Here is a 55,250-nt window from a genome sequence, read left to right on the forward strand (position 1 = left end):
GGCCAGGGAATGCCCGTCGAGCAGCAGCAGGCACGGGCGGCTGGGGGTCACTTCACTCTTCGGCACACCAGCAGCCTAGTCTGCGACTACGACAGAAAACCCGAGCTCGAAAGTCTGGAGGCATCCCCTTGACACAGACCGACCCCACCGAACTCACCGCGTACGCCGCCGTGCACGCGGGCACTCTCGCCGACCGGATGGGCGTGGAGTTCCTCGAGGTCAGCGCCGAGCGGGTGGTGGGGCGGATGCCGGTCGAGGGCAACACCCAGCCGTACGGCCTGCTGCACGGCGGCGCCTCGGTGGCCCTGGCCGAGACGCTCGGTTCGGTGGGAGCCGCGGTCCACGCGGGGCCCGAGCGCATCGCCGTGGGCATCGAGATCAACGCGACCCACCACCGCTCGGCCACCTCGGGCCATGTGACCGGCGTGGCCACCCGGCTGCACGGCGGCCGCACGCTGGCCAGCTACGAGATCGAGATCCTCGACGAGCAGGGACGGCGCGTCTGCACGTCCCGGCTGACGTGCATGCTGCGTGATCGCTGAACGCCACGCGACTGCCGTGCACCTTTGCGCACACGCCCCACGGCTCGCTACGGTTGTCCGAGCGGAGCCCGCGGGGGGGCCGAGTAGATAACGTGTGAGGCCGGGGAAGCCTTGCATGGTCCCAAAGGCCACCCCCTCGGGCTCTTTCGCGCTCCCATCGCCATTCGTTCTCGTTCGCCCGATCTCACACCAGGTGTATCCGGTCATTTAGCCCCTGACCTGCGCCTTGCTACCTCACATCAGTGACACACAGATGTCACTAATTGGTGACGAACGATACTGAACCGGGCGTTCGCGGAATAGGCTCCCGCCAGCATCCAGATGTGCCTGCGATGCCCGCGTGTCGAGATGGAGGGGCAACCCCCCGTTGACCTATCTGAGGGAGCACCATTGCGCAGAGCCGTGATCGCGTTCACGGCCTTCCTGAGTGGACTCGTTCTCCTGCTTCTCTCCGCGCCCGCCCATGCGGCGGCACCGGAACAGAGCCTGAGAGGGACACTCACATACCAAGGCCAGCCAGTGAACGGCGTGAAAATCGTCGTGACCACAGAGAGCGGACAACCCGTCGCGGAGGTCACCAGTAACGCCCAGGGCACGTGGCAGGTCCCCGTCGACAAGCCGGGGAAATACAAGGTCACACTGGATGTCAGCACTCTTCCCCAGGACGCCGAGGTCCGGGGCGGCAACAACGTCCGCAACCCGACGGTCTTCGAGGGCAACCCCGCCGCGGTGCTGTTTGCGCTGCAGGCCAAAGGCGGTGCCGGGCCTGGAGGCGAGAGCGACACCACCGGGCAGAGCACCTTCTGGGACCAGGCGGCCCAGCTCACCTTCGAGGGCCTCAACCTCGGCCTCATCATCGCGCTCGCCGCGCTCGGCCTCTCGCTCATCTACGGCACCACCGGCCTGACCAACTTCGCCCACGGCGAGCTGGTCACCCTGGGGGCCCTGCTCGCCTACGCCTTCAACTCGGGCATCGGCCTGCACCTCATCCCCGCGGCCATGATCGCGGTGATCGTCGCCGGCGGGCTCGGCTACGCGCAGGACAGGTTCTTCTGGGGCCAGCTGCGCAGGCGCGGCACCGGCATCATCGCCATGATGATCGTCTCGATCGGTGTGGCGATCTTCCTCAGATACCTCTTCCTCATCCTCTTCGGCGGTGAGAGCCAGTCCTTCCTGCAGTACACCGCCCAACCGGGCATCCAGGTCGGACCCATCTCCGCGGCGCCGAAGAACTTCGTCGCGATGGGCATCGAACTGGCGGTCCTCGTCATCGTCGGCCTCGCGCTGATGCGCACCCGCACCGGCAAGGCGGCCCGCGCCGTGGCCGACAACCCGGCCCTCGCCGCCTCCTCCGGCATCAACGTCGACCGGGTCATCCGCATCATCTGGACCATGGGCGGCGCCATCGCCGCGCTGGCCGGCATCATGCTGGGCCTGTCGCAGAACCTGAAGTTCACCATGGGCCAGGACATCCTGCTGCTCATCTTCGCCGGCGTCACGCTCGGCGGGCTCGGCACCGCGTTCGGCGCGCTCGTCGGCTCGCTCATCGTCGGCCTGTTCATCCAGCTGTCCACACTCTGGGTGCCGCCAGAGCTCAAGAGCGTGGGCGCGCTGGCCGTACTCATCATCGTGCTCCTCTTCCGGCCACAGGGCATCCTGGGCCGCCGCGAGCGGATCGGCTGACGGGGGGAACCATGGACTGGATCACGATCATCTCCACCACCGTCAAAGCCGCCATCGGCGTCGAGACGGTCTGGTACGCACTCGCCGCCATCGGCATCAACATCCACTTCGGCTACACCGGACTGCTCAACTTCGGCCAGTCGGCCTTCCTGGCCGTCGCCGGCTACGGCCTGGCCGTCACCGTCACCGTGCTCGGCCTGCCCTTCTGGGTGGGCATCGGGGTCGGCCTGCTCTCGGCCGTGCTGCTGGCCCTCCTCCTGGGCATCCCGACACTGCGCCTGCGGGCCGACTACCTGGCCATCGTCACCATCGCGGCCGCCGAGATCGTCCGGCTCGTCTTCCGCTCGGTGGCGTTCAAGGACGTCTTCGGCGGCTCCGACGGCCGGCGGGGCTTCTCCGATGGCTTCTACGCACTGAACCCCTTCTCTCCCGGAACGTACGGCTTCGGCTGGCTCAGCTTCAACGAGCGGGTGCTCTGGGTGCTGGTCGTCGGCTGGGCGCTGGTGGCCCTGTCCTGCCTCATCGTCTTCCTGCTCATGAAGAGCCCCTGGGGCCGCGTGCTCAAGGCGATCCGCGAGGACGAGGACGCCGTGCGCGCCCTCGGCAAGAACGTCTTCTCGTACAAGATGCAGTCGCTGATCCTCGGCGGCGTCATCGGCTGCCTCGGCGGCTTCATCTACGGGCTGGCCTACGCCTCGGTGCAGCCCGACATCTTCGGCACCGAGACCACCTTCTTCGCCTACACGATCGTCATCCTCGGCGGCGCCGCCCGCGTGTTCGGCCCCGTCGTCGGCTCGATGATCTTCTGGGTGCTGCTCGTGCTGGTCAACGGCGTGCTCAGCGGCGCGGTCGAGTCCGGGCTGATCACCTTCATGGACTCCACGCAGGTCGGCCCGTTCCGCTACCTGCTGGTCGGACTGGGGCTGATCCTCTTGCTCGTCTACCGGCCACAGGGCGTCTTCGGGGACAAGAGGGAGATGGCAATCGATGCACGCTGAGACAACCGCCACCGAGCGCAAGGCCGCGGCACTGGCCGCCTTCAAGGATCTCGCCCGCGACCCCGGCGTGCCCAAGCCCGACCCGATCCTGGTGGTCGACAACGTGGTGCGGCGCTTCGGCGGCCTCACCGCGGTCGAGGTGGCGCACGTCGAGGTCCAGCGCGGCTCCATCACCGCCCTGATCGGCCCCAACGGCGCCGGCAAGACCACCTTCTTCAACCAGCTCACCGGCTTCGACACGGCCGACTCCGGCCAGTGGACGTTCAACGGCCGCAACATGAACGGCGTGCCCGCCCACAAGGTGGCCCGCGCCGGCATGGTCCGCACCTTCCAGCTCACCAAGGCACTGGCCAAGCTCACGGTGCTGGAGAACATGCGCCTGGGCGCGCAGCGCCAGAAGGGCGAGAGCTTCTGGCGCGCGCTCCTGCCGGCCCTCTGGAAGGGCCAGGAGGACGCGATCACCGAGCAGGCCGACGAGCTGCTGACCAGGTTCAAGCTCGACGCCAAGCGCGAGGACTTCGCCGGCTCGCTCTCCGGCGGCCAGCGCAAGCTGCTGGAGATGGCCCGCGCGCTCATGGTCGGGCCCGAGCTGGTCATGCTCGACGAGCCGATGGCCGGCGTCAACCCGGCGCTGACCCAGTCGCTGCTCGGCCACGTCAAGGACCTGCGCGAGCAGGGCATGACCGTGCTGTTCGTCGAGCACGACATGGACATGGTGCGCGACATCAGCGACTGGGTGATCGTCATGGCCCAGGGCAACGTCATCGCCGAGGGACCCCCCGAGACGATCATGTCCGACGAGCGCGTCATCGACGCCTACCTCGGCGCCCACCACGACGCTCCCCTGTCGGAGAGCGAGCTCGAGGAGCAGCTCCACGAGGCCGAGGCCGCGCTCGAAGCCGAGATCGAGGAGGAGACGCAGAAGTGAACGCCGACCCCGAATCCGCGTCCGCGTCGAAGTCGGCCGTCACCGACCGCGGCGCGCACCTGGCCGGCGCCGAGAGCGCCGTCCTGCGCTGTGACGAGCTGATCGCCGGCTACCTGCCGGGGGTCAACATCCTCAACGGCTCCGACCTGTACGTCGGCGAAGGCGAGCTCATCGGCATCATCGGCCCCAACGGCGCCGGCAAGTCGACGCTGCTCAAGGCGATGTTCGGACTGGTCAACATCCGCAGCGGCACGGTCGTGCTCAAGGGTGAGGACATCACGAACATGAAGGCGCACTCCCTGGTCTCCCGGGGCGTCGGCTACGTCCCGCAGACCAACAACGTCTTCCCGAGCCTCACCATCGAGGAGAACCTCGAGATGGGCGCCTTCCAGGTGCCGGGCAGGTTCAAGGAACGCTTCGAGTTCGTCGCCGAGCTGTTCCCCGCGCTCAAGGAACGGCGCAAACAGCGCGCCGGCTCCCTGTCCGGCGGCGAGCGGCAGATGGTGGCGATGGCTCGGGCGCTCATGACCGAGCCGTCCGTGCTGCTGCTCGACGAGCCCTCGGCCGGCCTGTCGCCCAAGCTGCAGGACCTGGTGTTCATCCAGGCCCAGCAGATCAACAAGGCCGGCGTGACCGTCATCATGGTGGAGCAGAACGCCAGGCGCTGCCTGCAGATCTGCCACCGCGGCTACGTTCTCGACCAGGGCCGCAACGCCTACACCGGCACCGGCCGCCAGCTGGCCAACGACCCCAAGGTGATCGAGCTCTACCTCGGCACCCTGGCCAAGGCCTGAGCGTCATCCGAACCGGCGAAGGGGCTCCTCACGGGGCTCCTTCGCCGGTTTAATGGGCGCCGTGAGACGTTTAGCGGCTTTGGCGGTCATCCTGCCCCTGCTGGCCGGCTGCCAGCAGTCCCCGGCCCGCACCGGCCAGTACAGCACCGGCGGCGACCCCTCCGACGATCCCTGCGCGCGGGTGGTCTCCGCCATCGGCTACGCCGACCTCCTGCTGCGGCCCCGCGGTGAGGAGGACGACCAGACGTTCGAGAACGCCGTGCTCGGCCGCCTGGCCGAGGCCCGCGGCATCACGCTTCAGTACGGCCCCGCCCTGCCTGACACCCTCGGCACGGCCGTACAGGCCGTCCAGGACGCGACGGCGGGGCTTGCCAGGGCCGACGTGCCACGCGACCGGCAGGTGGCGCTCCTGAAGGACTACAGGGCCGCGGCCGACCAGATCGAGGCGGGCTGCGCATAGCGAAAGGGCCCGGTCCGAGGACCGAGCCCTTCCTGCCGAGAACGCCTAGCCGGCGATGTTGCCGGTGCGGTACTCGAGCGCCTTGGTCGGGTACTTGTTGTCGTCGCCGTACTCGTAGATGCCGATCGTGGCGACGGCCGGGTCACCGGCCTCGTTGAACTCGACCGGACCGCTCACGCCGTCGTAGTCGATGTCCTTGCCCGCCTTGATCAGCTCGACGCAGGACTTGAAGTCGTTGCACTTCTCGCCGCCCTTGCTGACCTCGGCCAGCTTCGCGGCGATGTCGGTGCCCGCGTCGCTCTTGGCGGCCTCGGCGGCCAGCGCGATCAGGTTGGCCGCGTCGTAGGACTCGGGCGCGTAGCTCAGGTCCTCGAGCTTGGGGTTGATGGCCTTGAGCTTGCCCTCGAACTCTCCCGTGGCGGCGGCGCCGGGGATGGTGCCCTTGACGCCCTTCAGGGTGCCCTTGGGCATCTTGACGTAGTTGGTGTTGGAGGTGTTGCCGTCGACCATGTACCACTTGTGCTTGTCGGCCGGCATACCCTGCTTGACCAGCTCCTGGACGACCTTGGCGGTCTCCTCGAAGCCGATCAGCACGATGCCCTTCGGGTTCTTCGCCTTGAGCTTCGTGATGTCGGCCGAGAAGTCGGCCGCCTTGGGGTCGTAGTCGATACGCTCGACGACCTGGCCGCCTCCGGCGGTGACGGTCTCGGAGACCTGGTCGGCCAGGCCGGTGCCGTAGGAGTCCTGCATCGCCATGATGCCGACCGTGTCGTTGCCGTCGGCCACGACGAGGTCACCGAGCACCCGGCCCTGCAGCTTGTCCGGCGGCGAGGTGCGGAAGTAGAGGCCCTTGTCCTCGATCGTGGTGAACTTGTCGGAGGTGTTGGCGGGCGAGAACTGCACCACACCGGCGCCCGTGATCTTGTCGATCACCGACTCCGACACCGAGGACGACGCGGCGCCGATGATGGCGTCGGCCTTCTGCGCCAGCAGCTTGTCCACCGACTGCGACGCGATGTTCGTCGTCGTGTCACCCGAGTCGGTGTGAATGTTGACGACCGGCTTGCCGAGCACGCCACCGGCCTCGTTGATCTCCTTGACCGCCACGTCCACACCGGCGATCTCGGGCGGGCCGAGGAAGGCAAGCGAGCCGGTCTGCGGCAGCAGCGTGCCAAGTGTCAGCGTGCCGTCACCCTTCGCCGCGGGAGCCGCGGACGATGGCGCGGCCGAGTCGGACGGTTGAGTGGCGGTGTCGCTGCCACCACCGCAAGCTGTCAGAGCGAGGCTGGCGGCAGCCACGACAGCAAGCGCCCGCCCCACGGGAGCAATGCGGGTCATGAAGTGTCTCCTTCATCTCCAGGCCGGGATCCGGCAACACCGCCGAACGTTCCCGAACGAATGACGGAAACGTACAAAACTGCTGGGTACTCCAACCAGATGCTGGTACGAACTGTCGGCACTTGGATGCGGAGTCGTAATCAGTCCTCAACTTACGAGAGCTGCACTAGCGTGCCTAATCTGCCTGGAGTGAAGCGCACCACGGCACTCGCCGCCTCCGTCGTCCTCCTTTCCGGGTGCGCGGCGGCCCAGCAACCTGTCCAGCCCTCCACGGATCCCCCCGCCGGCGTCAGCGTCTCACTCGGGCAGTGGCGCTCCGACGAAGCCGTCCACAGGCTCCAGGTGGCCGTCCGCAACGCCACGGACACCCCCGTCCACTTCTCCGACCTGCAACTCGTCACCCCCGATTTCGCCACGCTTCCCCCCGAACCCACCGACGCCACCATCAAGCGCACCGAACGCACCGACCTGCCCATCCCGTTCGGCGCCGCCGTCTGCTCCCCCGACGGCCTGCCCGGCGCCTCGCGGCCCGCCACCGTCGTGGCGCACCTGCGCACCGGATCCGAACCGTCGCGCAAGGTCGTCTTCGCCCTGCCGGCCTCCGACCCGCTGCTCAGCAGGCTGCTGCGCGACGAATGCTCGGAATTCCTCATCAAGCAGGCCGCGGACATCTCCTTCGGCCCCACCTGGACACGGGACGGCAAGAAGACGCGGGCCACCCTCGTGCTCAGCCGCCGCGGCACCGGCGCGGTGACCGTCAACTCGATCGACGGCACCAGCCACTACATCATCGCCCCCGAACGCGAACGGCGCCCCCTCATCACGCTGGACGCGAACGCCCAGCGGGCGGAGACGCCGGTCGTGATCACCCCCGGCCGCTGCGACCCGCACGCGTTCGCCGAGGCCAAGAAGGCGTTCCTGTTCCCCGTACGGGCGACCGTCGACGGAGGCGAGGAACGCGTGATCATCGTGCAACCGCCCAAGCCGCAGCAGGACCGTCTCATCCACTTCGCGCTGGAGGTGTGCGGCCTGGACGGCTGAGACTCAACCCTCGATGTTGCCGGTGCGGTACTCCAGGGCCTTGGCCGCGTAGGTGTTCTTATCGGAGTACTCGTAGACGCCGATCGTGGCGACGGCCGGGTCACCGGCCTCGTTGAACTCGATCGGACCGCTCACGCCGTCGTAGTCGATGTCCTTGCCCGCCTTGAGCAGCTCGGCGCAGGACTTGAAGTCGTTGCACTTCTCGCCGCCCTTGCTGACCTCGGCCAGCTTGCCCGCGATCGCCTTGCCGCCGTCGTCCTGCGCCGCCTCGGCGGCCAGGGCGATCAGGTTGGCGGCGTCGTACGCCTCCGCGGCGTAGGTGAAGTCGTTGAGGTCCGCGTCGACGCCCTTGAGCTTCTCGATGAACGCCTCGGGCGCGGCCGCCCCCGGGATCGTGCCCTTGACGCCCGTCAGCGTGCCCTCGGGCATCTTGGTGTACGCCGTGTTGGACATGTTTCCGTCGACCATGTACCACTTGACCTTGTCGGTCGTGAGGCTCTGCTTGACCAGCTCCTGCACCACCTTGGCGGTCTCCTCGAAGCCGATCAGCACGACGGCCTTCGGGTTCTTGGCCTTGACCTTGGCCACGTCGGCCGAGAAGTCGGCCGCCTTCGGGTCGTAGTCGACCCGCTCCACGACCTGCGCCCCGGCCTCCTCGGCCGTCTTGGTGACCTGGTCGGCCAGGCCGGTGCCGTAGGAGTCCTGCATCGCCAGGATCGCGACCGTGTCGTTGCCGTCGGCCACGACGAGGTCGCCGAGCACCCGGCCCTGCAGCTTGTCCGGCGGAGCCGTACGGAAGTAGAGGCCGTCGTCCTCGATCGTGGTGAACTTGTCGGAGGTGTTGGCGGGCGAGAACTGCACCACACCGGCAGCCGTGATCTTGTCGATCACCGATTCCGACACCGAGGAGGAGGCCGCGCCGATGATGGCGTCGGCCTTCTGCGTCAGCAGTTTGTCCACCGACTGCGCCGCGATGTTCGTCGTCGTGTCACCCGAGTCGGTGTGGATCTTCGTGACCGGCTTGCCGAGCACGCCACCGGCCTCGTTGATCTCCTTGACGGCCAGGTCGACACCGGCGAACTCGGGCGGGCCCAGGAACGCCAGCGAGCCGGTCTGCGGCAGCAGCGTGCCGAGCGTCAGCGTGCCGTCACCCTTCGCCGCCGGAGCCGCCGGAGCCGCCGAGGACGGCGCGGCGGCGGACTCACTCGCGGGCGAGGCCGTGTCGCCCCCACCACCACAGGCGGTCAGAGCCAGGCACGCCGCGGCCGCGACTGCCAGCACGCGCCCGGACGGAGCAATACGGATCATCAATGAACTCCCCTTATTCCAGCGCGGGAACGATCTCCCCGCACCGCGTTTTCCAAGCTCAGCATGCCTGGCCGGGATAACGATTGGGGCTTTTGTCCGACTTTTATGCCGATTCGTAATGTCCGAAAAAGGCCAGCGGAACGCTCCAAACAGTCGCCGCGCAGCCCGATCCCGGGACCGCCGCACCCTCTCAGGCGCGCTCGCCGGCATCGTCGATGACGATCTGGGCGACCTCGCGCATGCTCAGCCGGCGATCCATCGACGCCTTCTGGATCCACCGGAACGCCTGCGGCTCGCTCCAGCCGTGACCCGCCATCAACAGGCCCTTGGCCCGCTCGACCAGCTTCCTCGTCTCCAGTCGCTCGGACAGGCTGGAGACCTCCCGGGAGAGCGCCTCCATCTCCTCGTGCCTGCTGACCGCCATCTCGATCGCCGGCACCAGGTCGGCCTTGGTGAAGGGCTTGACCAGGTAGGCCATCGCCCCCGCGTCCCTGGCCCGCTCGACCAGGTCACGCTGGGAGAACGCGGTGAGGATGAGGCACGGCGCGATCCTGTCGGCCACGATCCGCTCGGCGGCGGAGATCCCGTCGAGCACGGGCATCTTGACGTCGAGGATGACCAGGTCGGGCTTGAGCTCGGCGGCCAGCTGGATCGCCCGCTCACCGTCACCGGCCTCACCCACGACGACGTAACCGTCCTCCTGAAGCATCTCCTTGAGATCGAGACGGATCAGGGCCTCGTCTTCCGCGATCACCACTCGCCGCTGCGTACTCACGAGCAGAAGAGTACAGATGTCCGCTAGATTAGAGCCACGTCGGCTCCCCTGGCAGCTCCGCTTCCGCCTGGGCCGCACGACGGGTACATCCGGACAAGACCGGATAGATCAGCCGGAATGGTGGAATGGCAGACACTGACGTCTCAAAAGCGTCTGCTCGAAAGAGCGTGCGGGTTCGAATCCCGCTTCCGGCACCTGTGACCGAGCCGAAACTGTCGGTGACGGTCGGCATGCTCACCTCGTGCATCCTCGTGAGACCGTAGACCGCGTCCTTCGCCTGTCGGCTCAAGGCCTGCTTGATCGCCAGGTCGCCGCGCTGTGCGGTGTCTCCACGAGCACGGTCCGGAGATGGCGGACAGGTGCCGGCCGCGCCCACGAGGCACGGAATCCCCGGCGTCACAGTTGCCCACGCTGCCATGGCCGCGCCCTCGACAGTGACGCCTACGCCCACCTTCTCGGCCTCTATCTGGGCGATGGGCACCTCGTGCGATGCCGCAAGCAGGTGTTCCAGCTCTCCCTGTTCTGCGGGGACGCCTGGCCTGGTCTGATCGACGAGGCCGTGTCCGCGATGGCACGGGTGATGCCCACCTCGTCCGTGAGCCGCCGGCAGCGCATCGGCTGCACCGAGGTCAAGAGCTACGCCAAGCACTGGCCGTGCCTGTTCCCGCAGCACGGGCCAGGCATGAAACACCAACGTGAGATCACGCTCGCCGACTGGCAGCGGGAGATCGTCTCCGCGCATCCGGGGTGGTTCGTGAGGGGGCTGATGCACTCCGACGGCTATCGGGGGATCAACCACATCCGGCGCGCACTGCCGAGCGGCGTGCGCTGGTACGCGTACCCGCGCTCCTGTTCAAGAACGAGTCGGCCGACATCCTCGCCCTGTGCGGCGAGGCGCTCGACCTGCTCGACGTCGCCTGGCGCCACAACAAGCGCAACGAGATCTCGGTCGCCCGCGGGGAGGCGGTGGAGCGGCTGGACGAGTTCGTCGGGCCGACATACTGATCTGCGGGCGGGCGGATGGACGCGTTGCCGGGGGCGCGCTCGGGCCTCCCGCCGCCGGTTCCTTTGCCAGCGTCAGCAGCGGCCGGACAAATTCGGGCAAAGAGTTGACAGTGATGTCAGGAGATATGGCTTATGTCGCAGTCTGGTGCGGAGTAGGCGCCGAGAAGATCGGTGATGTACCGGGGAGAGACACTGGGAGGTGGGCCCGATGCCGTTGAGCCTGGCAGCGCGTGAAGCGTTCCTGGCCGAGTCGCACATCGCGGCGGTGGCCGTCGACGCGGGCTCCGGGCGCGGGCCGCTCAACGTCCCCGTCTGGTACGACTACAGCCCCGGCGGGGAGGTGCGGTTCCTGACCGACGGCGAGTCGCTCAAGGCCCGGCTGATCTTCAAGGCGGGCCGGTTCTCCCTGCTGGTGCAGCGGGCCAGCCCCACCTACCGGTATGTCTCGGTCGAAGGTCCCGTCGTGGCGTCGGCGCCCACCACCCTGGACGAGCTCGCTCAGATCGCGGCGCGCTACCTGCCGCCGGACGCCGTGCCGGGCTACGTCGACAGCTCCGACACGAGGGCGCTGGTGACGTTCAGGATGCGGCCCGAGCGGTGGCTGTCGGCCGACCTGGGCGCCCTCTGACCGGTGGCGGCCCCCCGTTGGCGGTATTTTGAGGCCTGTGACTGCTTTCGATCCCACCGTGACCGGCGCGCACGCCGTCGGACTTGCCACCATCGCCGCCGACGGCACCGTGCTCGACACCTGGTTTCCCACGCCCGAGCTGGGCGACCCGCCCTTCGTCGGCACCGAACGGCTCGCCGCAGCCGAGGCCGGTGAGCTGGCCTCGCTGATCGGCTCCGACCCCGCCAGAGGCGTCGAGACGGTGGCGGTGCGCACCGGCATCGCCAAGCTCTCCGAGGCGCCGGTGGACGCGCACGACGCCTATCTCCGGCTGCACCTGCTCTCCGCCCGTCTGGTCCGGCCGCACGGGCTGAACCTGGACGGGGTGTTCGGGCTGCTGGCGAACGTCGTGTGGACCGACCACGGGCCGTGCGCGGTGGAGGGGTTCGAACGGACCCGCCTCAGGTTGCGCGCCGCCAAGGGCGCGGTGACGGTGTACGGAGTGGACAAGTTCCCGAGGATGGTCGACTACGTGATGCCGTCGGGCGTGCGCGTCGCCGACGCCGACCGGGTGCGCCTCGGCGCCCACCTCGCCTCGGGCACGACGGTGATGCACGAGGGGTTCGTGAACTTCAACGCCGGCACCCTCGGCGCCTCCATGGTCGAGGGCCGCATCTCGGCGGGCGTGGTCGTCGGTGACGGCTCCGACGTGGGCGGCGGCGCCTCGATCATGGGCACGCTGTCGGGCGGTGGCAAGCAGGTCATCTCCATCGGCGAGCGCTGCCTGCTGGGGGCCAATGCCGGGGTGGGCATCTCGCTGGGCGACGACTGCGTGGTGGAGGCCGGTCTGTACGTGACCGCCGGCACGAAGGTGACCCTGCCGGACGGCGCCACGGTCAAGGCCGGAGAGCTGTCGGGGGCCGGCGGGTGGTTGTTCCGCCGTAACTCCCAGACGGGCGCCGTCGAGGCGGTGCGCCGCGCGGGGACGGGCATCGAGCTGAACGAGGCCCTCCACGCGAACTGACCCCGTCCTGCCGGCCCGCACCCGCCGGGTGCCGGGCCGGCCGCGCGGGCTCAGTTGGCGTGGGAGACGGCGGAGCCGATGGTGTGGACGCGCAGGGCGTTGGTGGAGCCGGGGGTGCCGGGAGGCGAGCCGGCCACGATGACCACCTTGTCGCCCTTCTCCAGTCGTCCGAGGGACAGCAGCGAGGCCTCGACCTGCCGCACCATGTCGTCGGTGTGGTGGACGAACGGCACCTGGAACGTCTCGACCCCCCACGTCAGGGAGAGCTGGCCGCGTACGTGGGCGGCGGAGGTGAACGCGAGCAGCGGAATGGGCGAGCGGTAGCGGGCGAGACGGCGGGCGGTCTCGCCGGACATCGTGAACGCCACCAGCGCCTTGGCACCGACGATGGCGCCGACCTCGGCGGCGGCACGGGCGATGGCGCCGCCGGTGGTCTCGGGCATGCGTTCGAGGGTGTGGGTGGCGTGCAGCGAGGCCTTCTCGGCGGCACAGGCGATGCGGTCCATGGTGGCGACGGACTCGATCGGGTAGTTGCCCACCGAGGTCTCGCCGGACAGCATGACGGCGTCGGCGCCGTCCATGACGGCGTAGGCGACGTCGGAGGCCTCGGCTCGGGTGGGCCGGGGGGCGCTCATCATCGAGTCGAGCATCTGGGTGGCGACGATGACCGGGCGGGCCTTCTCGCGGCAGAGCTCGATGATGCGCCGCTGCACGATCGGCACCTGCTCCAGGGGCAGCTCGACGCCGAGGTCGCCACGGGCGACCATGATGCCGTCGAAGGCCTCGACGATCTCGGGGAGGCGGTCGACGGCCTGCGGCTTCTCGATCTTGGCGAGCAGCGGGAGACGGACGGCCTCCTGCTCCATGATGTTGCGCACCACGTCGGCGTCGGAGGGGCGGCGGACGAACGACAGGGCGATCATGTCGCAGCCGGTGCGCAGTGCCCAGCGCAGGTCGGCTTCGTCTTTGTCGGTGAGGGCGGGGGCGCTGACGTTGATGCCGGGCAGGTTGAGGCCCTTGTTGTCGGAGATCATGCCGCCGATGACGACGCGGGTGACGACCCGGTCGCCCTCGACGCGGGTGACCTCGAGCACGAGGCGGCCGTCGTCGACCAGAATCGTGTCGCCGGGGCGGACATCGCCGGGCAGGCCCTTGTAGGTGGTGGAGACCTGCTCGCGGTCGCCGGGCACGTCTTCGGTGGTGATGGCGAAGACGTCGCCGAACGCGAGCCGGACCGGGCCCTCCTCGAACCTGCCGACGCGGATCTTGGGCCCCTGCAGGTCGGCCAGGATGCCTACGCCCCGGCCGAGGTCGGCCGCCACCTCCCTGACCCGGTCGTACACCTCTCTGTGCAGGTCATGGTTGCCATGGCTGAGGTTGAACCGTGCCACGTCCATGCCCGCGGAGATCAGCTCGCGGAGGCGTTCGGGAGACGAGGTGGCGGGGCCCAGAGTGCAGACGATCTTCGCGCGACGAGTCACACGTCCTACCTTAATTGGTACAGACCACTTGGCAGTCACTGACGCCGCAGAACGTAGCCTACATAGGAGAACAGCACGACAACGGCGACGGCCAGCCGGGCGACATTCGTGTACGCCTCCGGGTAGACGACGCCCTCGATGTAGTGGTCGATGAAGCCGGTGCGCTGCAGCCCTTCCAGCCCGGCCCCGCGGCGGGCCCAGTCCTCGACGTACGTGAGGGGGCAGTCGACGCCGGTGACGACCGAGATCAGTCCCCACCCGACGACCGCCAGGTGGGCCCAGATCGTACGCCGCCAGCGCCAGGCGACGAACCCGCCGAGTGCCAGGTAGGCGAGGAACACGAAGTGCACCAGCATCGCGGCGTCCGCGATGAGGCGATACATCATGGTTTGACGGTAGCCGCCTGCCAGGCGTCGACGATGCCCCTGCCGTAAAATCCGTTCTTGGACGCGCCGCCTTCGCAGGTGTGGGTGTCGACCTCTCCGTAGACCTCGTAGGCGTAGGCCCGAGGCGACGGGCACGCCTTCCGCTTGGCCGTCTGGTAGAGGAGCTTCTCGACGGTGGCGGGGGCGAGGGTGACGCCGCCCGTGCCGGGTTCGCCGAAGCGGCTGATCAGGATGGCGGCGACGCCGGTGGCGTGCGGGGCGGCCATGGAGGTGCCGTCGAGATACTGGTAGTAGGAACAGCTGCCACCGGTGCAGTCGCGGACGACGTCGGCGGTCTTCGGCTTGCCGGAACGGTCGATCTTGCCGCTGGCGCGGAGCACGGCCTCGGGCGCGGCGGCCAGGATCGACCGGGTGGGCGAGCCGCCCTTGCCGTCGAGCACGTCGCCGCCGGGCGCGGCCAGGTCGGCCTGCTCGACGCCGTAGTCGCTGTAGATGGCCTTGCGCCCGGAGGGGCCGACGGCGGTGATGGAGATGACGCCCTTGGTCTCGGCGGGCACGTTGAGGCAGGAGTTGTCGATTTTGCGGATCCGCTCCGAGCCGCGCGGGTAGCCGGGGCTGTCCTTGTCGACGGCGGGCTTGCCGAGGTCGGTGGAGCCGTTGCCGAGCGCGGAGACGAGCGTCACGCCCTTGCCGCGGGCGTAGTCGACGGCCCGCTGCATGCCGGTGATGATGGCCCGCTGTTCGAGGCGTTCCTTCTCGCTGTCGGACTTGTTGTCGGCGCAGTTGAACAGCCAGGGGTCGACGTAGTAGCTCATGTTCACCACGTCGACGCCGATGTCGGCGGCGTAGGCGAGCGCGTCGAGGCTGGGCTTGAGGAAGAAGAAGCCGGAGTCCTGCCCGGCCCGGATGTTGACCAGTTGCACGCCGGGGGCGACGCCGGCGATGCCGATGTGGTTGAGCGGCGAGGCGATCGTGCTGGCCACATGCGTGCCGTGGCCGTCGTCGTCCTGGTCGACCGGGTCCTTGCAGGTGCTGACCTCGCAGGCGCCGTCGAGGGAGTCGCCGTTCTCGTCCTTCGGTTTGTCGGTGACGAAGTTGCGGCTGAGCTCGCGGTTGAAGTTGGGGGCTATGTCGGGGTGCTTGCCGTCGATGCCGGTGTCGATGACGCCGACGAGCACTTTCCTGCTGCCGGGGATCTTGGTGTTCGCCCGGTCGGCGCCGATCATCTTCATGTCCCACTGGCGGGGGGCGAGCGGTTCGCCGGACGGGTTCGCCCGCGTGAACGACGACTCGTCGGGGAAGGTCCCGGCGACGGGGCGACTGGCGGCGAAGCCGATGCGCCGGTCGGGCGAGACGCCGACGATGGCCTGGTCGGAGCCGAGGGCGTGCACGAAGGCGTCTCCGTCGCCCCGGGCCATGACGTAGCCGAGCCTGGTGTCGCCGCCGGTGGTCTCACCACCGGCGCGCTTGATGGTCACGACCGCGTCGTTCTGCCGGCCGGCGGCGTAGAAGACGAGGTACTCGCCGGCGCGCGAGCCGGTCGGCGCCTTGCTCGGCGAGCTCGTCTCGGGGGTGGCGGGCGGGTCGGCCGAGAGCCTGCCGAGCGATCCGCAGGCGGCCAGGGAGGCCGCGGTGGCCACCGCCGCCAGGCAGGAGGCGACTCGCCGCATTCTTCCCCCATTCTTCGCGTATCAGCAGAAATGCATCTTCCCCGCGCCCATCGGGTGATGCAATCGAGAGGCAGACTTACTTTGCAATTTACGGCATAGCTGACAGTTTCCTGACATCGAGGTAGATCATTAGGGCTGCCGTAAAGATCGGGCGAGGCTCCGTCCAGCAGGCGTTTACCCGTGCGGACCCGCGCACGTCGTGACGGCACTTCTTGGCGGCGAAGTAGTCGAGAACGTGCGCGGCGAGATGTCCACGGATTGCGGTAACGACGAACGCCCGCCCGGAAGGAGCCGGGCGGGCGTTCGTGGTGGCTCGTCAGACGAGCGGTCGCGCGGTCGGCGGGATCGGGTACGGCAGGGCCGTCTCGCCGATCAGGTAGCGGTCGACGCCGGAGGCGGCGGCCCGACCCTCGGCGATGGCCCAGACGATCAGCGACTGGCCGCGGCCCATGTCACCGGCCGTGAAGACCCCCTCGACCTTCGACATGTACGTCTTGTCGCGCGAGACGTTGCCCCGGGCGTCGTAGAAGCCGTCACCGGCCACCCCCGCCAGGTCCTCCAGCAGGGGACCCTTCTCGGGGCCGAGGAAGCCCATGGAGAGCGTCACCAGCTCAGCCGGGATCTCCCGTTCGGTGCCGGGGACGGGCTTGAAGCCGTTCTGCGGGCCCTCGACGTCGACCAGCCGCAGCGCGCGGACGTTGCCGGACTCGTCGCCGACGAACTCCACGGTCGAGACCGCGTACACCCTCCGGCCGCCGGCGTCCTCCAGTTCCTCGTGCGCGCTCTCCGTCTTGAACAGGATGGGGAACGTCGGCCACGGCTGGCTACCGGGCCGGGAGGCGGGCGGCTGGGGCATGATCTCCAGCTGGGTCACCGACGCGGCGCCCTGCCGGATGGCCGTGCCGATGCAGTCGGCTCCGGTGTCGCCGCCGCCGATCACGACCACGTGCTTGCCCTTGGCCGAGATCGGCGACTCGCGCAGGTCGCCCTCCTGCACCTTGTTGGACAGCGGGAGGTATTCCATCGCCTGGTGGACGCCGCCCAGCTCGCGTCCGGGCACCGGCAGGTCGCGCCATCGGGTGGCGCCGCCGGCCAGCACCACGGCGTCGAACCGCTCGCGCAGCTCGGCGGCCGTGACGTCGACGCCGGCGTTGACACCGGTGCGGAACTCGGTGCCCTCGGCCCGCATCTGGGCGAGCCGGCGGTCGATGTGCCGCTTCTCCATCTTGAACTCGGGGATGCCGTAGCGCAGCAGGCCGCCGATCCGGTCGGCGCGCTCGAACACCACCACGTCGTGACCGGCCCGGGTGAGCTGCTGCGCGGCGGCGAGCCCGGCGGGCCCGGAGCCGACGACGGCGACCCGCTTGCCGGTCTTGCGGGAGGGCGGTCGCGGCCCGACCCAGCCCTCGGCGAACGCGCGGTCGATGATCTCCACCTCGACCCGCTTGATCGCGACCGGGTCGGAGTTGATGCCCAGCACGCACGCCGCCTCGCACGGAGCCGGGCAGAGCCTGCCGGTGAACTCCGGGAAGTTGTTCGTGGCGTGCAGCCGTTCGATCGCCTCGCGCCAGTCGGTGCGGTGGACGAGGTCGTTCCACTCAGGGATGAGGTTGCCCAGCGGGCAGCCGTTGTGGCAGAAGGGGATGCCGCAGTCCATGCAGCGGGCCGCCTGCTTGGTCAGCTTGTCCGGCGAGAAGTCCTGGTAGACCTCACGCCAGTCGCCGATCCGGACGTCGACGGGGCGGCGTGCGGGCAGCTCCCGGTCGTGCGTGAGAAAACCCTTGGGGTCAGCCATCGGATACGCCTCCCTTGTCGCTGAAGAAGCCTTCGCGAGAAAAGCCTTTGCGAGAAATACCTGTCGTCGCCGCCGGGGCGGGCCGCCCGTCAAGGCGCGGCCACTCGCGGCGGGTCATGACTGGACCGCGGCCGCCATGACGGCCTCGTCGATGTCGCGGCCTTCGAGGCGGGCCGCCTCGGCCGCCCGCAGCACGCGCTGGTAGTCGGTCGGCATGATCTTGCCGAACCGGACGAGCGCGGCGTGCCAGTCGGCGAGGAGCTCCTTGGCCACCGGCGAGCCGGTCTCGGCGAAGTGCTTCTCGACCGTCTCGCGCAGGAACTCGCCGTCCTCCTCGGTGAGCTCCTGAATGGCGACCATCTCGCGGTTGACGCGTTCGGGCCTGAGGTCGAGCAGGTAGGCGATGCCGCCGGACATGCCCGCCGCGAAGTTGCGGCCGGTCGAGCCGAGCACGACGGTCTTGCCGCCGGTCATGTACTCGCAGCCGTGGTCGCCGACGCCCTCGACGACGGCCGTGGCGCCGGAGTTGCGCACGCAGAACCGCTCGCCGACGACGCCGCGGATGAACACCTCTCCGGACGTCGCACCGTAGAGGGTGACGTTCCCGGCGATGATCTGGCCGTCCAGCGGGGCCTCCTCGTGCGGGCGGACCGTGATGCGCCCACCCGACAGGCCCTTGCCCAGGTAGTCGTTCGCGTCGCCGGTGAGCCGCAGCGTGATGCCGCGCGGGATGAACGCCCCGAACGAGTTGCCGGCCGAGCCGGTGAACCCGATGTCGATCGTGTTGTCCGGCAGGCCCGCGCCGCCGTAGCGCTTGGTGACCTGGTGACCGAGCATGGTGCCGACCGTGCGGTTCACGTTGCGGATGGGCAGCTCCAGCGTGACCGGCGTGCCCTGGTTGAGGGCGCCCTCGGCCAGCTGGATCAGCGTGTTGTCGAGCGCGTGCCGCAGGCCGTGGTCCTGCTCGGCGGTGCGGCGCAGCGGCGTGCCCGCCGGCAGCTCCGGCTGGTGCAGGATCGGCGACAGGTCGAGACCGCCGGCCTTCCAGTGGTGCTCGGCGGCCGACACGTCGAGCAGTTCGACGTGCCCGATCGCCTCGTCGAGCGAGCGGAAGCCCAGCTCGGCCAGGTATTCGCGGATCTCCTCGGCGATGAACTCGAAGAAGTTGACCACGAACTCGGGCTTGCCGGTGAACCGCTTGCGCAGCTCGGGGTTCTGCGTGGCGACGCCCACCGGGCAGGTGTCGAGGTGGCAGACGCGCATCATCACGCAGCCCGACACGACCAGCGGGGCGGTGGCGAAGCCGTACTCCTCGGCGCCGAGCAGCGCCGCGATGACCACGTCGCGGCCGGTCTTGAGCTGGCCGTCGACCTGCACCACGATGCGGTCGCGCAGCCCGTTGAGCAGCAGCGTCTGCTGCGTCTCGGCCAGGCCGAGCTCCCACGGCGCGCCCGCGTGCTTGAGCGAGGTGAGCGGCGAGGCGCCGGTGCCGCCGTCGTGCCCGGAGATGAGCACCACGTCGGCGTGCGCCTTGGACACGCCCGCCGCGACCGTGCCGACGCCGACCTCGGCCACGAGCTTGACGTGCACGCGCGAGTCGGGGTTGGCGTTCTTCAGGTCGTGGATGAGCTGTGCCAGGTCCTCGATCGAGTAGATGTCGTGGTGCGGCGGCGGCGAGATGAGGCCGACGCCGGGCGTGGAGTGCCGGGTCTTGGCGATCCATGGGTAGACCTTGTGGCCGGGCAGCTGGCCGCCCTCGCCGGGCTTGGCGCCCTGGGCCATCTTGATCTGCAGGTCGGCGGCGTTGACCAGGTATTCGCTGGTGACGCCGAAGCGGCCGGAGGCCACCTGCTTGATGGCGCTGCGCCGGTTCTCGTCGTGCAGGCGCTCGGGGTCCTCGCCGCCCTCGCCGGTGTTGGACTTGCCGCCGAGCCGGTTCATCGCGATGGCGAGCGTCTCGTGCGCCTCCATCGAGATCGAGCCGTACGACATCGCGCCGGTGGAGAACCGCTTGACGATCTCGGAGACCGGCTCGACCTCCTCGATCGGGACCGGCGTCCTGTCCTGCTTGAACCTGAACAGCCCGCGCAGCGTCATGAGCCGCTCGGCCTGCGAGTCCACCTGCTCGGTGTACTCCTTGAAGATCTCGTATCGGCGGGTCCTGGTGGCGTGCTGCAGCTTGAAGACGGTCTCGGGGTTGAACAGGTGCGGCTCGCCCTCGCGCCGCCACTGGTACTCGCCGCCGACCTGGAGCTTGCGGTGCGCGTTGGCCGCCCGCGGGTAGGCGTGGCGGTGCCGTTCGGCGCTCTCACGGGCCAGGACGTCGAAGCCGACGCCGCCGAGCCGGGAGGTGGTGCCGGTGAAGCAGGAGTCGATGACCTCCTGGCTCAGGCCCAGCGCCTCGAAGATCTGCGCGCCGGTGTAGGAGGCCACGGTCGAGACGCCCATCTTCGACATGACCTTGATGACGCCCTTGCCGTACGCCTTGATCAGGTTGCGTACGGCCTTGCGCTTGTCGACCTGCAGGGCGCCGGTGTCGACCAGGTCCTCGACGGTTTCGATCGCGAGGTAGGGGTTGACCGCGCCCGCGCCGTAGCCGATGAGCAGCGCCATGTGGTGGCACTCGCGCGCCTCGCCGGTCTCGATGACGAGCCCGATCTTGGTGCGTGTCTTCTCCTGGATCAGGTGGTGGTGCACGGCGCCCGTGAGCAGCAGCGACGGGATGGGGGCGAGCGCGGCGGAGGAGCCGCGGTCGGACAGCACGATGATCCGCGCGCCGTCTGCGATCGCCTGGGACACCTCGGCGCGGATCTCCTCCAGGCGGTGCAGCATCGCCTCGCCGCCAGCCGACACCTGGTAGAGGCCGGAGATCACATGCGGGTGGAATCCGGGCAGGTCGTGCTCGTCGTTGATGTGGATGATCTTCGCGAGCTCGTCGTTGTCGATCACCGGGTACGGCAGGACGAGCTGGCGGCAGGACGTGGGCCCCGGGTCGAGCAGGTTGCCCTCGGGCCCGAGCACGCTGGCCAGCGAGGTCACCAGCTCCTCGCGGATGGCGTCCAGGGGCGGGTTCGTGACCTGCGCGAACAGCTGCGTGAAGTAGTCGAACAGCAGTCTCGGCTTCTCGCTCAGCACGGCGACGGGCGTGTCGGTGCCCATCGAGCCGATCGGCTCGATGCCGGTCCTGGCCATCGGCGACAGGATGACGCGCAGCTCCTCCTCGGTGTAGCCGAAGGTCTGCTGGCGCTTGATGAGCGCCTCGTGCGTGGGCGCCTCGTGCTGCCGCGCGGGCAGCTCCTCGAAGCGCACCAGCCCGGCGTGCAGCCAGTCCTCGTACGGCTGCGCGGCGGCGAGCTCGGCCTTGATCTCGTCGTCCTCGATGATCTTGCCGCGGGCGGTGTCGATGAGGAACATCCGGCCGGGCTGCAGGCGGCCCTTGCGGACCACCTCGCCGGGCTGGAAGTCGAGCACGCCGGCCTCGGAGGCCAGCACGACGAGGCCGTCGGCGGTCACCCAGAAGCGGCCGGGACGCAGGCCGTTGCGGTCGAGCACGGCGCCGGCCAGGGTGCCGTCGGTGAACGTGATCGAGGCGGGGCCGTCCCAGGCCTCCATCATCGAGGAGTGGAACTCGTAGAAGGCCCGCCGGGCGGGATCCATCTCGGTGTGGTTCTCCCACGCCTCGGGGATCATCATGAGCACGGCGTGCGGCAGGCTCCGGCCGCCGATGTGGAGCAGTTCCAGGACCTCGTCGAAGGAGGCGGTGTCGCTCGCATCTGGGTCACAGATGGGGAAAAGTCGTGACAAATCGCCCGGGATGTGGGCCGACGACAGCATCGCCTCACGAGCCCGCATCCAGTTGCGGTTGCCCTTGACCGTGTTGATCTCGCCGTTGTGCGCGATGTACCGGTAGGGGTGGGCCAGCGGCCAGCTCGGGAACGTGTTGGTCGAGAAGCGCGAGTGGACCAGCGCGATCGCGGTCTCGTAGCGCTCGTCGGACAGGTCGGCGAAGAACGGCTCGACCTGCTCGGGCGTGAGCATCCCCTTGTAGACGATGGTCCGGGAGCTCAGCGAGGGGAAGTAGACGTCCACCTCGTGCTCGGCCCGCTTGCGCAGGCAGAACGCCAGCCGGTCGAGCTCCAGCCCCGACTCGTCGCCGGGCCCGGCCACGAACAGCTGCGTGAAGTGCGGCATGACGGCCCGGGCGCTCGGTCCGGGCAGGGCCCGGTCGACCGGCACCTCGCGCCAGCCCAGCACCCGCAGCCCCTCTTCGGCGGCGATCTCCTCGATCATCTCGACGCCGATGCGGCGCGCCACGTCGTCGATCGGCAGGAAGGCCATGCCCGCGGCATAGCGTCCGGCCTCCGGCAACGGGAAGTCCACGCTCGTACGCAGCAGCGTGTCGGGGATCTGGGTGAGGATCCCGGCTCCGTCTCCGGTGTCCGGCTCGCTACCCTTGGCCCCCCGGTGATCAAGGTTGAGCAGCGCCGTCAGGGCCTTCGCCACGATCCCGTGCCCTCGGCGGCCCGCGACGTCGGCGACCATGGCCACACCGCAGGCATCATGCTCGTTGGCGGGGTGGTAGAGGCCCTGAGGCTCGGGGAACCCGAGGTGGGCAGCAGGCATTGAATCCCTCCCGTCGTCTTCGTCTGTTTTGAACTGCTCTACAGGCGGGGACGACGTTGGCCCTGCTGCGCGTTGTGGGTAGAGGTTACATCACCCTGCCGGAATGGTGCCCACCACGTCCACATTGCGAACCTTGCCGCCATCCCGACATTCGGCACCATATGTCCCAAACGCCGAGATGTCTGGCCGGAATTCCCCGAACGTCCTCCCGATAGGGTTGGCCCCATGGAGCGTGGGGGCGTCGAACAGCTGCTCGGTGAGGCCGGAGCGGACAGCAGGCGGCTCAGGCACGCGCTGACGCTCCTCTGCGACGGCCAGTGGTGGGCCCTGGCCGACCTGGTGCGCGAGACGGCGACGTCGAGGCGGACGATCGAGGAGCTGCTGCGCGAGGTGGAGCTGGAGCGCTCCGGCGACCGGTTCCGGGTGCCGCTCCCCCACACCCCCGGCTACCAGCACCTGCTGGCCATGGCCCCGCCTCCCGAGGACCCGGTGGCCCACCTCGTCCCCCACTATCGCCACGTGCTGGAACGCCTGGAGGACCTGGTCGCCAAGGCCCCGCGCGGCCGCCACGTCCTCGACCACGTCGCGGCGACGCCCGAGACGGTGCTGCGCCGGGCCCTGCTGCTCGGCGCCCGGTTCTGGCTGCCGGGCTCGCGGCTGCTGTGCGTCGGCGACCACGACCTGACCTCCCTGGCCGTCAAGCTGGTCCATCCCGAGACCGACGTCACCGTGGTCGACATCGACGAGCGCATCCTGGCCTACCTCGACGAGCAGGATCTGGGCGTCCGCACCCGCTGGGCCGACCTGCGGCTGGGCCTGCCGCCGTCGGCGACCGGCCACGACCTGGCGATCACCGATCCGCCGTACACACCGGAGGGGGTGGGGCTGTTCGTGGCCCGCGCGCTCGAAGGCCTCAAGCCGGGCGGGCGCGTCGCACTGGCCTACGGCGCCAGCGAGCGCACGCCCGCGCTGGCACTGAAGGTGCAGAGCTCGCTGGCGGACCTCAACCTCGTCTATGAAGCCATCTATCCCGACTTCAACCGCTATTTCGGGGCCGAGGCGATCGGCTCAGCCGCCGACCTCTACCTCCTGTGCCCCACCGGCAAGACCAGGCCCGCCGTCACAGCCCGCCTCGACCGCCTCTCCACCGCCATCTACACCCAGGGGCCCCAGTCGGTCGAGGCGGCCCCCGCCGCTCTCCCGTCGGCGGCCGGCGACGCCGAGTTGCTGGTCGGCGACTGGCCCAAGGAGCTGCCCCAACCGCGGACGAGGCTCTCGACGTGGCTGGCCAAGCCGCACGCGACCGCGCCGGCCCGCGTGGCCATCGCCGTCCCTCCCGGCCTGGAGGCCGCCCTCCCGCGTCTCCTGCTCGCCACCCGCGCCGCTCACGTGCGTGTGCTGGTGACGGACCCGCCGCCACTGCCCGACGTGCTTTCCGCCGTCTACACGTGCACGCCCGCCGACGGCGGCCTCGACGCCGTACGCCGCCCGCAGCCCACCGGCGACGCCGACCTGGTGCTGCGCCGCATCCTCGACAACGGCCACGGCAAGCTGGCCAACACCTGGCGCGAGGGCCTCATCGCGGTGGCCCGCGCCCAGGGCGGCTCGCTCACCAAGAACGAAGCCCGCGCGCTGATCGGCCAAGTGGCCCCCTGGTGCGAGGCGCTCACCCCGCTGGAGGCGCCGCAGCACCGCCTGGCCGGCCTGCGCGCGCAGGTCGCCACCACGGTCGCCGCCCTGTCGGGCACGACCTCACGCCCCGCGTCAGCCCGCGGCCAGCACCCGTGACTGCACCACGTGGCCCAGGCGGTCGAGGGCGATGAGGTTGGTGACCAGCTCGGTGGCGGCCTTCGGCCCGGCGGCCCCGGCCCAGCTGACCGTGACGTAGTGGCCCAGCGCGCGCACCGCCGCCCGGCTGTGGCGCGGGTCGAAGGACACGGCCTGCCGGACGAAGCCGTCCTTGGTGAGCCCGGCCACCAGGGCGTCGGCCGAGCGCCCGTCGGGCAGGTTGAAGATGACGAACTGCCCGGCTCCCGAAGGGCCCGTGTAGGTGGCCCGCAACGCCTGCGTGCAGCCGGCCGCGTCGGCCCCCCACAGCACCTCGTCGCAGTCGTCGAACTGCTCGGCCGAGACACGGCTGAGCGGCCCCAGCGCCCGGGTGGCGGGTGTGAAGACCTCGTCCAGGGTCAGCGGCGTGGTGTCCGCCTGGCGTGAGTCGATGACCGCGTAGAGAGCCGACGTGGGTTCCGCCCGGAAGACCGCCGGCCGGGGCTGGTCGCGCCCGAGGAGTAGCCAGGCGCCTGCGGCCAGCACAGCGAGCACGGCGGTGCCGGCCAGCGCGATGGCGAGGCGGCGGCGCATCACGCCCCCGGCCCCGTGATCGCGACGACCCGCCGGTAGATCGCCTTCTCCGCGCCCCGCAGGGTCAGCGCGAGCGACACGTAGTCGTCCTTGGCCGTGGGCTCCGCGCCGTCGGCCCGGCCGATCCAGACCAGCCCGACGTAGTGGCCCAGCGCGTAGCCGGCGCCCTCGGTGTGGGCGCCCTGCGGAAAGGACGCCTGGTCGCTGGCGAGCAGGCGGGCCCAGCCGCCCCGGTAGCCGGTCTTCAGTGCCTCGACCAGCGCGTTGGCGGCCTGGCCGTCGCGCAGGTTGAGCAGGGTGTACTGGGCGACGTAGCGGCCGTCGGAGCTGCTGTAGACGCCGCGCGCCGCCTGGCTGCACTCGGCCTCGGCCACCGCGTCGAGCAGTTGCTGACCCCAGAGGGCGGCGGCGCAGTCGGTGTCGAGCTTGCGCGCGACGAGCTTGAGCGTGAGCTTCTTCTCGCCGGCGAGCGTCTTGTGGCCGAACACCTCCTTCTGGGTCAGCGCCTTGGGGTCCTTGGCCCGGTCGGTGACCGGCTGGAACAGCTTGGGCGACGGCCAGCCGTGGTAGACCTCGGGGATCACCAGGTCGGTGCCGAACATGGCCGCGCTGGCCCGCCGCTCGGGCGCGTAGTCACCGAGCGTGGCGACGAACGCGACGAACCCGAACGCCAGGGCGAGGACGCCCACGACGGAGGTGATGACGACCAGGAGTTTCTGCCGCTCGGGCGGCACGCCCCAGTCGGTGAGCAGCGGCAGCTGCCAGTCGGAGCGCGGGGTGCGGCGCCGCTTGCGAGTGGCCTGTCTGGGGCCGGTGCGCGGGGCCTGTCTCGGTCCGCTCACAGCCCCGACACTCCGATCAGGCTGCCGAGCCCGTAGGTGAGCGCGGCCGCGAGCGCCCCGACGAAGAGCTGGCGCAGGCCGGTATACCACCAGGAGCGCGCGGTCACCGCCGACACCAGCGCGCCCGCGCCGAACAGCGCCACGCAGGAGAGGATCGCCGACAGCCACAGGCTCGTGACGCCGAACAGGTAGGGCAGCAGCGGCAGCACCGCCCCCGCGGAGAACGACAGGAACGACGAGACGGCGGCCAGCCGCGGCGACGGCAGGTCGTGCGGGTCGACGCCCAGCTCGTTGCGGGTGTGGATCGCCAGGGCCTGCTCTGGATCGCGCGAGATCTGGTCGGCCACCTGCCCCGCGAGCTCCGGCTGGACGCCCTTGGCGACGAAGTCCTGGGCCAGTTCGTCCCGCTCGTCCTCGGGGTTGCGTTGGAGCTCGCGCCGCTCGACGGCGATCTCGGCCAGGGCGAGCTCGCGCTGGCTGGCCACCGAGACGAACTCGCCGCCGGCCATCGAGAAGGCGCCCGCCGCCAGCCCGGCGATGCCCGCCAGGAAGATGATCTTGGTGTTGGCGGTGCCGCCCGCGACGCCGGCGATGAGCGCGAAGTTGGACACCAGGCCGTCCATCGCCCCGAACACCGCCGGCCGCAGCCAGCCGCCGGTCACGTCGCGGTGCTGGTGGTGCCTCTCCGCGCGCTGACTCATCGCGCGTTCTTCTCCTCCGCCACGGCCTCTCGCGCGCTCGCACCGGTGTCCCCGTCGGCGTCGCCGTCGCCGTCGGCGGGAACGGCGGACGCCTTGGTGTCTCCGGGACCGTCGGACGAAGAGCCGCCCGAGTCGCCGGCCGCATCGGCCTGATCCGCCTGACCAGCCCGGTCCGCGGCGTCGGCCTGATCCGCCTGGTCGGCCTGATCCGCCTGGTGGGCGGGATCGGCGGAGTCGGCCTGGTGGTCTGAGCCGTCGCCGCCCGGCGTGACGACGATCTCCTCGGTGTCCTTGCGGCGGGTGACCCAGATGTAGATCAGCGCGCCGACGAACAGCACGATCGAGGTCCACTGGTTGATCCGCAGCCCCAGGAAGTGCACCGCGTGGTCGACCCCGCCCACCGGGTCGATCCGCAGCCCCTCGATCCAGAACCGGCCGAACGTGTAGCCGGCGACGTAGACGGCGAACAGCCGCCCGTGGTGCAGCGCGAACCGCCTGCCCACGAGGATCAGCGCGAAGCCGAGCGCCAGGTTCCAGATCGACTCGTACAGGAAGGTCGGGTGGTAGAGCACGCCGGGCTCGCCACCGTGGTCGAGGTCGATCTCCAGACCCCACGGCAGCGTGGTCGGCGAACCGTACAGCTCCTGGTTGAACCAGTTGCCCCAGCGCCCGATCGCCTGGGCGAACGCGATGCCCGGCGCGACGGTGTCGGCCACGGCGCCGAGGGATAGTCCGCGGCGGCGGCAGGCCAGCCATACGCCCACGCCGCCGAGCGCGATCGCGCCCCAGATGCCCAGCCCGCCCTCCCAGATGAACAGCGCCTGGTAGGGCTCCTTGATCGCGCGAGGGCCGAAGTAGGTCTGCCAGTCGGTGATGACGTGGTAGAGGCGGCCGCCGACGAGGCCGAAGATCACCGCGGGCACGGCGATGTCGATGATCGTGCCCGCCTGGCCGCCGCGGGCACGCCAGCGGCGCTCGCTCAGCCAGACGGCGACGACGACTCCGAGGACGATGCACAGGGCATAGGCCCGGATCGGAACGAATCCGAGATACCAGACCCCCTCGGAAGGGCTGGGAATCGAGGCAAGGGGCATGTCAGGTGAGGGTAGCGGACGCTGGGCTACTTGGACGCCCCCGTGACCTGATCGCGCAGTTGCTGTGGCGCGAAGGCGACGGAGTTGTCCAGTGGCCGGCCGTCGAGCTTGACGGTCGGTGTGCCCTCGATCTTCTGCTCCTTGGCGATCTTGTCACTGTAGGCGGCCTGGGCCTGAGCGTACTTCTGGCTGGTGACGCAACTCTCGAAGTCGGGCGAGGTCACCCCCGCGTCCTTGCCCCACGCGATCAGATCGTCGATCTTGAAGCCCTGAACGGCCTCATTGGGCTGGTTGTCGAACAGGAGGGTGTGGTAGGCCGACCACTGCTTGCCGTCGCTGACGCAGCGGGCCGCGGCGCCCGCGCGGATCGAGTTGCCCCGCGTCGGGTCCTGGCTGAAGATCGTGATGGGGTGGTAGACCACCTTGGCCTTGCCCTCGGCCGCGAGGTTCTTGAAGGTCGGCCCGCTCACCTCCTCCAGCTGCTTGCAGGCGGGACACTGGAAGTCCTCGTAGATGTCGATGACCGGCTTCGTGACACCCTGCCTGGCCATCACCACGGCACCGTCGGACTGGACGGTGATCGGCGCCAGCGCGCCGCCCGCCTCCTCCGACTGTGACCGGGTGGCGGCGTACAGCCAGCCGGCCCCGACCGCGGCCAGCGCGACCACACCCACCGTCACGTACGTCGTGAGGCGTTTGCGCTGCTCCCGCTTACGATCGGCGGCCTGCTGCTCCCTGATCTTGTCACGCGCCGACTTCTGGCGGTCGCCCTTGCCCATCAGGCAGTCTCCTCTTCAAGGTCGAGTACGCGTTCCCCGCCCGCCAGGCCGAGAGGCGAGTCGAGCGCGAAGCGTCCAGGCGGGAACCACACGGTCCAGGCACCCAGCAGCACCAGGCCGAAGTCGCGGACGATGTCGAGCAGGTAGCTCGGCTCCTGTCCGGCCGCGAGCTCTCCTCCGCCACCGAAGCAGCCACAGTCGATCCGCAGGCCATTGGCCCACGCCCAGGCGATGCCGAAGACGAACGCCAGCATGAGCAGCGCGGCGATCACTCCGGCCACCCGGGTCAGCAGGCCGACGACCAGCAGAACACCGACCACGACCTCCAGGATCGGCAGGCCGTAGCCCACCGTCGTGGCGATCGAGTCGGGCAGCAGCCGGTATGCCTTGACCGCCACGACGGAGTCGGACGGGTTGCCGATCTTTAGCCAGCCGGCCGCTATCAGCACCACGCCCAGAACGAGCCGGGCGGCGGTCGTCACCCAGGGTATCGCTGCTCGCACGTTGTGCGACGGTTGCGACGCGGTCACGGGCCTTCTCCTTGTCTCTGCGCCGAGATGCGCACAGTACCCGGAGCCATCCGATCACGCTGCGGATAAGCATGGGCTAAGACGTATTTCGCCCCTGTCCACCGTACCGGGTGGGCACATGTCCGGAAACCGCCGGTCGCCCCGCCTACCAGTGATGGAACCGGCTGCCCTGGGGCAGCCGCGAGCGCCCACCCGTTCGGCGAATCGCGCCGCGCGCACTTGCCATGAGCCGTCGGTGCCGCGGAGGCGGGTGGGCGTTCCGGCCGACCGCGATTGCCCGGGGTCCGGTGATCCTGGCCTCCGGCCTTGGTCGGGCGCTGGGGTACCTGGCACGGTCTCAAGTCGGCCGGAACGCCCCCCCGCCTCCGCTCCAGGGTGTCCGCCCGCCCCACCTGATCGCCGTAGTCCGGGTTGAGGTCCCGTCGCCCTGGACACCCGCCGATGCTGAAGCATCCGTACCGGTTCCTCGTGGCTCATCGCCGTAGCTGAAGCCGTCACTTTCCGGCACAGCGCGGGTTGATCACCGCATTTTCCCAACACCTGCAGAGTCCCGCACTCTTCCAAGGGCAGATCCCTCTCCCGCACGTACGAACCACGACTGCGGCGACCGGCCCGCACTGTGCCGGCAAGTGACGGCTTCAGCTACGGCGAGCAGCGCCAAAGGGCGGAAACAGGCGCTTCAGCATCGGCGAGCAGGAAGGCGACGAAGCCTTGCCCGTTCTGCGGTGGGCAGGCAGGACGGCGGGGGCAGTGAAGCGGAGGCGGGTGGGCGTTCCGGCCGACTTAAGACCGTGCCAGGTACCCCCGCGCCCGAAACAAGGCCGAAGGCGAACATCACCAGACCCCAGGCAATCGCGGTCGGCCGGAACGCCCACCCGCCTCCGCGGCCACCCACAGAACAGACCCGCCGTAGAGGGCCCCCCAACGCCCACCCGCTGCGGCCAACTCGCGGACCGCCCGTCCGCGCGGCACCAAAGGCCGGGAACGGTCATGGCCCAGAGAGGGCTGGAGCGCTGGAGAGGACGTCGCGGGCCAGAGACAGATCACCGGACAGGTCGGCGGCGAAGGAGGAGGGATCGCCGCGACCACCCAGCAGGAAGCAGAACGACACCACGTCAGCCGTGATACGCGCGTCAGCCCGCCGCCAGCCGTCACCCTCCCGCCAGGCGTCGAACTCCAGGACACCGGAACCCTCCCCGCCGAGCGGAACATGCCATTCGCCCCCTCCATCCCCGGTGAGCGTGAGAAGGACCGTACGGCCGGAGCCGTCGAGGCCCGACAGCAGCATGGTCCAGGGGAGCAGGCGCGCGCACAGGTCGGCCGTCGGATGGATGTGCTCGGGCACGGGATGCGGCAGCCGGACCCGGGCCGTCCGGGCCGCGTCGTCGGTGTGCACCCAGGTCTCCAGGCACCGCGCCAGCACGTGATCCCGCACTGCGGCCGACATCCCGTCAAGGGTCGCGGGCGTGTCGGGGGAGAGACCGGCCAGGTGGCGGCAGAGGGCGTCGGCCTGGGCGCGCCAGTCACGCCTGGTCTGCTCGGGACTGCGGGCCCGTTCGTACGCCTGCACGTCAGAAGTGCGCCCGACGGCGGAGGTGGCGCCGAGGGGCGGGCCGAGGACGGGGGCGCCGATCGAGGCCGCGAGCAGCCCGTCCTTGGCGGCGAGATGGGCGACGAGCTCCTGCAGGGTCCAGCCTTCGACGATGACGCGCGACCAGTCGTCGTCGACGGCCGAGGCGAGCAGCGCGTCCATGGCGGCCACCCGGCCGGCGAAGGGCTCGGCCCAGGCGGCGGTGGGCGTCGCGGGCCTGCGCCGGGCCCTGGCGCCGGCCAGCAACTGCGGGCGCAGCGAGCGTTCGGGCACCGCGGGGTCCTCCATCAGTGCGTCCAGGTAGAGACGCTCGACGGGCTCCATCACACCTCTTCCTCTGCCAGCGCGTCGGCCAGGCGCCGCAGCGCCAGCCTGATCCGCGATTTGACCGTGCCCTCGGGCACGCCCAGCTCCTCACCGACCTGCCGGTAGGTCCGGCCGCCGTAGTAGGCCAGCTCGATCGCCTCTCGCAGGCTGTCGGGCAGCTCCGTCACCGCCTGCCGTACCCGTTCGGCCTCGTCGGCGGCGAGCACGGTGTCCTCCAGCCGGGGAGGTGCGGGCTCGAAGAGCCGGGGACCCAGCGTGGTCACGCGGCGGCGCTCCTCGGCGCGCACGTGGTCGACCGCGCGGCGGTGCGCGATCGTGGCCAGCCACGCCCGCAGCGTGCCACGGTCGGGGTCGTAGGCCAGCGGACGTTCCCAGAAGACCAGGAACACCTCCTGCGTGATGTCCTCGGCGATCACCCGGTCCCTGGTGACGCGCAGCGAGAGACCGAAGATCAACGAGGAGAGCCGATCGTAGACCTCCCCGAGCGCGGCCTCGTCGCCGCCGACCACCCGCTGGTGCAGCAGGCGGTCGTCGTACGGTGCCTCCACTGGCACCACACTCCCGTAGATCCGGACCAAGGCGGCGGGTGCGCCGCGACCCGAGCATGACATTATTCGCCGGAAAAGTTGAGCCGGATGACTCGGCCGCTGGACTTTGTCAGCCTCACGGTAATGTCGAAGATTCACGACAGAGGAGGATTCGCCATGGCCACCATCCGCACCGCCACCACGCAATGGAAGGGTGCCCTGCTCGACGGCTCGGGCACGGTGTCACTCGACACGTCCGGAGTCGGCACCTTCGAGGTCTCGTGGGCGTCCAGAGCAGAGGCGGCCAACGGCAAGACGTCGCCGGAGGAGCTCATCGCCGCCGCCCACTCCTCCTGCTTCTCGATGGCGCTCTCGCACGGGCTGGCCGGTGCCGGCACTCCGCCCGAGTCGCTGCGCACCAGCGCCGACGTGACCTTCCAGCCGGGTGAGGGCATCACCGGCATCGTCCTGTCCGTGCAGGGCCAGGTGCCCGGCATCACGGCCGAGCAGTTCCAGCAGGCGGCCGAGACGGCCAAGGCCAACTGCCCGGTGAGCAAGGCGCTCGCGGGGACGACGATCACTCTCAACGCCCAACTGCTATAGCAAGACCGCGATCGCGTGCGACAATCGGGTCACATGCGCGAAGTTTGGCCAGGCGAGCCCTACCCACTCGGCGCCACCTGGGATGGCGTGGGCACCTGTTTCTCGCTGTTCTCCGAGGTCGCCGAGCGGGTCGAGCTGTGCCTGTTCCACGATGACGGCTCCGAGGAGCGCGTCGAACTGCCCGAGGTCGACGGGTTCGTCTGGCATGGCTACCTGCCGGGCGTCATGCCGGGGCAGCGCTACGGCTACCGCGTCCACGGCCCCTACGACCCTTCGCGGGGTCACCGGTGCAATCCGGCCAAGCTGCTGCTCGACCCCTACGCCAAGGCCATCGACGGCGACCTGACCTGGAACGAGGCGCTGTTCTCCTACCATTTCACCGACCCGTCGAGGCTGAGCAGGGCCGACAGCGCCGAATACATGCCGAAGAACGTGGTGATCAATCCGTTCTTCGAGTGGGGCAACGACCGGCTGCCGCGCAAGCCTTACCACGAGACCGTGATCTACGAGGCGCACGTGCGCGGGCTCACCATGCGCCACCCGGCCGTGCCCGAGGCGCTGCGCGGCACCTACGCGGGCGTGGGGCACCCGGCGATCATCGATCACCTGCTGTCGATCGGGGTGACGGCCGTCGAGCTGATGCCGGTGCACCATTTCATGCCCGAGCACTTCCTGGTGGCGCGCGGCCTCAACAACTACTGGGGCTACAACACCATGGCCTACCTGGCCCCGCACGGCGCCTATTCCAGCTCGGGCACGCGGGGCGAGCAGGTGCTGGAGTTCAAGGCCATGGTGCGGGCGCTGCACGAGGCGGGCATCGAGGTCATTCTCGACGTGGTCTACAACCACACCGCCGAGGGCGACCACATGGGGCCGACGCTGGGCTTCAGGGGCATCGACAACGCCGCCTACTACCGGCTGCACGACGATGATCGGCGCTACTACCTCGACTACACGGGCTGCGGCAACTCCTTCAACGTACGCTCGCCGCACGCGCTGCAGCTGATCATGGACTCCCTGCGCTACTGGGTGCTGGAGATGCACATCGACGGGTTCCGGTTCGACCTGGCGGCGGCGCTGGCCAGGGAGCTGCACGACGTCGACCGGCTGAGCACGTTCTTCGACCTCATCCAGCAGGACCCGGTGATCTCGCAGGTCAAGCTGATCGCCGAGCCGTGGGACGTGGGCCCCGGCGGTTACCAGGTCGGGAACTTCCCTCCCCTGTGGACGGAATGGAACGGCAAATACCGCGATATCGTGCGAGATTTCTGGCGGGGGACGCATTCCGCCCTGCCCGAGTTCGCCTCTCGGCTGACCGGCTCGGCCGACCTCTACGCCACCTCTGGCCGCCGCCCGGTCGCCTCCATCAACTTCGTCACCTGCCACGACGGCTTCACCCTCACCGACCTGGTCTCGTACGACCGCAAGCACAACCTGGCCAACGGCGAGGACAACCGCGACGGCACCGACGACAACCGGTCCTGGAACTCCGGCGCAGAGGGCCCCGTCGAGGACCCCGAGATCGTCCGGCTCCGCCACCGCCAGCGCCGCAACCTGCTGACCACGCTCTTCCTGTCGCAGGGCGTCCCGATGCTGTCCCACGGCGACGAGCTCGGCCGCACCCAGCGGGGCAACAACAACGCCTACTGCCAGGACAACGAGATCGCCTGGATCGACTGGTCACACCTGCACACCGAGTCCGACCTGCTGGAGTTCGTCCGGGGGCTGTCCAAGTTGCGCCGCGAGCACCCGGTCTTCCAGCGGCGCCGCTTCTTCCACGGCCGCCATCCCGACGACGGCCGGCGCGACTTGGTCTGGCTCACCCCCGGCGGCTCGGAGATGACGGCAGGAGACTGGCACATCGGCTACGCCAAGTCGCTCATGGTCTATCTCAACGGCCGGGCCATCACCGAGCCGGGGCCGAGGGGCGAGCGCATCGTGGACGACTCGTTCCTGCTGCTGATCAACGCTCACCACGAGGACATGACGTTCACGCTGCCGGGCGAGGAGTTCGGGCCGGGCTGGGTGCCGGTGCTCGACACCAACGACGAGTCGGCCCGCGACGACGCCTTCCCCGACGAGCAGTGGCCTCCGGGCGCCCTGGTCGCCGTCACCTCCCGGTCGATCCAGGTGCTGCGCCAGCCGCTGTCGCCCTGAACCCGCGCACGCCCGTGCTAGGTCCCGCCTGACCCGGTCCACGTTTCGTGCCGGGTCCTGCCTGACCGGTTCACGTTCGTGCCGGGTCACGTGCCTGACGCCGCTCACGGCCCGCGCATCACGCTCGCGGTGAGCAGCACCAGCACGAACGTGGCCACCCCGGCCACGCCGTGCAGCCCGACGGCGAGAAGGGGGAAGCGCCGTTCGGCGCCCCGGGCGTGCCGGCCCGCCCCGAGCCACCGCGTGAACAGCACGAACCCCAGCAGCGCCGCCACGGCCAGCACCGCGAACGCGACCCAGGCCAGCACCCGGTCGCCGGTCATCAGGTGGCCGATCCAGCAGCCGAGCGCCGCCACCGCCAGCACCGGATGGGAGAAGAGCAGCGTCACCGGGAAACGGGTGACCTTGGCGGCCTGCCGCCGCGGCCCGCCGCCCGCCAGCCACAGGTAGAGCGGGTAGACCCCCACCAGTGCGGTGAAGGCCCACGTCACAGCCGTGATCAGCCCCACCCGGACCTCCCTGGAGTCCCTGAACGCCTGTCGGCCACGTTATGTACATCACGCCACGTATGCCATTCGATACGCCAAAGTGCTATCCCTGTGGTCAAAGCCACCTGTGCGGGCTGTCTGTCGGAGGTGTGTGCCAAGGTAGAGAGGTGCGGCGCATCTATCCCGACATACAGGACGATCCTGACCTCGCGCAGGCCTATGCCTACCCGGTCGATCGGCCGTGGCTGCGCACCAACATGGTCGCCAGCGCCGACGGCGCCGCGTGGCTGAAGGGCCTGTCGGGCGGCCTGTCGAGCCGTGGCGACCGGCGCGTCTTCGGAGTCCTGCGCGGGCTGGCCGACGTGGTGCTCGCGGGCGCCACCACCGTCCGCACCGAGGGCTACGGCCCCGCCAAGCCCCGCGACTCCTGGCAGGCGCTGCGCGAGGGCAGGCCGCCCGCCCCGCCCATCGCGGTGCTCAGCCGCGGCCTCGGTCTCGACTTCGGCAGTCCCCTGTTCACCGAGGCGGCCGCCCGCACCATCGTCATCACCTGCGAGGCTGTGCCCGCCGAACGCCGCAGGCAGGCCGCCCAGGTGGCCGACGTGATCGTGGCGGGCGACGTCCGCGTCGATCTGCCACGGGCCCTGGCCGAGCTGCACGCGCGCGGCCTGACCAGGGTGCTGTGCGAGGGCGGGCCCCGGGTCAACGCCCAGCTCGCGGCGGCCGGGCTGATCGACGAGCTCTGCCTGACGGTCAGCCCGCTGCTGGTGGGGGGCGACGCCGCGCGCATCGTCAACGGCGAGACGGCCCAGGTCAGGCTCGACCTTCGCCAGGTGCTCGAAGAGGAAGGCGTCCTCTTCTGCCGCTACACCAGGGAGTTGAGTCATGACTGAGCCCGAACCCACCCGTGAGCCCGCCGCCGAGGCCGTTCCCGAGGTCGCCCCTGAGGCTGCCTCTGAGACCGCCTCCAAGGTCACCTCTGCGGCCGTCGCCGAGCCGGAGCCGGTGCCCAACCTGCCGGTACGACCGCCCGTGCCGCCGATGCTGGCCAAGCCGGTCAAGGCGATGCCCAAGCAGGACGGCACGCTGTTCTACGAGCCGAAGTGGGATGGCTTCCGCTGCATCGTGTTCCGCGACGGCGACGAGGTCTACCTGGGCAGCCGCAAGGAGCGGCCGTTCACGCGCTACTTCCCCGAGCTGGTCGAGGCGGTCAGGGCCGAGCTGCCCGACCGGGTGGTGGTCGACGGCGAGATCGTGCTGCCGCGCGGCTCCCACCTCGACTTCGAGGCGTTGCAGCAGCGCATCCACCCGGCGCTCTCGCGGGTCACCATGCTGGCCGAGCGGACCCCGGCCTCGTTCGTGGCCTTCGACCTGCTGGCGCTCGGCTCGGAGTCGCTCATGGAGGCGCCGTTCGCCGAGCGCCGCGCGCGCCTGGAGGGCATCTTCGGCCGGGCCGGCGGGTCCGTGCGGCTGACCCCGGTCACCACCAACGACGAGCAGGCGGCCGAGTGGTTCGAGATGTTCGAGGGCGCGGGCCTCGACGGCATCATCGTCAAGCCGGGCGACCAGCCCTATGTCCCCGACAAGCGGACGATGTTCAAGGTCAAGCACGAGCGCACCGCCGACGTGGTGATCGCCGGCTACCGCGAGCACAAGACCGGGCCGATCGTGGGCTCGATCCTGCTCGGCCTCTACGGCGACGACGGCAGGCTCCACCATGTGGGCGTGGCCGCCTCGTTCCCGATGGCCCGCCGGGCCGAGCTGGTTGAGGAGCTCAAGCCGTACATCGCCGACCTGGGAGAGCACCCGTGGGGCCACTGGGCCGAGCAGGCGCAGGCCACCATCGGGCAGCCGGCGTCCGGTCCCGCGACCGGCGGTCAGCGGGTGCCCGGCGCGATCTCGCGGTGGAACGCCAAGAAGGACCTGTCGTTCATCCCGCTCCGGCCGGAGCTGGTGATCGAGGTGGCCTACGACCAGATGGAGGGCGACCGGTTCCGCCACACCGCCCAGTGGCGGCGCCGGCGGCCCGACCGCACCCCCGAGTCGTGCACGTACGAGCAGCTGGAGCGGCCGATTTCGTACAACCTCGACGACATCCTGGCCCGCTGAGCCTCTTCGCCGAGGCGTCTCCGTTCCGGACGAGGCTTTGCACTGAGCCGGTTATCGCGCTATATCTCGACATATGAGCACCGGTGATGAGCTACGCGCCGCCGTGTCCGCGCGCCGCGACCTCGGCCCCGACTTCGAGGACGCGGTCGTCGAGTCCTTCCTCGACAAGATGGGCAAGGAGATCGACCGGCGGGTGGACGAGCGCGTCGCCGCCACCACAGGCAAGGGCAAGGGCAAGAAGGCGGCCAAGCAGGGCGGGCCTGGCCACGGCCAGCGGCTGGCTCTGGCGATCGTCTCGCTGAGCCTTGGCACGCTGGTCACCCTCGCCCTCACCGCCACCCAGGGGGACCCGTGGGTGATCCCGGCCATCTGGTTCGCCATCGTCCTGGTCAACGTGGTCTTCACCACCGTCGGACGCGACTGACGGCGCGGGCTGCTCCGGCAGGCGGCCGAGCATGCCGCCGCCGTGCACGCAGACGACCGTGCACGCAGACGACCGTGCACGCAGACGACCGTGCACGCAGACGACCGTGCACGCAGACGACCGTGCACGCAGACGGCCGAGCATGCCGCGATCGAGCACGGCCTTGCCCGCGGCGAGACCGGCCGGGTCGGTCAGAGCTTGGCCGAGGCCGCCGTCACCAGCTCGCGGGCGTAGTCGTCGTCGCTGTCGGCCAGCACCCGCTTGACCCCGTGGGCCGCTCGGGCGTCGCCCCGCTCCGCCAGCCCGCGCGTGGCCTCGGCGACCGTGCGCAGATCGGCGTCGTCGAGGCGGGCGGCCAGAGCCTCGCGGATCTCCGGCGTGTCGGCGGCGACCGAGGCCAGACCGGACGTGGCCCAGTCGCGCACCTCGTCGTCGGTGTCCTCGGTCATGGAGATCAGCAGGGCCAGGCCCTCGGCGTGGTCGGGCGGCAGCACGTCGGCCAGCGCGATCGCGTCGGTCATGGTGCGCTGGTGACCGGGCCGCTGGATGAGGTCCAGGACGTCCGGCAGCGCCCTCGGGTCGCCCTGGTGGCCGAGCGCCGCCAGCACCGAGCGGAGCACCTGCGGGTTGCCCTCGGTGGTCGCCATCTTCCGCAGCAGCGGCAGCGTCCGGTCGAGGTAGGGCTTGTCGTCCTCGGTCACCCCGAACTGGGCGATCGCGTCGACCCCGAACTCACGCTCCCTGGCGTCCTCGCTCACGCAGAGCCGGGCCAGCGCCTCGTAGGTCTCGTCGTCGGCCCGCTTGCCCAGCGTGTCGGCCACGATCCACCAGGTCTCGGCGTCCTCGTCGGTGTCGCGGTGCGCCAGGGCCCGCGCGACCAGCTGGTCGAAGGGGGTCCAGGTGCCCGTGGCGTCCTCCAGCAGGGTGGCGATGGCCGCGTGACCGCGCTGCGCCTGGACCTGCTCGGTCTCGGAGCCGTCGGCGGAGCGGCCCGCGACCGTGACCAGCTCGGTGCCGTCCTTGGCGAACTGCCGGCCGACGACGTACTCCCAGTCGTCCTGGGCGATCTGGTCGAGCAGCGCCGACTCCAGGTGCACGCCCACCCAGTCGATCGCGATGTCGAGCGCGGTGTCGCCGTCGCCGTCGTACTTCTCGGCCGAGGCGCCGTGCTCCAGCAGCAACCGGACCACGCCGAGCGCGCCGCGCCGGGCGGCGAGCGTCAAGGGGGTGTCGCCGTCGTCGTTGGCGTCGTCGATCCCGGCTCCCGCCTCGATCAGCACCCTGGCGGTGTCGGCGTGGCCGTTGGCCGCGGCCCAGAGCAGCGCGGTCCAGCCGCCGCTCTCGCGGGCGTTCACCTCGGCACCGGCGGCCAGCAGCGTGGTCGCGACCTCGGCCCGGTCCCAGGCGGCGGCGGCGCACAGTGGCAGGCCCTCGTCCTCGCCCTCGCTGGGCTGGTTGGGGTCGGTGCCGGCGGCGATGAGCTCGCTCACGGTCTGTGACTCGCCGTTCAACGCGGCCCGGTAGAGCTGTTCCTCATGCATGACTGGGACCCTAACCTGATCCGGCCGCTGGTCGGGCCAGGAACGGGCCGTGTCAGCCGCGCCGGAAGCATAGATGAATTGTCCGTATAGTGGCTATTCCGTGGTTGAGGAGAGCCATAGCGGCATCAAACGCGATATGTTGCGAGTATGACTGACGCTGGTGACGTTCGCGCCTCCGACGCCGAGCGCGAAGCCGTGGTCGAGCTGCTCCGCGTGGCCTCGGTGGACGGCCGACTCACCCTCGCCGAGCTTACCGACCGCACCGAGGCGGCCTACACCGCCACCACCCATGCCGAGCTGGCCCTGCTCACCCAGGACCTGCCCGAGGGAGCGGCGCCCGCGCCGCTCCAGCCGCGCGAGGGCAGGAAGCGCCGATGGTTCACCGCCATCATGGGCGACACCAAACGGCGCGGCACCTGGCGGATCGACCAGGAACTCGGCGCCGTCGCCGTGATGGGCGACGTGCTGCTCGACCTGCGCGAGGCCGAGGTGCGCACCGATACGGTGGAGATCCTGGCCGTCTCGGTCATGGGCGACATCAAGATCATCGTCCCGGATGGCGTCAACATCGACCTCGACGGCGTGGCGATCATGGGGGACAAGCGGGTCGACGTCGAGGAGGCCGCCCCGGGCACCCGTGCTCCTGTCGTGCGGGTGCACGCCTACGCGGTGATGGGCGACGTCAAGGTGCTCGGCGATTCCCGCGTCAAGCCGCTCCAGCGGCGCTGGGCGGCCTGGCGGGAGCACTGGCGTCAGCTCCACGGCGCGGACTGGGGCGACGAGCGCCGCTCGCTCGACCGCGGCCACTGATGCAACGGATGCCGGTCCCTCGCGCGTAGTCATCGGTGACTATCACCGAACAGTGAGGATCCCCCGATGCGGGACCGCTCCGAGGCCGATTTCGAGCGTTACGTCGAGCAGCGCTCGGCCCGCCTCGTCAGGACGGCCTACCTGCTGTGCCGCGACTGGGCCACGGCCGAGGACCTGGTGCAGACGGCCCTGGCCAGAGCCTGGCTCGTCTGGCGCCGGGTGGGCGACGACCCCGACCCGTACGTGTACCGCATCCTGACCAACACGCACGCCTCCTGGTGGCGGCGGCGCTGGCGGGGTGAGGTCCCCACACTGGAGCTCCCGGAGCGGGCGACGGGCGGCAACCCCTATGCCGACCTCGGCACCCGTGACGCGCTCAGGGCGGCCCTGGCCGCGTTGCCCGCCAAGCAGCGGGCCGTGGTCGTGCTGCGGTACTTCGAGGACCTGTCCGACGAGACCATCGCCGGGATCGTCGGCTGTTCGGTGCCGACCGTACGCAGCCAGGCCAGCCGCGCGCTGGCCAAGCTGCGGCTCAACCCCGCGGCGATCGCCGCGATGGAGACGGGGAGCCGGCTATGACCGAGCACGATCTGCGCGAACTGCTTGAACGCGACAGCCAGGACGGTCCCCACCGGGGCGTGACCGTCGCCGACGTCGGACGCAGGGTGCGGCGCATCCGCCGTCGGCGTGTCCAGGTCCTAGGCTCCCTCACCGCCGCCGCGGCCGCCGTCGTGATGGCGGCCTGGCTGCCTTCCGCCGGTACGGCGCCCGCGCCGGCCGGAGTGTGGACCGGCGAGCTGGCGCAGCCCACTCCCACGCGGACGATCTCCCTCGCCCCCCTCCACTCCAGCGCCTACGAACGCGGGGGCACGCGCGAGACGTTCAGCGCGGTCTGGGCGCCGGAGGTGCGGAAGGTCGGCTTCTGGATCACCTGCGAACCCGCCGCTCATGTGCTGATCTGGGTCAACGGCGAGCTGGTGGACAACGGGCCGTGCGAGGTGGGTCCGCGGCCCCCGGCACGGGTGGCGGGTGGCATCCCCGTCCGCGCCGGAGAGCGCAACGAGTTCGCCGTGGCCCTGATCCCCGAGACGGTGGCCGGGGCCACCGCGAAGGGCGCCGAATGGGCGGCCGAGGCGCTCTCCCGGACCGCCCCGTATCCCCTCCGGTGGCGGGTGGAGGTGGTCGACGACTCGGTCTGCCAGAGCCGGCACGTCGCCGTCGAAGCGGGCTCGGGGAAGATCATCCAGTTCGACTGCGAACTGGACTGACCCGCCTCTGGGGACCCGCCTCTGGGGAGCCACGCCCCAGAGGCCGCCCCTAGGAAGCCGCTACGTCCGCTGGGCTGCGCAGTGCCGCCTCGTACCGCTCCAGCAGCACCCGGGCCGGCTCCGGCGCGGGACCGAGCACGTCGGCCACCACGTCGGCGCCCGCCTGCAGCGTGGTGCGCCGTATCTTGTCGGCGAAGTAGCCGGGGGCCAGCAGGTAGGGGGCGACCGCCACCCGGGGAGCGCCGGCTCGCCTGAGCAGCGCGACCGCCTGCTCGGGCGTGGGGTCGGCGGCCGACGCGTAGGCGGCGGTCACCGCCCACCACCCGCGCTCGCCCAGCCGGCCGGGGCCGGTGGACGGCAGGTGGGCCGCGCCGGCGTCGGGGCCGGGCCGGCGGCTCCAATCGCGGGCCATCTCGGCGATCACCGCGTTGGCGCGGGCGTCGCTCGAACCGGCCGACACCAGCACGACCGCTGTGTCCGGGTCGCCAGGCGGGATGCCCGCCTCGGCCAGCCGCCGTTCCAGGGCGGCCGTCAGGAGCGGGTGAGGGCCGAGCGTCGCGCCGTAGTGCAGGCGCAGCCGCGGGTCACGTGCCCTGGCCTCGTTGATCGCCGCCGGCAGGTCCACTCTGCTGTGGTACGCCTCCGTCAGCAGCAGCGGCAGCACCACGGCCTCCTCCAGGCCGTGCAGCGCCCGCGCGAGGGTCGGGGCCGAGTGATCGAGGTAGGCGGTGCGCACCGGCAATCCGGGGCGCGTCCGCCGTACTTCGTCCAGCAGCGCCTCCACGGTCGCGGCGGCGCGCGGATCGCGTGATCCGTGCGCCGCCGCCACCAGCGGGACGCCGGTTTGACCCGCCCCGTCTGCCAACGGGACGGGCCACCGGCTGGGAGTTACAGGTGAATGCCGCATTCGACCTTCCCCAGCCCCGCCCAGCGGCCGCTGCGCGGGTCCTCGCCGTCCGCGACCTGCCTGGTGCAGGGGGCGCAGCCGATCGAGGGATAGTTGTCGTAGTGCAACGGGTTGATCAGCACCCCGTTGTCGGCCATGTAGTTGTCGACGTCCTCCTGGGTCCACCGGGCGATCGGGTTGACCTTGACCATCTGCCGCTTGGCGTCCCACTCGACGACCTTGGTCTCGGCGCGGGTGGGCGACTCGTCGCGGCGGATGCCGGAGACCCACGCCAGGTAGGGCTCCAGCGCCCGGTTGAGCGGCTCCACCTTGCGCAGGTAGCAGCACAGGTCGGGGTTGCGGCCGAACAGGCGCGGACCGAGCTCGCGGTCCTGCTCCTCGACCGTCCGCGACGGCTTCACGTCGATCACGTTGACGTCATAGACCTGGCGCACCGCGTCACGCGTGCCGACCGTCTCGGCGAAGTGGTAGCCGGTGTCGATGAACAGCACGTCGACACCCGGCTTGACCCGGCTGACCAGATCGATGAGCAAGGCGTCGCTCATGGAGGAGGTCAGGCAGAGCCGGTCGCCGAACGTCGCCGCCGCCCACCGGATGATCTCGCGGGGAGAGGCTTCCTCAAGAAAGATCGCGGCAGAGTCGACGATGTCCTGCAGGTCGAGCGTGCCGCGCTGCTCTCTTAATCCGACTTCGATGTCCACCAGCGTCATATCTTCACTCCGATCCCGAGGAACTTCAGTTTGAAAGCGCGAGAGCAGGCCCTGCAGTACCAGCCGCCGTCGCCCTCGTACGGCTCCAGGTCCTCGTCGCCGCAGTAGGGGCAGTGGAACGGGACGGCCCGCGCGCTCATCGCAGGTCCGCCTCGTCGGCCCGCTGCACCCAGTCGGCGAAGGGCTCGCCTTCCTTCTTCTGGGCGTCGTAGTGGGTCACGACGCGTTCCACGTAGTCGGGCAGCGCGGCGGCGGTCGTCTTCAGGCCGCGGACCTTGCGGCCGAAACCGGGAGTGACGCCGAGCGAGCCGCCCAGGTGGATCTGGTAGCCCTCGACCTGTTCGCCGTGCTCGTCGACCACCAGCTGGCCCTTGAGCCCGATGTCGGCGACCTGGATGCGGGCGCAGGAGTTGGGGCAGCCGTTGACGTTGATGGTGAGCGGCTCGGCGAAGCCGGGCAGCCGCCTCTCCAGCTCGTCGATCAGGTCGGAGGCGGTCGCCTTGGTCTCGACGATGGCCAGCTTGCAGAACTCGATGCCGGTGCAGGCCATCGTCTGGCGGCGGAACGTCGACGGGTTGACCCGCAGATCGTTGGCCTCCAGCTCGGCGACCAGCGAGTCGACCCGCTCGGGCGCGACGTCGAGGATGACCATCTTCTGCTCGACCGTGGTGCGGACCCGGCCGGAGCCGTGCCGCTCGGCGATGTCGGCGATCGCGTGCAGCCGGTCGCCGTCGAGGCGGCCCACCCTGGGCGCGAACCCGACGTAGAAGTCGCCGTCCTTCTGCCGGTGGACGCCCACGTGGTCACGCCGCGAGCCGCGCGGCTGCTCCGGCGCCGGGCCGTCGGGCAGCGCCTCCTTGAGGTATTCGGTCTCCAGGACCTCACGGAATTTCTGCACGCCCCAGTCGTTGACCAGGAACTTGATCCGCGCCCGGTGCCGCAGCCGCCGGTAGCCGTAGTCGCGGAAGATCCCGATCACGCCGCCGTAGACGTCGCCCACCTGCTCCGGCCGGACGAACACGCCGAGCCGCTTGGCGAACATCGGGTTGGTGGACAGCCCGCCGCCCACCCAGAGGTCGAACCCCTTCTCGCCGTCCGGGCCCTCGACGCCGACGAACGCCACGTCGTTGATCTCGTGCACCGTGCAGTGGGCCGGGCAGCCGCTGACCGCGCTCTTGAACTTGCGCGGCAGGTTGGAGTAGGCCGGGTCGCCGATGAACCGCTCGTGCACCGCGCGGATCTGCTCGGTCGCGTCGAGCACCTCGTCGCTGTCGATGCCGGCCAGCGGGCAGCCCAGGATCACCCGCGGGGTGTCGCCGCACGCCTCGGTCGTGGACAGCCCGACGGCTTCGAGCCGCTCCCAGATGTCGGGCACCGACTCGATCTCCACCCAGTGCAGCTGCACGTTCTGCCGGTCGGTGATGTCGGCCGTGCCCCTGCCGTACTCGTTGGAGATGTCGGCGATCACCCGCAGCTGGCGCAGGTCGAGCTGGCCGCCGTCGATCCTGATGCGCAGCATGAAGTAGCGGTCATCGAGCTCCTCCGGCTCCAGGATCGCCGTCTTGCCGCCGTCGATGCCGGGCTTGCGCTGGGTGTAGAGGCCGTACCACCGCATGCGCCCGCGCAGGTCGGCCGGGTCGATGGAGTCGAAGCCGCCCTTGGCATAGATGTCGATGATGCGCTGGCGTACGTTGAGCCCGTCGTCGTTCTTCTTGCTCTCTTCGTTCTTGTTGAGAGGCTCGCGGTAACCGAGAGCCCACTGGCCTTCGCCGCGCGGGCGCTTGTGATGGCGGCTGGCGGGAGTGCTCATTGCGCGTCCTTCGGATCATGGGCGCGCGCAGCCGTCCTCCTGCCTCGTCATCGAGTGCAGGGGTGGTGAGGATCGCGACGCGCTCAGCGGTGAGAACAGGGGTGGCTGATTAACGGGCGTCGCAACAGATGGCACTGCGGACACGCAGAAGGTCGACGTGGCGTCGACCTACGAGCATGGGGTCCGCTGGCATGTACACGAAGATACTCTGACCGTCCGGGATGTCCAAGATGGGGTCCAGAGTCTGGACTCGATCATCCCTGACGCGGCCAGTCGAGCTCCGACTCGTGGCTCTCCTGCTCGCTCTGGTGCTGGCAGTCGCACCAGGAGCCGCCACGGCAGTCCTCGTGGCGCTTCTCCTTGCAGCTGTCACAGATCACGCTTCACATTATTCCTTGTAGAACGAGGTTCGGGTTAGTGTGACGGGCGTGAACCTGATGCCCGACCTCCTCGCCGACCTGCGCGCCGAGACGGAGTCGCTGGAGCTGCTGCTGCGCCCGCTGCGGCCCGAGGACTGGGAACTGCCCACGCCGGCCGCGGGGTGGGCGGTGCGCGACCAGATCAGCCACCTGGCCTGGTTCGACGACGCGGCGCGCACCGCGGTGACCGACCCCGCCGCGTTCCGCGCCTCGATCGCGGAACTCACCTCCGTCGACGACCTCGCGGCGCGCTCGCGCGACCTCCCGGCCGCCGAGCTGCACGCCTGGTTCCGTACGGCCCGCGCCCGCAGCGCCGAGGCGTTCGCCGGGCTCGCCCCCAAGGACCGGGTGCCGTGGTACGGGCCCGACATGTCGGCCGTGTCGTTCGTCACCGCCCGGCTGATGGAGACCTGGGCCCACGGCCAGGACGTGGCCGACGCCCTCGGCGTCACCAGGGAGCCCACGGCCAGGCTGCGGCACGTCGCCATGATCGGTTTCAGGGCCATGCCGTACGGCTTCGCCGTACGCGGGCTGCCGGCCCCGGCGCACCCTGTGCGGGTGGAGCTGACGACGCCCGGCGGCGAGCCGTGGACGGCCGGACCGGCCGAGGCGGCGGACGTGGTGCGCGGCCCGATGCTCGACTTCTGCCTGCTCGTCACGCAGCGTGTGCATCTGGCGGACACCGCCCTCCAGATCACCGGCGCGACCGCCCGCGCCTGGATGGAGATCGCTCAGGCCTTCGCCGGACCCCCCGGAGAAGGCCGCGCGCCGAGGCCGGGGACGGATCGGGGGCAGTCCGGATGACCTCCGCTCGGGCACGGTGACATGCTTGAGACATGCGGACACTTCTGAACGTCATCTGGCTGGTCTTCGCGGGGATCTGGCTGGCCATCGGCTACGCCGTCGCCGGGGTCATCTGCTGCATTCTGATCATCACGATCCCGTTCGGCATCGCCTCGTTCAGGATCGCCGCCTACGCGCTGTGGCCGTTCGGCCGGACCGTCGAACGCGACCCCGACGCCGGAGTGTTCTCGCTGATCGGCAACATCATCTGGTGCGTGGTCGCCGGGATCTGGCTGGCCATCGGTCACGTGCTGACGTCGATCCCGTTGTTCATCTCCGTCATCGGCATCCCGATGGGCATCGCGAACCTCAAGCTCATCCCGGTCTCGCTGCTCCCGCTGGGAGCGCGCATCGTGGACGCCGACCGGGGCAGTGCCGTTGGGACGTAAGCTGTTCCGTAGAGTCACTGCGAAAGTACGTTTGGGTGCCATGACCTCAACCGACGCGCCTGCTCGGACCAAGAGGCGGTTCAGCGCCAAGGCGCGTGCCCGGCTGAGCTGGGTGCGTGACTCGAAGCAGTGGTCCGTCGTCCGCGCGGCCACCAACGCCGGCGTCGCCTACCGCGTGACCGGCCTGGCGGGCGAGGCGGCCTTCTTCGCCCTGCTGTCGCTGCCGCCGTTCGTTCTCGGCCTGATCGGCGTGCTGGGCAAGCTCGGCACCTGGCTGGGCACGGCCCAGGTCGACACGATCAAGACCTGGGTGATCGACCAGGCGGGCGTCCTGTTCACCAAGGAGACGATCGACACCGTCGTCACCCCGCTCATCAACGACGTGCTGCGCGACGACGCCAGCAAGGTCTCCATCATCTCGCTGGGCTTCCTGCTGTCGCTGTGGTCCGGCTCGCGCGCCCTCTACGTGTTCGTGGACCTCATCTCCGTCGCCTACGGCCTCGGCGAGGAGCGCGGCATCGTCAGGACCAGGCTGATGTCGTTCGGCCTCTACGTGGTGGGCCTGGTCGTCGGCATCGTCGTCATGCCGATCCTGGTCATTGGTCCGACGCTGCTCAAGGGCCCGCTGCCCGCCGAGTACGCCGTCCTCATCGACGTGCTCTACTGGCCGGTGGTGATCATCGGCTCGGTGCTCTTCCTGACCGTGCTCTACCACGTGAGCGTGCCGGTGCGCACGAAGTGGTACCGCGAGCTGCCCGGCGCGATCCTGGCCCTGGTCCTGTGGATCCTCTGCGCCGCGGTGCTGCGAGCCGTGCTGGCCGCGTGGTTCTCCCCGGTCTCCGTCTACGGCTCGCTGGCGGCGCCCATAGCGCTGCTGCTGTGGCTCTACATCACCGCGCTGGCCGTGCTCATCGGGGCCATCCTCAACTCCGAGGTCGACCGGCTCTGGCCGGGAGTGGGCCGCACCGCCGAGGGCTGACCGGAGCCGCCCGAGAGGTGCGTCGGGCCGCCTGACGTGCTGATCGGCCGGAGTTCGTCCTCATCTCATCCGCTATCGTCTAGGAAGACGCGACTGGCGCATTGGGTGGGATCGACCACCAGGGAGCGGAGGGAGCGGAGGCCGTGCGCCTGGGTCTTCGCCGTTGTCAATGATGACAGGGGAGTCATGAGTTCTCTCGCTAGCGTCGACCCGCAGATCGCCGATCTGATCAAGGCGGAGGAGCGCCGCCAGGCCGACACCGTCAAGCTGATCGCGTCCGAAAACTACGTGTCAAAGGCGGTCCTCGAGGCCACCGGCACCGTGCTGACCAACAAATACTCCGAGGGCTATCCCGGCAAGCGCTACTACGAGGGTCAGCAGGTCATCGACCAGATCGAGACCCTCGCCAACGAGCGGGCCAAGGCCCTGTTCGGCGTCAACCACGCCAACGTCCAGCCCTACTCCGGCTCCCCGGCCAACCTGGCCATCTACATGGCCTTCCTGCGGCCGGGCGACACCGTGATGGGCATGGGCCTGCCGTTCGGCGGTCACCTCACGCACGGCTGGTCGGTCTCGGCCACCGGCAAGTGGTTCAACCCGGTCCGCTACGGCGTGCGCCAGGACACCGGCCGCATCGACCTCGACGAGGTCCGCGCCCTCGCGCTGGAGCACCGGCCCAAGCTGATCTTCTGCGGCGGCACCGCGATCCCGCGCACCATCGACTTCGAGGGCTTCGCCGCGATCGCCCGCGAGGTGGGCGCCGTGCTCGCGGCCGACATCGCCCACATCGCCGGCCTCGTCGCCGGCGGCGCGCACCCGTCTCCGGTGGGCCACGCCGACGTGATCTCCACCACCACCCACAAGACGTTGCGCGGCCCGCGCGGCGCCATGCTGATGGCCACCACCGACGAGCACGCCACCGCCCTCAACAAGGCCGTCTTCCCGGGGCTGCAGGGCGGCCCGCACAACCACACCACCGCCGCCATCGCGGTCGCGCTGCACGAGGCCGCCACCGACGACTTCAAGACCTACGCCCACCAGGTCGTCGCCAACGCCAAGGCCCTGGCCGAGGAGCTTTCGAGCCGCGGCTTCGACCTGGTGTCGGGCGGCACCGACAACCACCTGATCCTGCTCGACCTCACGCCCAAGGGCATCGGCGGCAAGCCCGCGGCCCAGGCGCTCGACCGGGCCGGGCTGGAGACCAACTACAACACGGTTCCGTTCGACACCCGCAAGCCGTTCGACCCGTCCGGCATCCGCATCGGCACCCCGTCGGTCACCTCCCGCGGCATGGGCGAGGCCGAGATGCGGCAGATCGGCGCGTGGATGGACGAGGTCGTCACCGCCCTGGCCAAGGGCGACGCCGAGGACGTCATCACCCGGGTGCACCACGAGGTCAGCGAGCTGACCTCCCAGTTCCCGGCGCCTGGCCTGTCCTGACGATCCGTGACACGCGAAACGCCCCGCCGGGCCGGCGGGGCGTTTCCTTTCGGCGTGCAGCCCGGAATCACCGGAGGTCATCCGAGGTCACGCCAGGTCATCCGAGGTCACCCGAGGAAGAGGTAGTCGGCCTGGTAGGGAACCGTCGCCTTGCTGCCCGGCCTGCAGGACCCGGTCGGCGCGACGCCGCCCTCGGTGTTGAGCCGCAGGATCTGGGTGGTGCGGGAGAGCAGGCCGCCACCCGCCCCCGATGGGGTGGCGACCAGCACGAGTTCGGGGATGTTCCGCTCGCCGTTCGGCGTCTTGGTGACGACCTGGCCGCGCACCGCGCTGCCGTCAGGTGCCACCCACTGTGGCGGGCCGGCGACGGGGTTGACGAACGAGTGGTCCAGGCCGCGCCGTAGCTGGGCCCGCACGCCGTACTGGGTGAAGGCGTATCCGTCGCTGGTCACCTTGGTGCAGGCGTAGATCTGGGAGCCGCGCCGCACGTCGGCGGTGAGCGCCCGGGGGTGGCCGAAGTGCCTGCCCGACAGCCGGCCGCGCACCGCCCCGCCGCCGAACTCGGTGGTGTGCAGGTTGGAGTAGTACCTGCCGGGACGCGCCGCGATGCGCTTGACGACGGCGGCCTTCACCGGGGCGTCGCCCGCCACGCCGGTCAGTTGCGGGGGCAGCCCCTGACCCCCGGCGAACAGGTCGGCGACCACGGGACCGTTCCTGCCGGGCACGCCACGGTGGACGTGGCCGGCGGTGACCGGCGAGAGCCCCGACCAGATGGCCGTGTAGGCGATGGCCGAGCCGTGCGGGCGCAGCCACCAGACGGCCCGGCCGTCCTTGTCGCCGCGCTTCTGGCCGTCGTCCGCGCGCACCTCCTGCGCGCCGTCGGCGCGGGAGGCGAGGGTGGCCCGGTCGCTGCCGTGCAGCACGCCGTCCAGGTTGACCGGCCGGGCCAGCCGGTGGAACTGGCCGCGCACCGCGCCCTTCGGATGCCTGGCGTCGTGCAGGTTGGCGTAGAAGCCGCCCGGGTTGTTGCTCAGCGCATTGACCAGGGCAGGATCGGCGTCGACCGCGCCCTTCACGCCGAGCACCGTCTTCGGCAGCGTTCCTCCGAAGAAGTCCAGCTTCACGTCGCCGTTCACGCCCCTGCCGCCCAGGTGGACATGTCCGGCCGTGGGCGGGCCTATCTTGTTCCAGCGCACCGCGTACGTGACCCGGCGGCCGCTGATTTTGAGGACCACGGTCGAACGGCCGTCGGGGTCGCCCTTGACGCCGACCTCGTTGGCGCCGCGCAGCCCGGCGGCGAGATAGACGTCGCCGGTGACCGCGTCGGCGGAGGCGGCGACAGAGGTGAGAGCGGGGGCGAGCGCGGTGGCGACAAGGCCGGCGGCGAGCAGGGCTCCGGCGCGGGCCGGCTTGGGCATCGACATGATGAGTCCTCGTCAGGGTTGGCATCCGGGTTCGTACGGCAGGCAGTACGAGCCCCGAGCCGCGCCGGGTTCAACCCGCGAATGGGTAAAAATACCGATTGCCCCGGGGCCACGAGTCTCCCTTCTAACAGTCGTTGGAGGGAATACCTCCGCCTCATGGATCAAGGTTTGTCGGTGAAGGGCAGCAGCGTTCGTCGGCCGGCATGCCTCGAATGACGACGATCAAGCTGGACGCGGCCATCGCCGTGACGCTCGGGCCGGCCTGGCCAATGGAGTACTCCAGCGCGCAAGTAGAGATGTCGGGAGTACGGCGTCGTGACCACGCCTGAACCGCGCGCCGAAGGTGATCGTCTTAGGGGTATGAGATGGAGTTGGGTCGCCGCTCTGGTGTTGGTGCTCACGGCGTGTAGCGGCACAGGAGTTCAAAAGACCGGTGAGACCATGCCGAGTCCGAAGCAGACTGGCCGGTCGGTCCCTGAGCAGGCTTCAGCCGGACCTGCGCGACACCCTGTCGCCGAATGGCTGCGTGTGGGTGGTTTGGTGGCCCCCGGCCTCGCCGCCGTCCGCCCTCCCATGCTGGTGGTCTACGCCGAAGGCCGGGTCATCGCCGACGCCGCGCACGAACTGCGCCTTCCACCCGCCGAGGTCGAAGCCCTGGTCGAGGCCCTGGATCACGACCTGGCCGGGCAACCCGCCACAGCCTCGCCCCAGCCGGGGTCGCCGAGGATCTATGACGTGCCCACCACGGTCCTCGGCGTCGACAGCGGCGGCGGGATGCGCCAGGTGCACGTGCCGTATCTGGAACACGGCGCAGCCCGCTACGACGCCGCGCTCGTCACCGCCCGCGACCGCCTCGCCCACCTGGCCGACCGCGTCGCCGCACAGGGCCGGAACTACTCCGCCGACCGCGTACGGCTGTCCTCCGAGCAGGTCACGGCCCCTGCGACGACCGCCAGGCCCTTGCCGGAGGGCGTCCCCCTGCCACCCGAGACGCAGGCGCGCTCGGGGAGCAAGGACTACAAGGGCAACAAGGCGGACACGATCGCCCGGCTGATACCACGGGCCGGATCCTGGCACGTCTATCGCACCTCAACCGGCGAGCACATCGCGCTCTCGTGGCGTTACCTGCTCCCTCACGAGTAAGACTCCGGCTACGGACGAGCAGGTGGGCCCGCGGAGGCTTTCGTGAAGAGCCGGAGAAACTAGACGTCGATGGTGAGCAGCTTTCTGCCGTCCGTGGTGACCACCTCGAACCGGTCGATCTGTTCCAGCGGCACCGAGCTTCCGCCGTGCATGTAGAGCGGCTCCGGTTGTCCCGGCACCCCGTAGCCGGTCTTGGGCACCGACCAGCCCGTCATCACGTGCCGCTCGCCCGAGCGCGACACCGACACCAGCTCGCACTCCAGCGGCCCTTTCACCCCCGCCAGCTTGAGCGCGGCATGGGTGCCCCACGCCTTCGACTCCAGCACCAGCCCGCCGCTCACCCCGCCGGCCCCGACGCCGGGCACCGGGATGCCGTCCGCGTAGAACTCCTCGGCCGGGCCCTGGTGGTCGCCGTGGCCCGCCGCGACCGGAGGAGCGGCCGCGTCACCGCCGAGCTGGGCGCCGATCGTCATGCCGCCGGCCACCAGCGTGACCGCGGCTGCCAGGCCGATCAGGACGGTCCCCCTGCGGGTACGCCGGTCGGCCCGCTGCTTGCGCCGCATCAGGTCGATCACCTCGGCCTCCCCGTCACGGGAAGGAGGGAGGTCGTCCTCCAGCGGACCGAGCCCGGTCAGCGCGCCGGCCACGCCGGACAGCTCCGACAGCTCGGCCACGCACGACCGGCAGACCGAGAGGTGCGCCTCGAAGGCCCGCTGGTCGTCTCCGTCGAGCAGCCCGAGGGCGTAGGCGCCGACATCGGTGTGTTCGACTCGCGCGTTCACGCCGTCACCCCTCTTTCCTGCAGTGCGACACGCAACGCTCGGACGGCGTAGTAGACCCGGGACTTCACGGTGCCCACCGGGATGCCGAGCGCCTCGGCGGCGTCGTTGACCGACCGGTCCCGCAGGATCGTCTCGTTGAGGATCTCGCGGTGTGCCGGTGACAGCGCCCGGAGCGCATCGGCCACGACCACCTGATGCAGGAGCCCCTCCATCTCGTCGGGCATGGGTACGCTCTCCAGCGGCCCGTCGCCCGACTCCTGAGGGCGGGCGTCCCTGCGCCGCCGGTCATCGATCACGATACGTCTGGCGACCGTGGCGAGCCAGGGCATCAGCGACACCGACGCTGGATCGAGCCGTTCCGCGCTCCGCCAGGCGCGGATCATGGTCTCCTGTACGACGTCCTCGGCCCACTGCCGGTCGCCCGCCGTGAGCCGCACCACGAAGGCCAGCAGCGGCCGATGGTATTCCCGGTAGAGCGCGGAGACGACCAGGTCGTCGTCCGGCCGGACGCGCCTGATCCAGTGGCTCACACGCGGCTTGCCCATGGGGGCGGCTCCCTCTGCGGAGGGCGGGGGATACGTGCCGATTCGCATCATTCCCCTTTCTCGAGTGCGTCGGCAGGGAGTACGGCCCGGGATCCGGGCGGGGTTCAACGCGCCGCGAAGATAAATGTGATTGCGACCTTCGGGACAGGGTGCGTAGAGTCCCGTCAACGACGAGATCGAGGAGGTGAGGACCATGCGGGTTGTCCTGTTCCGCCTGCCGTCCATCAACCTCCGGGTGCCCGCCTGAGCGCTGCCCCGGGTCCTCTTCGATCCAAAGGAATCACTCCGTTGTCCTTCGACCTTTCGCTGCTCGGCTGGGCCGGCACGCGTGCCGCCGAGCTTCCCGTTGACACCGTCCCCGCGCGCGTGGCGCGCGTCGATCGCGGGGCCGCCGAGGTGATCGCGGCCGACGGCCAGCACCACGTCCGATACGGCGCCCGCGTCCGCCGGGCCTCCGCCGACGACCCGGTGGCGCTGCCGTGCGTCGGCGACTGGGTCGCCCTCAGATGGCTGCCGGAAGGCCGCTTCGAGGTCGACGCGGTCCTGCCCAGAAGCTCCGCCTTCGTCCGTGGCGGCGTCAGCCGCGACTCACGGGGCGGCCTGTCGGGCGACGGCCAGGGCCAGGTGCTCGCGGCCAACGTCGACATCGTGTTCGTGGCCGAGCCGTCCATGCACTCCACCGACTTCGCCGACCTGGGGCGCATCGAGCGGCTGGTCGCGCTGGCCTGGGAGTCGGGCGGCACGCCGGTCGTGCTCCTCACCAAGTCCGACCTGTTCGAGCAGGGCCTCGACGAGCTGCTCGCCGACGTGCGGGCGGCGGCGCCCGGCGTGGAGGTGCACGCCGTCTCCTCGATGCTCGGCGAGGGCGTGCAGCCGGTACGCGGCCTTCTCGGCGGCTCGCGCACCGCCGTCGTCCTCGGCCCCTCGGGCGCCGGCAAATCCACCCTGGTCAACGCGCTGGCCGGCGGGGAGGTGATGGAGACCCAGCAGGTCAGGGCCGCCGACGGCCGGGGCCGCCACACCACCGTGCACCGGGAGCTCATCCCGCTGCCCGGCGGAGGGCTGGTCATCGACACACCGGGCATCCGCCGGGTCGGCCTCTACGAGATGAGCCAGGGCGTCGACCTGGTCTTCTCCGACATCGAGGCCCTGGCCGGGCACTGCAGGTTCGACGACTGCGGTCACGACAGCGAGCCCGGCTGCGCGGTGCTGGCGGCCCTGGAGAGCGGTGAGCTGCCCGAGCGGCGGCTGCACAGCTGGCGCAAGCTGCAACGGGAGGCCTCGTGGATGGCCGGCCGCACCGATGCCCGGCTCCGCAAGGAACAACAGAACAAATGGAAGATCATCCACAAGGAGATGCGCCGTTCTGGCAGGAACCGTCCATGAGGCCGCCCGGTCGCGCGAAGTCCCGGCCCGCCTAGCGGGACCTCGCGCGCGCCGGGGGTACGACCAGGGGATGGACATCGTGTTCGCCGACCGGGCCGAAGCCGGGGAGATGCTCGCCGAGCGGCTCCAGCACCTGCGTGACCCGGTGGTGCTCGCGCTGCCGCGCGGTGGCGTCGCGGTGGCCGTGCCCATCGCCCGCAGGCTGGGCGCCGTGCTCGACGTGCTGGTGACCCGCAAGATCGGCTATCCGCCGTCGCCCGAGCTGGGGGTCGGCGCGATCGCCGAGGGCGGTGAGCCGGTCTTCGACCACCAGTTGCTGCGCCGGCTCGGGCTCACGCCCGAGTCGGTGGCGGACGTGGTCGAGGACGAGCGGCGCGAGCTGGCCCGCCGGGTGGAGACCTACCGCCAGGGCCGGCCGCTGCCCGCCCTGGCGGGGCGCGAGGTGGTCGTGATCGACGACGGTCTGGCGACCGGAGGCACCGCGCGGGCGGCGCTCCGGGCGGTCCGCGCGGCCAACCCGGCCCGGGTGACCCTGGCCGTGCCCGTGGGCTCCCGCGCGACAGTCGAGGCGCTGCGAGAGGAAGCCGACGAGGTGATCGTGCTGGCCACTCCCGAGGACTTCCGGGCGGTCGGCCAGTGGTACGAGCGCTTCGACCAGCTCAGCGACGCAGACGTGCTGGGCCTGCTGGCCGAGGCGTAGGCCGCGGCCATCGGCCCAGCACGCCGCCTAGACCGCCAGCACGGCCCAGACGTACTTGCGGGGACCGGCCGGGATCCAGCCCCATGCGGCGGACAGCGCCTCGACCAGCCGCAGCCCGCGCCCGAACTCGGCGTGGACGTCGGGGGAGGCGGTGATCGGAGCGACCGGGCTGGAGTCGCTGACCACGCAGGCCAGCTCGGGTCCGTGGCTCAGCAGGCGGAGCTGGATCGCGCCGCCGCCATGTCGCACCGCGTTGGTGACCAGCTCGGAGACCACGAGCTGCGCGTCGTAGGTGATGCAGTCGCAGCCCCAGCCGGTGAGCGTGCGATCGACGAAACGCCGGGCCGAGGCCACACATCCTTGCTCGAATGTGCTCAACTGGGTAAAAGGGAAGATCGCGGCGCGAGGGGCGGCATGTCCATCCAGCAGAATGGAGGACAGCCATCCGGGCGGCCGGGCCTCGATGGCGGCTGCCGGCCGAGCGTCGAAAGTCGTCATCCAGGCCCCCGAGGCGCGGTCTAAGTGATCCAGTTCCATCTTTACGGCATGCGCTTACCGATGCAAGACTTTTCATGTTTTACAGATGCAAATCGCATCTGCACGTGCAGATGATCAGGGAGTGAGTGAAGGCGTGAGCGTATCTGGTGCGGAGGGGAAGGTCCTTGGCCACTCGCTGGGGAGCCCCACGGTCCTGCGGATCCTGCTGGGCACGCAGCTGCGCCGGCTCCGCACGCGGCGGGGCATCAGCCGCGAGGACGCGGGCTACGCCATCCGCGCCTCCCACGCCAAGATCAGCCGGCTGGAGCTCGGCCAGGTCAGCTTCAAGGAGCGCGACGTGGCCGACCTGCTCACCCTCTACGGCGTCATCGACGAGGAGGAGCGGGCGCCGCTGATCGAGCTGGCCCGCCAGGCCAACGCCCAGGGCTGGTGGCACAAGTACAGCGACCTGCTGCCGAGCTGGTTCGAGGTCTACATCGGCCTCGAAGGCGCGGCCTCCAGCGTCCGCACGTACGAGAACCAGTTCGTGCCGGGCCTGCTGCAGGCGCCCGGCTATGCCCGTGCGGTGATCAAGCTGGCCCACTGGGCGGCCCCCGCCGAGGAGATCGACCGCCGCGTCACGCTGCGCACCATCCGGCAGAAGCGGCTGACCGGCGACAGCGCGC

At 70.2% G+C, this 55,250-nt stretch carries 56 protein-coding genes, 1 tRNA gene, 1 pseudogene and 1 riboswitch (2 of these 59 cut by a window edge); of the genes and pseudogenes, 29 read left to right on the plus strand and 29 right to left on the minus strand.

Annotated features, from left to right (window positions below; translation table 11 throughout):
• On the minus strand, window positions 1-66 hold the beginning of the coding sequence (gene polA / locus AB0I38_RS12570) for a DNA polymerase I (RefSeq protein ID WP_358466177.1). It extends 2,625 nt beyond the left edge of the window; only the first 66 of its 2,691 coding nucleotides appear in the window; its start codon is at window positions 64-66; the stop codon falls past the left edge of the window.
• A 131-nt stretch (window positions 67-197) separates the two neighbouring features.
• Here polA and AB0I38_RS12575 point away from each other — a divergent pair, with 131 nt between their 5' ends.
• The 6 genes from AB0I38_RS12575 to AB0I38_RS12600 all read left to right on the plus strand — a co-directional run bounded on the left by AB0I38_RS12575 (window position 198) and on the right by AB0I38_RS12600 (window position 5,405).
• On the plus strand, window positions 198-542 hold the full coding sequence (locus tag AB0I38_RS12575) for a PaaI family thioesterase (RefSeq protein ID WP_358466531.1): 345 nt from the start codon (window positions 198-200) through the stop codon (window positions 540-542).
• A 540-nt stretch (window positions 543-1,082) separates the two neighbouring features.
• The gene (locus tag AB0I38_RS12580) at window positions 1,083-2,225 is read left to right on the plus strand and encodes a branched-chain amino acid ABC transporter permease (RefSeq protein ID WP_358466179.1); all 1,143 of its coding nucleotides are present in this window, start codon (window positions 1,083-1,085) and stop codon (window positions 2,223-2,225) included.
• 11 nt (window positions 2,226-2,236) lie between these two features.
• Window positions 2,237-3,223, plus strand: a complete 987-nt coding sequence (locus AB0I38_RS12585) for a branched-chain amino acid ABC transporter permease (RefSeq protein WP_358466181.1) — start codon at window positions 2,237-2,239, stop codon at window positions 3,221-3,223.
• On the plus strand, window positions 3,213-4,151 hold the full coding sequence (locus tag AB0I38_RS12590) for an ABC transporter ATP-binding protein (RefSeq protein WP_358466183.1): 939 nt from the start codon (window positions 3,213-3,215) through the stop codon (window positions 4,149-4,151). The genes AB0I38_RS12585 and AB0I38_RS12590 overlap by 11 nt, the downstream gene beginning before the upstream one ends.
• Window positions 4,148-4,945, plus strand: coding sequence for an ABC transporter ATP-binding protein (locus tag AB0I38_RS12595; protein WP_358466185.1), 798 nt, complete (start codon window positions 4,148-4,150; stop codon window positions 4,943-4,945). Before AB0I38_RS12590 ends, AB0I38_RS12595 begins: the two co-directional genes overlap by 4 nt.
• A gap of 61 nt (window positions 4,946-5,006) precedes the next feature.
• Window positions 5,007-5,405, plus strand: a complete 399-nt coding sequence (locus AB0I38_RS12600) for a hypothetical protein (protein ID WP_358466187.1) — start codon at window positions 5,007-5,009, stop codon at window positions 5,403-5,405.
• A gap of 45 nt (window positions 5,406-5,450) precedes the next feature.
• Here the strand turns inward: AB0I38_RS12600 and AB0I38_RS12605 are convergent, their stop codons facing one another.
• Window positions 5,451-6,743: an ABC transporter substrate-binding protein gene (locus tag AB0I38_RS12605; RefSeq protein ID WP_358466189.1), complete on the minus strand. Its 1,293-nt coding sequence runs from the start codon at window positions 6,741-6,743 to the stop codon at window positions 5,451-5,453.
• A 189-nt stretch (window positions 6,744-6,932) separates the two neighbouring features.
• Here AB0I38_RS12605 and AB0I38_RS12610 point away from each other — a divergent pair, with 189 nt between their 5' ends.
• Window positions 6,933-7,784, plus strand: coding sequence for a hypothetical protein (locus AB0I38_RS12610; RefSeq protein WP_358466191.1), 852 nt, complete (start codon window positions 6,933-6,935; stop codon window positions 7,782-7,784).
• A gap of 3 nt (window positions 7,785-7,787) precedes the next feature.
• Here AB0I38_RS12610 and AB0I38_RS12615 read toward each other — a convergent pair whose 3' ends face one another.
• Both AB0I38_RS12615 and AB0I38_RS12620 read right to left on the minus strand, forming a co-directional pair.
• A complete protein-coding gene (locus AB0I38_RS12615) occupies window positions 7,788-9,092 on the minus strand; it encodes an ABC transporter substrate-binding protein (protein WP_358466193.1) in 1,305 nt (434 codons plus the stop codon).
• Between the two features lie 190 nt (window positions 9,093-9,282).
• Window positions 9,283-9,867 (minus strand): ANTAR domain-containing response regulator, encoded by a 585-nt coding sequence (locus AB0I38_RS12620; RefSeq protein WP_358466195.1) that lies wholly within the window; start codon window positions 9,865-9,867, stop codon window positions 9,283-9,285.
• A 111-nt stretch (window positions 9,868-9,978) separates the two neighbouring features.
• Here AB0I38_RS12620 and AB0I38_RS12625 point away from each other — a divergent pair.
• From AB0I38_RS12625 to dapD, 5 genes and pseudogenes are all read left to right on the plus strand, one after another.
• Window positions 9,979-10,061, plus strand: a tRNA-Leu gene (locus AB0I38_RS12625).
• A gap of 47 nt (window positions 10,062-10,108) precedes the next feature.
• Window positions 10,109-10,180: pseudogene (locus AB0I38_RS12630) on the plus strand (hypothetical protein); the annotation flags it as partial.
• A 434-nt stretch (window positions 10,181-10,614) separates the two neighbouring features.
• Complete coding sequence (locus tag AB0I38_RS12635) at window positions 10,615-10,872, plus strand: hypothetical protein (RefSeq protein ID WP_358466551.1); 258 nt, start codon at window positions 10,615-10,617, stop codon at window positions 10,870-10,872.
• Between the two features lie 208 nt (window positions 10,873-11,080).
• Window positions 11,081-11,500: a pyridoxamine 5'-phosphate oxidase family protein gene (locus AB0I38_RS12640; protein ID WP_358466197.1), complete on the plus strand. Its 420-nt coding sequence runs from the start codon at window positions 11,081-11,083 to the stop codon at window positions 11,498-11,500.
• Between the two features lie 37 nt (window positions 11,501-11,537).
• The gene (gene dapD / locus AB0I38_RS12645) at window positions 11,538-12,503 is read left to right on the plus strand and encodes a 2,3,4,5-tetrahydropyridine-2,6-dicarboxylate N-succinyltransferase (RefSeq protein ID WP_358466199.1); all 966 of its coding nucleotides are present in this window, start codon (window positions 11,538-11,540) and stop codon (window positions 12,501-12,503) included.
• A 50-nt stretch (window positions 12,504-12,553) separates the two neighbouring features.
• Here the strand turns inward: dapD and pyk are convergent, their stop codons facing one another.
• From pyk to gltB, 5 genes are all read right to left on the minus strand, one after another.
• Window positions 12,554-13,984: a pyruvate kinase gene (pyk, locus tag AB0I38_RS12650; RefSeq protein ID WP_358466201.1), complete on the minus strand. Its 1,431-nt coding sequence runs from the start codon at window positions 13,982-13,984 to the stop codon at window positions 12,554-12,556.
• A gap of 35 nt (window positions 13,985-14,019) precedes the next feature.
• Complete coding sequence (locus AB0I38_RS12655; protein ID WP_358466203.1) at window positions 14,020-14,370, minus strand: DUF2784 domain-containing protein; 351 nt, start codon at window positions 14,368-14,370, stop codon at window positions 14,020-14,022.
• The gene (locus tag AB0I38_RS12660; RefSeq protein ID WP_358466205.1) at window positions 14,367-16,040 is read right to left on the minus strand and encodes a S8 family peptidase; all 1,674 of its coding nucleotides are present in this window, start codon (window positions 16,038-16,040) and stop codon (window positions 14,367-14,369) included. The genes AB0I38_RS12655 and AB0I38_RS12660 overlap by 4 nt, the downstream gene beginning before the upstream one ends.
• A gap of 316 nt (window positions 16,041-16,356) precedes the next feature.
• On the minus strand, window positions 16,357-17,835 hold the full coding sequence (locus AB0I38_RS12665) for a glutamate synthase subunit beta (RefSeq protein WP_358466208.1): 1,479 nt from the start codon (window positions 17,833-17,835) through the stop codon (window positions 16,357-16,359).
• 114 nt (window positions 17,836-17,949) lie between these two features.
• The gene (gene gltB, locus AB0I38_RS12670) at window positions 17,950-22,458 is read right to left on the minus strand and encodes a glutamate synthase large subunit (protein ID WP_358466210.1); all 4,509 of its coding nucleotides are present in this window, start codon (window positions 22,456-22,458) and stop codon (window positions 17,950-17,952) included.
• A gap of 225 nt (window positions 22,459-22,683) precedes the next feature.
• On the opposite strand from gltB, the gene AB0I38_RS12675 reads away from it, so the two are divergent.
• A complete protein-coding gene (locus AB0I38_RS12675; RefSeq protein WP_358466212.1) occupies window positions 22,684-24,246 on the plus strand; it encodes a bis-aminopropyl spermidine synthase family protein in 1,563 nt (520 codons plus the stop codon).
• Here AB0I38_RS12675 and AB0I38_RS12680 read toward each other — a convergent pair.
• The 8 genes from AB0I38_RS12680 to AB0I38_RS12715 all read right to left on the minus strand — a co-directional run bounded on the left by AB0I38_RS12680 (window position 24,223) and on the right by AB0I38_RS12715 (window position 31,237).
• On the minus strand, window positions 24,223-24,822 hold the full coding sequence (locus AB0I38_RS12680; RefSeq protein WP_358466214.1) for a hypothetical protein: 600 nt from the start codon (window positions 24,820-24,822) through the stop codon (window positions 24,223-24,225). The two genes, AB0I38_RS12675 and AB0I38_RS12680, sit on opposite strands and share 24 nt — an antisense overlap.
• Window positions 24,819-25,661 (minus strand): hypothetical protein, encoded by an 843-nt coding sequence (locus AB0I38_RS12685; protein ID WP_358466216.1) that lies wholly within the window; start codon window positions 25,659-25,661, stop codon window positions 24,819-24,821. The genes AB0I38_RS12680 and AB0I38_RS12685 overlap by 4 nt, the downstream gene beginning before the upstream one ends.
• Entirely contained in the window at window positions 25,658-26,362 is a 705-nt protein-coding gene (locus AB0I38_RS12690; protein WP_358466218.1) for a VIT1/CCC1 transporter family protein, read from the minus strand. The genes AB0I38_RS12685 and AB0I38_RS12690 overlap by 4 nt, the downstream gene beginning before the upstream one ends.
• Window positions 26,359-27,456 carry a prolipoprotein diacylglyceryl transferase gene (gene lgt, locus AB0I38_RS12695; RefSeq protein WP_358466220.1) on the minus strand — a complete coding sequence of 366 codons (1,098 nt, stop codon included), beginning with the start codon at window positions 27,454-27,456 and terminating at the stop codon, window positions 26,359-26,361. The genes AB0I38_RS12690 and lgt overlap by 4 nt, the downstream gene beginning before the upstream one ends.
• Window positions 27,457-27,482: 26 nt before the next feature.
• Complete coding sequence (locus AB0I38_RS12700; RefSeq protein ID WP_358466222.1) at window positions 27,483-28,235, minus strand: DsbA family protein; 753 nt, start codon at window positions 28,233-28,235, stop codon at window positions 27,483-27,485.
• Window positions 28,235-28,765, minus strand: coding sequence for a MauE/DoxX family redox-associated membrane protein (locus AB0I38_RS12705; protein ID WP_358466224.1), 531 nt, complete (start codon window positions 28,763-28,765; stop codon window positions 28,235-28,237). The genes AB0I38_RS12700 and AB0I38_RS12705 overlap by 1 nt, the downstream gene beginning before the upstream one ends.
• A gap of 988 nt (window positions 28,766-29,753) precedes the next feature.
• The gene (locus AB0I38_RS12710; RefSeq protein ID WP_358466226.1) at window positions 29,754-30,680 is read right to left on the minus strand and encodes a maleylpyruvate isomerase family mycothiol-dependent enzyme; all 927 of its coding nucleotides are present in this window, start codon (window positions 30,678-30,680) and stop codon (window positions 29,754-29,756) included.
• Window positions 30,680-31,237, minus strand: coding sequence for a sigma-70 family RNA polymerase sigma factor (locus AB0I38_RS12715; protein WP_358466228.1), 558 nt, complete (start codon window positions 31,235-31,237; stop codon window positions 30,680-30,682). Before AB0I38_RS12715 ends, AB0I38_RS12710 begins: the two co-directional genes overlap by 1 nt.
• A 150-nt stretch (window positions 31,238-31,387) precedes the next feature.
• Here AB0I38_RS12715 and AB0I38_RS12720 point away from each other — a divergent pair, with 150 nt between their 5' ends.
• Together AB0I38_RS12720 and glgX are read left to right on the plus strand one after the other, a co-directional pair.
• Complete coding sequence (locus AB0I38_RS12720) at window positions 31,388-31,813, plus strand: OsmC family protein (RefSeq protein ID WP_189126533.1); 426 nt, start codon at window positions 31,388-31,390, stop codon at window positions 31,811-31,813.
• 33 nt (window positions 31,814-31,846) lie between these two features.
• Window positions 31,847-33,970 carry a glycogen debranching protein GlgX gene (gene glgX / locus AB0I38_RS12725; RefSeq protein WP_358466231.1) on the plus strand — a complete coding sequence of 708 codons (2,124 nt, stop codon included), beginning with the start codon at window positions 31,847-31,849 and terminating at the stop codon, window positions 33,968-33,970.
• 104 nt (window positions 33,971-34,074) lie between these two features.
• Here glgX and AB0I38_RS12730 read toward each other — a convergent pair whose 3' ends face one another.
• Window positions 34,075-34,479 carry a hypothetical protein gene (locus AB0I38_RS12730; RefSeq protein ID WP_358466233.1) on the minus strand — a complete coding sequence of 135 codons (405 nt, stop codon included), beginning with the start codon at window positions 34,477-34,479 and terminating at the stop codon, window positions 34,075-34,077.
• Window positions 34,480-34,625: 146 nt separating this feature from the next.
• On the opposite strand from AB0I38_RS12730, the gene AB0I38_RS12735 reads away from it, so the two are divergent.
• From AB0I38_RS12735 to AB0I38_RS12745, 3 genes are all read left to right on the plus strand, one after another.
• Entirely contained in the window at window positions 34,626-35,351 is a 726-nt protein-coding gene (locus AB0I38_RS12735; RefSeq protein ID WP_358466235.1) for a pyrimidine reductase family protein, read from the plus strand.
• Complete coding sequence (locus AB0I38_RS12740) at window positions 35,344-36,567, plus strand: ATP-dependent DNA ligase (protein ID WP_358466237.1); 1,224 nt, start codon at window positions 35,344-35,346, stop codon at window positions 36,565-36,567. Before AB0I38_RS12735 ends, AB0I38_RS12740 begins: the two co-directional genes overlap by 8 nt.
• A gap of 73 nt (window positions 36,568-36,640) precedes the next feature.
• The gene (locus tag AB0I38_RS12745) at window positions 36,641-36,991 is read left to right on the plus strand and encodes a hypothetical protein (protein WP_358466239.1); all 351 of its coding nucleotides are present in this window, start codon (window positions 36,641-36,643) and stop codon (window positions 36,989-36,991) included.
• 191 nt (window positions 36,992-37,182) lie between these two features.
• On the opposite strand, the gene AB0I38_RS12750 is transcribed toward AB0I38_RS12745, so the two are convergent.
• Window positions 37,183-38,532, minus strand: coding sequence for an ankyrin repeat domain-containing protein (locus AB0I38_RS12750; RefSeq protein WP_358466241.1), 1,350 nt, complete (start codon window positions 38,530-38,532; stop codon window positions 37,183-37,185).
• A 147-nt stretch (window positions 38,533-38,679) separates the two neighbouring features.
• On the opposite strand from AB0I38_RS12750, the gene AB0I38_RS12755 reads away from it, so the two are divergent.
• The 3 genes from AB0I38_RS12755 (at window position 38,680) to AB0I38_RS12765 (ending at window position 40,610) form a co-directional block, all read left to right on the plus strand.
• On the plus strand, window positions 38,680-39,342 hold the full coding sequence (locus tag AB0I38_RS12755; protein ID WP_358466243.1) for a DUF1707 SHOCT-like domain-containing protein: 663 nt from the start codon (window positions 38,680-38,682) through the stop codon (window positions 39,340-39,342).
• A gap of 66 nt (window positions 39,343-39,408) precedes the next feature.
• Window positions 39,409-39,921 carry a SigE family RNA polymerase sigma factor gene (locus AB0I38_RS12760; protein WP_358466245.1) on the plus strand — a complete coding sequence of 171 codons (513 nt, stop codon included), beginning with the start codon at window positions 39,409-39,411 and terminating at the stop codon, window positions 39,919-39,921.
• Window positions 39,918-40,610 (plus strand): hypothetical protein, encoded by a 693-nt coding sequence (locus AB0I38_RS12765; protein WP_358466247.1) that lies wholly within the window; start codon window positions 39,918-39,920, stop codon window positions 40,608-40,610. Before AB0I38_RS12760 ends, AB0I38_RS12765 begins: the two co-directional genes overlap by 4 nt.
• A 49-nt stretch (window positions 40,611-40,659) precedes the next feature.
• Here the strand turns inward: AB0I38_RS12765 and AB0I38_RS12770 are convergent, their stop codons facing one another.
• The 6 genes from AB0I38_RS12770 to AB0I38_RS12795 all read right to left on the minus strand — a co-directional run bounded on the left by AB0I38_RS12770 (window position 40,660) and on the right by AB0I38_RS12795 (window position 44,417).
• The gene (locus AB0I38_RS12770; RefSeq protein ID WP_358466249.1) at window positions 40,660-41,475 is read right to left on the minus strand and encodes a sirohydrochlorin chelatase; all 816 of its coding nucleotides are present in this window, start codon (window positions 41,473-41,475) and stop codon (window positions 40,660-40,662) included.
• 23 nt (window positions 41,476-41,498) lie between these two features.
• A complete protein-coding gene (locus AB0I38_RS12775; RefSeq protein ID WP_358466251.1) occupies window positions 41,499-42,227 on the minus strand; it encodes a phosphoadenylyl-sulfate reductase in 729 nt (242 codons plus the stop codon).
• A complete protein-coding gene (locus AB0I38_RS12780; protein WP_358466253.1) occupies window positions 42,224-42,367 on the minus strand; it encodes an Insertion element protein in 144 nt (47 codons plus the stop codon). Before AB0I38_RS12780 ends, AB0I38_RS12775 begins: the two co-directional genes overlap by 4 nt.
• Window positions 42,364-44,037, minus strand: a complete 1,674-nt coding sequence (locus AB0I38_RS12785) for a nitrite/sulfite reductase (protein WP_358466255.1) — start codon at window positions 44,035-44,037, stop codon at window positions 42,364-42,366. The genes AB0I38_RS12780 and AB0I38_RS12785 overlap by 4 nt, the downstream gene beginning before the upstream one ends.
• A gap of 109 nt (window positions 44,038-44,146) precedes the next feature.
• On the minus strand, window positions 44,147-44,230 hold the full coding sequence (locus AB0I38_RS12790) for a putative leader peptide (protein ID WP_354532976.1): 84 nt from the start codon (window positions 44,228-44,230) through the stop codon (window positions 44,147-44,149).
• A gap of 61 nt (window positions 44,231-44,291) precedes the next feature.
• A complete protein-coding gene (locus AB0I38_RS12795) occupies window positions 44,292-44,417 on the minus strand; it encodes a hypothetical protein (RefSeq protein ID WP_358466257.1) in 126 nt (41 codons plus the stop codon).
• A 57-nt stretch (window positions 44,418-44,474) separates the two neighbouring features.
• Here AB0I38_RS12795 and AB0I38_RS12800 point away from each other — a divergent pair, with 57 nt between their 5' ends.
• From AB0I38_RS12800 to glyA, 4 genes are all read left to right on the plus strand, one after another.
• A complete protein-coding gene (locus AB0I38_RS12800; protein ID WP_358466533.1) occupies window positions 44,475-45,260 on the plus strand; it encodes a TIGR03084 family metal-binding protein in 786 nt (261 codons plus the stop codon).
• Window positions 45,261-45,292: 32 nt separating this feature from the next.
• Complete coding sequence (locus AB0I38_RS12805; protein ID WP_358466259.1) at window positions 45,293-45,688, plus strand: YccF domain-containing protein; 396 nt, start codon at window positions 45,293-45,295, stop codon at window positions 45,686-45,688.
• 40 nt (window positions 45,689-45,728) lie between these two features.
• Window positions 45,729-46,667 (plus strand): YihY/virulence factor BrkB family protein, encoded by a 939-nt coding sequence (locus tag AB0I38_RS12810; RefSeq protein WP_358466261.1) that lies wholly within the window; start codon window positions 45,729-45,731, stop codon window positions 46,665-46,667.
• A gap of 85 nt (window positions 46,668-46,752) precedes the next feature.
• A riboswitch (ZMP/ZTP riboswitch) is annotated at window positions 46,753-46,829 on the plus strand.
• A gap of 24 nt (window positions 46,830-46,853) precedes the next feature.
• Window positions 46,854-48,107: a serine hydroxymethyltransferase gene (gene glyA, locus AB0I38_RS12815; protein ID WP_358466263.1), complete on the plus strand. Its 1,254-nt coding sequence runs from the start codon at window positions 46,854-46,856 to the stop codon at window positions 48,105-48,107.
• A 107-nt stretch (window positions 48,108-48,214) separates the two neighbouring features.
• Here the strand turns inward: glyA and AB0I38_RS12820 are convergent, their stop codons facing one another.
• Window positions 48,215-49,531, minus strand: a complete 1,317-nt coding sequence (locus AB0I38_RS12820; RefSeq protein ID WP_358466265.1) for a CHRD domain-containing protein — start codon at window positions 49,529-49,531, stop codon at window positions 48,215-48,217.
• Window positions 49,532-50,071: 540 nt separating this feature from the next.
• Here AB0I38_RS12820 and AB0I38_RS12825 point away from each other — a divergent pair.
• Entirely contained in the window at window positions 50,072-50,674 is a 603-nt protein-coding gene (locus tag AB0I38_RS12825) for a hypothetical protein (protein ID WP_358466267.1), read from the plus strand.
• Window positions 50,675-50,733: 59 nt separating this feature from the next.
• Here AB0I38_RS12825 and AB0I38_RS12830 read toward each other — a convergent pair whose 3' ends face one another.
• Together AB0I38_RS12830 and AB0I38_RS12835 are read right to left on the minus strand one after the other, a co-directional pair.
• Window positions 50,734-51,456: an anti-sigma factor family protein gene (locus AB0I38_RS12830; RefSeq protein ID WP_358466269.1), complete on the minus strand. Its 723-nt coding sequence runs from the start codon at window positions 51,454-51,456 to the stop codon at window positions 50,734-50,736.
• Window positions 51,453-52,001 (minus strand): sigma-70 family RNA polymerase sigma factor, encoded by a 549-nt coding sequence (locus tag AB0I38_RS12835; protein ID WP_358466271.1) that lies wholly within the window; start codon window positions 51,999-52,001, stop codon window positions 51,453-51,455. The genes AB0I38_RS12830 and AB0I38_RS12835 overlap by 4 nt, the downstream gene beginning before the upstream one ends.
• A gap of 288 nt (window positions 52,002-52,289) precedes the next feature.
• Here AB0I38_RS12835 and rsgA point away from each other — a divergent pair, with 288 nt between their 5' ends.
• Window positions 52,290-53,387 carry a ribosome small subunit-dependent GTPase A gene (gene rsgA, locus AB0I38_RS12840; RefSeq protein ID WP_358466273.1) on the plus strand — a complete coding sequence of 366 codons (1,098 nt, stop codon included), beginning with the start codon at window positions 52,290-52,292 and terminating at the stop codon, window positions 53,385-53,387.
• A 70-nt stretch (window positions 53,388-53,457) separates the two neighbouring features.
• Window positions 53,458-54,087, plus strand: coding sequence for a phosphoribosyltransferase (locus tag AB0I38_RS12845; protein ID WP_358466276.1), 630 nt, complete (start codon window positions 53,458-53,460; stop codon window positions 54,085-54,087).
• A gap of 27 nt (window positions 54,088-54,114) precedes the next feature.
• On the opposite strand, the gene AB0I38_RS12850 is transcribed toward AB0I38_RS12845, so the two are convergent.
• Window positions 54,115-54,441: an ATP-binding protein gene (locus AB0I38_RS12850; protein ID WP_358466278.1), complete on the minus strand. Its 327-nt coding sequence runs from the start codon at window positions 54,439-54,441 to the stop codon at window positions 54,115-54,117.
• Between the two features lie 265 nt (window positions 54,442-54,706).
• On the opposite strand from AB0I38_RS12850, the gene AB0I38_RS12855 reads away from it, so the two are divergent.
• Window positions 54,707-55,250, plus strand: partial view of a helix-turn-helix domain-containing protein gene (locus tag AB0I38_RS12855; protein ID WP_436838740.1) — the 5' portion only. Its footprint extends 359 nt past the window's final position; only the first 544 of its 903 coding nucleotides appear in the window; it begins with the start codon at window positions 54,707-54,709; the stop codon falls past the right edge of the window.

This window comes from Nonomuraea cavernae (genome assembly GCF_040655715.1).
Lineage (GTDB): Bacteria > Actinomycetota > Actinomycetes > Streptosporangiales > Streptosporangiaceae > Nonomuraea > Nonomuraea cavernae_A.

Bases quoted from the DNA above. Each gene is read 5' to 3' on its own strand.
- AB0I38_RS12575 (WP_358466531.1), top strand. From the start codon at position 198: ATGGGCGTGGAGTTCCTCGAGGTCAGCGCCGAGCGGGTGGTGGGGCGG.
- AB0I38_RS12820 (WP_358466265.1), bottom strand. From the start codon at position 49,531: ATGTCGATGCCCAAGCCGGCCCGCGCCGGAGCCCTGCTCGCCGCCGGC.
- lgt (WP_358466220.1), bottom strand. From the start codon at position 27,456: ATGCCCCTTGCCTCGATTCCCAGCCCTTCCGAGGGGGTCTGGTATCTC.
- AB0I38_RS12675 (WP_358466212.1), top strand. From the start codon at position 22,684: ATGGAGCGTGGGGGCGTCGAACAGCTGCTCGGTGAGGCCGGAGCGGAC.
- AB0I38_RS12700 (WP_358466222.1), bottom strand. From the start codon at position 28,235: ATGGGCAAGGGCGACCGCCAGAAGTCGGCGCGTGACAAGATCAGGGAG.
- AB0I38_RS12605 (WP_358466189.1), bottom strand. From the start codon at position 6,743: ATGACCCGCATTGCTCCCGTGGGGCGGGCGCTTGCTGTCGTGGCTGCC.
- AB0I38_RS12755 (WP_358466243.1), top strand. From the start codon at position 38,680: ATGACTGACGCTGGTGACGTTCGCGCCTCCGACGCCGAGCGCGAAGCC.
- AB0I38_RS12775 (WP_358466251.1), bottom strand. From the start codon at position 42,227: ATGACGCTGGTGGACATCGAAGTCGGATTAAGAGAGCAGCGCGGCACG.
- AB0I38_RS12745 (WP_358466239.1), top strand. From the start codon at position 36,641: ATGAGCACCGGTGATGAGCTACGCGCCGCCGTGTCCGCGCGCCGCGAC.
- AB0I38_RS12740 (WP_358466237.1), top strand. From the start codon at position 35,344: ATGACTGAGCCCGAACCCACCCGTGAGCCCGCCGCCGAGGCCGTTCCC.
- AB0I38_RS12845 (WP_358466276.1), top strand. From the start codon at position 53,458: ATGGACATCGTGTTCGCCGACCGGGCCGAAGCCGGGGAGATGCTCGCC.
- AB0I38_RS12720 (WP_189126533.1), top strand. From the start codon at position 31,388: ATGGCCACCATCCGCACCGCCACCACGCAATGGAAGGGTGCCCTGCTC.
- AB0I38_RS12805 (WP_358466259.1), top strand. From the start codon at position 45,293: ATGCGGACACTTCTGAACGTCATCTGGCTGGTCTTCGCGGGGATCTGG.
- AB0I38_RS12590 (WP_358466183.1), top strand. From the start codon at position 3,213: ATGCACGCTGAGACAACCGCCACCGAGCGCAAGGCCGCGGCACTGGCC.
- AB0I38_RS12765 (WP_358466247.1), top strand. From the start codon at position 39,918: ATGACCGAGCACGATCTGCGCGAACTGCTTGAACGCGACAGCCAGGAC.
- AB0I38_RS12615 (WP_358466193.1), bottom strand. From the start codon at position 9,092: ATGATCCGTATTGCTCCGTCCGGGCGCGTGCTGGCAGTCGCGGCCGCG.
- AB0I38_RS12810 (WP_358466261.1), top strand. From the start codon at position 45,729: ATGACCTCAACCGACGCGCCTGCTCGGACCAAGAGGCGGTTCAGCGCC.
- AB0I38_RS12800 (WP_358466533.1), top strand. From the start codon at position 44,475: ATGCCCGACCTCCTCGCCGACCTGCGCGCCGAGACGGAGTCGCTGGAG.
- AB0I38_RS12655 (WP_358466203.1), bottom strand. From the start codon at position 14,370: ATGATGTATCGCCTCATCGCGGACGCCGCGATGCTGGTGCACTTCGTG.
- AB0I38_RS12640 (WP_358466197.1), top strand. From the start codon at position 11,081: ATGCCGTTGAGCCTGGCAGCGCGTGAAGCGTTCCTGGCCGAGTCGCAC.
- glgX (WP_358466231.1), top strand. From the start codon at position 31,847: ATGCGCGAAGTTTGGCCAGGCGAGCCCTACCCACTCGGCGCCACCTGG.
- AB0I38_RS12835 (WP_358466271.1), bottom strand. From the start codon at position 52,001: ATGGGCAAGCCGCGTGTGAGCCACTGGATCAGGCGCGTCCGGCCGGAC.
- AB0I38_RS12760 (WP_358466245.1), top strand. From the start codon at position 39,409: ATGCGGGACCGCTCCGAGGCCGATTTCGAGCGTTACGTCGAGCAGCGC.
- AB0I38_RS12690 (WP_358466218.1), bottom strand. From the start codon at position 26,362: ATGAGTCAGCGCGCGGAGAGGCACCACCAGCACCGCGACGTGACCGGC.
- AB0I38_RS12790 (WP_354532976.1), bottom strand. From the start codon at position 44,230: ATGCCAGCGGACCCCATGCTCGTAGGTCGACGCCACGTCGACCTTCTG.
- AB0I38_RS12750 (WP_358466241.1), bottom strand. From the start codon at position 38,532: ATGCATGAGGAACAGCTCTACCGGGCCGCGTTGAACGGCGAGTCACAG.
- AB0I38_RS12710 (WP_358466226.1), bottom strand. From the start codon at position 30,680: ATGGAGCCCGTCGAGCGTCTCTACCTGGACGCACTGATGGAGGACCCC.
- AB0I38_RS12780 (WP_358466253.1), bottom strand. From the start codon at position 42,367: ATGAGCGCGCGGGCCGTCCCGTTCCACTGCCCCTACTGCGGCGACGAG.
- glyA (WP_358466263.1), top strand. From the start codon at position 46,854: ATGAGTTCTCTCGCTAGCGTCGACCCGCAGATCGCCGATCTGATCAAG.
- AB0I38_RS12660 (WP_358466205.1), bottom strand. From the start codon at position 16,040: ATGCGGCGAGTCGCCTCCTGCCTGGCGGCGGTGGCCACCGCGGCCTCC.
- gltB (WP_358466210.1), bottom strand. From the start codon at position 22,458: ATGCCTGCTGCCCACCTCGGGTTCCCCGAGCCTCAGGGCCTCTACCAC.
- AB0I38_RS12585 (WP_358466181.1), top strand. From the start codon at position 2,237: ATGGACTGGATCACGATCATCTCCACCACCGTCAAAGCCGCCATCGGC.
- AB0I38_RS12665 (WP_358466208.1), bottom strand. From the start codon at position 17,835: ATGGCTGACCCCAAGGGTTTTCTCACGCACGACCGGGAGCTGCCCGCA.
- AB0I38_RS12785 (WP_358466255.1), bottom strand. From the start codon at position 44,037: ATGAGCACTCCCGCCAGCCGCCATCACAAGCGCCCGCGCGGCGAAGGC.